The 56,395-nt window shown below is 66.8% G+C and carries 54 protein-coding genes and 1 riboswitch (1 of these 55 only partly in view); of the genes, 25 read left to right on the top strand and 29 right to left on the bottom strand.

The annotated features are described in order from the left end of the window. Positions 1 to 1,034, bottom strand: partial view of an NAD(P)H-quinone dehydrogenase gene (locus VLI63_RS14285; RefSeq protein WP_409157528.1) — the 5' portion only. 403 nt of this gene lie to the left of the window's left edge; the window shows 1,034 of its 1,437 coding nt (coding positions 1-1,034); the start codon lies at positions 1,032 to 1,034; the stop codon falls past the left edge of the window. A 95-nt stretch (positions 1,035 to 1,129) separates the two neighbouring features. On the opposite strand from VLI63_RS14285, the gene VLI63_RS14280 reads away from it, so the two are divergent. After that, on the top strand, positions 1,130 to 1,951 hold the full coding sequence (locus VLI63_RS14280; protein ID WP_409157527.1) for a purine-nucleoside phosphorylase: 822 nt from the start codon (positions 1,130 to 1,132) through the stop codon (positions 1,949 to 1,951). Then, entirely contained in the window at positions 1,951 to 3,618 is a 1,668-nt protein-coding gene (locus VLI63_RS14275; protein ID WP_409157526.1) for a phospho-sugar mutase, read from the top strand. Before VLI63_RS14280 ends, VLI63_RS14275 begins: the two co-directional genes overlap by 1 nt. Here VLI63_RS14275 and VLI63_RS14270 read toward each other — a convergent pair. From VLI63_RS14270 to VLI63_RS14250, 5 genes are all read right to left on the bottom strand, one after another. Then, a complete protein-coding gene (locus tag VLI63_RS14270) occupies positions 3,598 to 4,386 on the bottom strand; it encodes an IclR family transcriptional regulator (RefSeq protein ID WP_409157525.1) in 789 nt (262 codons plus the stop codon). The genes VLI63_RS14275 and VLI63_RS14270 overlap by 21 nt on opposite strands. After that, positions 4,383 to 5,561: an adenosylhomocysteinase gene (locus VLI63_RS14265; RefSeq protein ID WP_409157524.1), complete on the bottom strand. Its 1,179-nt coding sequence runs from the start codon at positions 5,559 to 5,561 to the stop codon at positions 4,383 to 4,385. The genes VLI63_RS14270 and VLI63_RS14265 overlap by 4 nt, the downstream gene beginning before the upstream one ends. A gap of 73 nt (positions 5,562 to 5,634) precedes the next feature. Continuing rightward, complete coding sequence (locus VLI63_RS14260) at positions 5,635 to 5,907, bottom strand: PTS sugar transporter subunit IIB (RefSeq protein ID WP_409157523.1); 273 nt, start codon at positions 5,905 to 5,907, stop codon at positions 5,635 to 5,637. Further along, positions 5,904 to 6,350, bottom strand: a complete 447-nt coding sequence (locus tag VLI63_RS14255; protein WP_409157522.1) for a PTS sugar transporter subunit IIA — start codon at positions 6,348 to 6,350, stop codon at positions 5,904 to 5,906. The genes VLI63_RS14260 and VLI63_RS14255 overlap by 4 nt, the downstream gene beginning before the upstream one ends. Next, on the bottom strand, positions 6,350 to 7,465 hold the full coding sequence (locus VLI63_RS14250; RefSeq protein WP_409157521.1) for an adenosine deaminase: 1,116 nt from the start codon (positions 7,463 to 7,465) through the stop codon (positions 6,350 to 6,352). Before VLI63_RS14250 ends, VLI63_RS14255 begins: the two co-directional genes overlap by 1 nt. Positions 7,466 to 7,507: 42 nt before the next feature. On the opposite strand from VLI63_RS14250, the gene VLI63_RS14245 reads away from it, so the two are divergent. Beyond that, a complete protein-coding gene (locus VLI63_RS14245) occupies positions 7,508 to 8,455 on the top strand; it encodes a nucleoside hydrolase (RefSeq protein WP_409157520.1) in 948 nt (315 codons plus the stop codon). A gap of 307 nt (positions 8,456 to 8,762) precedes the next feature. Here the strand turns inward: VLI63_RS14245 and VLI63_RS14240 are convergent, their stop codons facing one another. The 8 genes from VLI63_RS14240 to VLI63_RS14205 form a co-directional block, all read right to left on the bottom strand. Next, a complete protein-coding gene (locus VLI63_RS14240; RefSeq protein WP_409157519.1) occupies positions 8,763 to 9,056 on the bottom strand; it encodes a hypothetical protein in 294 nt (97 codons plus the stop codon). Next, on the bottom strand, positions 9,056 to 10,354 hold the full coding sequence (locus VLI63_RS14235; protein WP_409157518.1) for a thymidine phosphorylase: 1,299 nt from the start codon (positions 10,352 to 10,354) through the stop codon (positions 9,056 to 9,058). Before VLI63_RS14235 ends, VLI63_RS14240 begins: the two co-directional genes overlap by 1 nt. 36 nt (positions 10,355 to 10,390) lie before the next feature. Next, positions 10,391 to 10,798: a cytidine deaminase gene (locus VLI63_RS14230; protein WP_354574245.1), complete on the bottom strand. Its 408-nt coding sequence runs from the start codon at positions 10,796 to 10,798 to the stop codon at positions 10,391 to 10,393. 2 nt (positions 10,799 to 10,800) lie between these two features. Then, positions 10,801 to 12,096, bottom strand: coding sequence for an ABC transporter permease (locus VLI63_RS14225; protein ID WP_409157517.1), 1,296 nt, complete (start codon positions 12,094 to 12,096; stop codon positions 10,801 to 10,803). Continuing rightward, positions 12,093 to 13,379: an ABC transporter permease gene (locus tag VLI63_RS14220; RefSeq protein ID WP_409157516.1), complete on the bottom strand. Its 1,287-nt coding sequence runs from the start codon at positions 13,377 to 13,379 to the stop codon at positions 12,093 to 12,095. Before VLI63_RS14220 ends, VLI63_RS14225 begins: the two co-directional genes overlap by 4 nt. Beyond that, entirely contained in the window at positions 13,376 to 14,896 is a 1,521-nt protein-coding gene (locus tag VLI63_RS14215; RefSeq protein ID WP_409157515.1) for an ABC transporter ATP-binding protein, read from the bottom strand. Before VLI63_RS14215 ends, VLI63_RS14220 begins: the two co-directional genes overlap by 4 nt. A gap of 135 nt (positions 14,897 to 15,031) precedes the next feature. Then, the gene (locus VLI63_RS14210) at positions 15,032 to 16,138 is read right to left on the bottom strand and encodes a BMP family protein (protein WP_409157514.1); all 1,107 of its coding nucleotides are present in this window, start codon (positions 16,136 to 16,138) and stop codon (positions 15,032 to 15,034) included. A 175-nt stretch (positions 16,139 to 16,313) separates the two neighbouring features. After that, on the bottom strand, positions 16,314 to 17,435 hold the full coding sequence (locus VLI63_RS14205; RefSeq protein ID WP_409157513.1) for a mannose-1-phosphate guanylyltransferase: 1,122 nt from the start codon (positions 17,433 to 17,435) through the stop codon (positions 16,314 to 16,316). Positions 17,436 to 17,680: 245 nt separating this feature from the next. Between VLI63_RS14205 and sdhC the strand changes: the two genes are divergently transcribed. Genes sdhC through VLI63_RS14185 form a run of 4 tightly spaced genes read left to right on the top strand, consistent with a single transcriptional unit; the run spans position 17,681 to position 21,156 of the window. After that, complete coding sequence (gene sdhC / locus VLI63_RS14200; protein ID WP_409157512.1) at positions 17,681 to 18,097, top strand: succinate dehydrogenase, cytochrome b556 subunit; 417 nt, start codon at positions 17,681 to 17,683, stop codon at positions 18,095 to 18,097. Positions 18,098 to 18,099: 2 nt separating this feature from the next. Beyond that, entirely contained in the window at positions 18,100 to 18,546 is a 447-nt protein-coding gene (locus VLI63_RS14195) for a succinate dehydrogenase hydrophobic membrane anchor subunit (protein WP_409157511.1), read from the top strand. Positions 18,547 to 18,559: 13 nt separating this feature from the next. Next, entirely contained in the window at positions 18,560 to 20,380 is a 1,821-nt protein-coding gene (gene sdhA, locus VLI63_RS14190; protein ID WP_185202503.1) for a succinate dehydrogenase flavoprotein subunit, read from the top strand. Positions 20,381 to 20,400: 20 nt separating this feature from the next. Then, complete coding sequence (locus VLI63_RS14185) at positions 20,401 to 21,156, top strand: succinate dehydrogenase iron-sulfur subunit (protein ID WP_185202502.1); 756 nt, start codon at positions 20,401 to 20,403, stop codon at positions 21,154 to 21,156. Positions 21,157 to 21,350: 194 nt separating this feature from the next. Here VLI63_RS14185 and VLI63_RS14180 read toward each other — a convergent pair whose 3' ends face one another. Both VLI63_RS14180 and ptsP read right to left on the bottom strand, forming a co-directional pair. Further along, positions 21,351 to 22,940 carry a sigma-70 family RNA polymerase sigma factor gene (locus tag VLI63_RS14180; RefSeq protein WP_409157510.1) on the bottom strand — a complete coding sequence of 530 codons (1,590 nt, stop codon included), beginning with the start codon at positions 22,938 to 22,940 and terminating at the stop codon, positions 21,351 to 21,353. A gap of 137 nt (positions 22,941 to 23,077) precedes the next feature. Next, the gene (ptsP, locus tag VLI63_RS14175) at positions 23,078 to 24,718 is read right to left on the bottom strand and encodes a phosphoenolpyruvate--protein phosphotransferase (RefSeq protein ID WP_409157509.1); all 1,641 of its coding nucleotides are present in this window, start codon (positions 24,716 to 24,718) and stop codon (positions 23,078 to 23,080) included. A 119-nt stretch (positions 24,719 to 24,837) separates the two neighbouring features. Between ptsP and VLI63_RS14170 the strand changes: the two genes are divergently transcribed. Genes VLI63_RS14170 through VLI63_RS14150 form a run of 5 tightly spaced genes read left to right on the top strand, consistent with a single transcriptional unit; the run spans position 24,838 to position 30,071 of the window. Continuing rightward, positions 24,838 to 25,767: a YihY/virulence factor BrkB family protein gene (locus VLI63_RS14170; protein WP_409157508.1), complete on the top strand. Its 930-nt coding sequence runs from the start codon at positions 24,838 to 24,840 to the stop codon at positions 25,765 to 25,767. Positions 25,768 to 25,795: 28 nt separating this feature from the next. Further along, positions 25,796 to 26,644, top strand: coding sequence for an exodeoxyribonuclease III (locus tag VLI63_RS14165; protein ID WP_409157507.1), 849 nt, complete (start codon positions 25,796 to 25,798; stop codon positions 26,642 to 26,644). A 28-nt stretch (positions 26,645 to 26,672) separates the two neighbouring features. Continuing rightward, positions 26,673 to 27,680, top strand: a complete 1,008-nt coding sequence (gene trpS, locus VLI63_RS14160; protein WP_409157506.1) for a tryptophan--tRNA ligase — start codon at positions 26,673 to 26,675, stop codon at positions 27,678 to 27,680. Positions 27,681 to 27,694: 14 nt separating this feature from the next. Continuing rightward, a complete protein-coding gene (locus VLI63_RS14155; protein WP_409157505.1) occupies positions 27,695 to 28,237 on the top strand; it encodes a GNAT family N-acetyltransferase in 543 nt (180 codons plus the stop codon). Between the two features lie 16 nt (positions 28,238 to 28,253). Continuing rightward, a complete protein-coding gene (locus tag VLI63_RS14150) occupies positions 28,254 to 30,071 on the top strand; it encodes a hypothetical protein (protein ID WP_409157504.1) in 1,818 nt (605 codons plus the stop codon). 246 nt (positions 30,072 to 30,317) lie between these two features. Here VLI63_RS14150 and VLI63_RS14145 read toward each other — a convergent pair whose 3' ends face one another. Beyond that, a complete protein-coding gene (locus tag VLI63_RS14145; RefSeq protein WP_409157503.1) occupies positions 30,318 to 32,024 on the bottom strand; it encodes an FAD-dependent oxidoreductase in 1,707 nt (568 codons plus the stop codon). A 56-nt stretch (positions 32,025 to 32,080) separates the two neighbouring features. Between VLI63_RS14145 and VLI63_RS14140 the strand changes: the two genes are divergently transcribed. From VLI63_RS14140 to VLI63_RS14100, 9 genes are all read left to right on the top strand, one after another. Further along, a complete protein-coding gene (locus VLI63_RS14140) occupies positions 32,081 to 33,052 on the top strand; it encodes a sugar-binding transcriptional regulator (protein ID WP_409157502.1) in 972 nt (323 codons plus the stop codon). A gap of 52 nt (positions 33,053 to 33,104) precedes the next feature. Beyond that, a riboswitch (FMN riboswitch) is annotated at positions 33,105 to 33,260 on the top strand. An 89-nt stretch (positions 33,261 to 33,349) separates the two neighbouring features. Further along, positions 33,350 to 34,393: a bifunctional diaminohydroxyphosphoribosylaminopyrimidine deaminase/5-amino-6-(5-phosphoribosylamino)uracil reductase RibD gene (gene ribD / locus VLI63_RS14135; protein WP_409157501.1), complete on the top strand. Its 1,044-nt coding sequence runs from the start codon at positions 33,350 to 33,352 to the stop codon at positions 34,391 to 34,393. Continuing rightward, positions 34,393 to 35,007: a riboflavin synthase gene (locus VLI63_RS14130; protein ID WP_409157500.1), complete on the top strand. Its 615-nt coding sequence runs from the start codon at positions 34,393 to 34,395 to the stop codon at positions 35,005 to 35,007. Before ribD ends, VLI63_RS14130 begins: the two co-directional genes overlap by 1 nt. Further along, on the top strand, positions 35,004 to 36,326 hold the full coding sequence (ribB, locus tag VLI63_RS14125) for a 3,4-dihydroxy-2-butanone-4-phosphate synthase (protein WP_409157499.1): 1,323 nt from the start codon (positions 35,004 to 35,006) through the stop codon (positions 36,324 to 36,326). Before VLI63_RS14130 ends, ribB begins: the two co-directional genes overlap by 4 nt. Continuing rightward, complete coding sequence (gene ribH, locus VLI63_RS14120) at positions 36,323 to 36,793, top strand: 6,7-dimethyl-8-ribityllumazine synthase (RefSeq protein WP_409157498.1); 471 nt, start codon at positions 36,323 to 36,325, stop codon at positions 36,791 to 36,793. Before ribB ends, ribH begins: the two co-directional genes overlap by 4 nt. A 34-nt stretch (positions 36,794 to 36,827) precedes the next feature. Further along, positions 36,828 to 36,974, top strand: coding sequence for a hypothetical protein (locus VLI63_RS14115; protein ID WP_409157497.1), 147 nt, complete (start codon positions 36,828 to 36,830; stop codon positions 36,972 to 36,974). Between the two features lies 1 nt (position 36,975). Further along, positions 36,976 to 37,410: a hypothetical protein gene (locus tag VLI63_RS14110; protein ID WP_409157496.1), complete on the top strand. Its 435-nt coding sequence runs from the start codon at positions 36,976 to 36,978 to the stop codon at positions 37,408 to 37,410. A 76-nt stretch (positions 37,411 to 37,486) separates the two neighbouring features. After that, positions 37,487 to 38,758 carry an MFS transporter gene (locus VLI63_RS14105; RefSeq protein ID WP_409157495.1) on the top strand — a complete coding sequence of 424 codons (1,272 nt, stop codon included), beginning with the start codon at positions 37,487 to 37,489 and terminating at the stop codon, positions 38,756 to 38,758. Positions 38,759 to 38,892: 134 nt separating this feature from the next. Then, positions 38,893 to 40,284, top strand: a complete 1,392-nt coding sequence (locus tag VLI63_RS14100; protein ID WP_409157494.1) for an MFS transporter — start codon at positions 38,893 to 38,895, stop codon at positions 40,282 to 40,284. Positions 40,285 to 40,400: 116 nt separating this feature from the next. Here the strand turns inward: VLI63_RS14100 and VLI63_RS14095 are convergent, their stop codons facing one another. The 3 genes from VLI63_RS14095 to VLI63_RS14085 are packed head-to-tail and all read right to left on the bottom strand — an operon-like array spanning position 40,401 to position 43,023. Further along, positions 40,401 to 41,240: an ABC transporter permease gene (locus tag VLI63_RS14095; protein WP_409157493.1), complete on the bottom strand. Its 840-nt coding sequence runs from the start codon at positions 41,238 to 41,240 to the stop codon at positions 40,401 to 40,403. Then, positions 41,237 to 42,100, bottom strand: coding sequence for an ABC transporter permease (locus tag VLI63_RS14090; RefSeq protein WP_409157492.1), 864 nt, complete (start codon positions 42,098 to 42,100; stop codon positions 41,237 to 41,239). Before VLI63_RS14090 ends, VLI63_RS14095 begins: the two co-directional genes overlap by 4 nt. Continuing rightward, complete coding sequence (locus VLI63_RS14085) at positions 42,097 to 43,023, bottom strand: ABC transporter ATP-binding protein (RefSeq protein ID WP_409157491.1); 927 nt, start codon at positions 43,021 to 43,023, stop codon at positions 42,097 to 42,099. The genes VLI63_RS14090 and VLI63_RS14085 overlap by 4 nt, the downstream gene beginning before the upstream one ends. Before the next feature lie 126 nt (positions 43,024 to 43,149). Between VLI63_RS14085 and VLI63_RS14080 the strand changes: the two genes are divergently transcribed. Both VLI63_RS14080 and VLI63_RS14075 read left to right on the top strand, forming a co-directional pair. Next, entirely contained in the window at positions 43,150 to 45,018 is a 1,869-nt protein-coding gene (locus VLI63_RS14080) for an ABC transporter ATP-binding protein (protein WP_409157490.1), read from the top strand. A 177-nt stretch (positions 45,019 to 45,195) separates the two neighbouring features. Beyond that, positions 45,196 to 45,585, top strand: coding sequence for a DUF6855 family protein (locus tag VLI63_RS14075; protein WP_409157489.1), 390 nt, complete (start codon positions 45,196 to 45,198; stop codon positions 45,583 to 45,585). 4 nt (positions 45,586 to 45,589) lie between these two features. Here the strand turns inward: VLI63_RS14075 and VLI63_RS14070 are convergent, their stop codons facing one another. The 7 genes from VLI63_RS14070 to VLI63_RS14040 all read right to left on the bottom strand — a co-directional run bounded on the left by VLI63_RS14070 (position 45,590) and on the right by VLI63_RS14040 (position 52,866). Next, positions 45,590 to 46,378 carry a TrmH family RNA methyltransferase gene (locus tag VLI63_RS14070; protein ID WP_409157488.1) on the bottom strand — a complete coding sequence of 263 codons (789 nt, stop codon included), beginning with the start codon at positions 46,376 to 46,378 and terminating at the stop codon, positions 45,590 to 45,592. Beyond that, positions 46,375 to 47,847 carry an NAD-dependent succinate-semialdehyde dehydrogenase gene (locus tag VLI63_RS14065; RefSeq protein ID WP_409157487.1) on the bottom strand — a complete coding sequence of 491 codons (1,473 nt, stop codon included), beginning with the start codon at positions 47,845 to 47,847 and terminating at the stop codon, positions 46,375 to 46,377. Before VLI63_RS14065 ends, VLI63_RS14070 begins: the two co-directional genes overlap by 4 nt. 9 nt (positions 47,848 to 47,856) lie before the next feature. After that, positions 47,857 to 48,459, bottom strand: a complete 603-nt coding sequence (locus tag VLI63_RS14060; protein ID WP_409157486.1) for an isochorismatase family protein — start codon at positions 48,457 to 48,459, stop codon at positions 47,857 to 47,859. A 4-nt stretch (positions 48,460 to 48,463) separates the two neighbouring features. Next, positions 48,464 to 50,251, bottom strand: coding sequence for a D-alanyl-D-alanine carboxypeptidase/D-alanyl-D-alanine-endopeptidase (dacB, locus tag VLI63_RS14055; protein ID WP_409157485.1), 1,788 nt, complete (start codon positions 50,249 to 50,251; stop codon positions 48,464 to 48,466). 19 nt (positions 50,252 to 50,270) lie between these two features. Continuing rightward, the gene (locus VLI63_RS14050) at positions 50,271 to 51,278 is read right to left on the bottom strand and encodes a Gfo/Idh/MocA family protein (RefSeq protein WP_409157484.1); all 1,008 of its coding nucleotides are present in this window, start codon (positions 51,276 to 51,278) and stop codon (positions 50,271 to 50,273) included. A 22-nt stretch (positions 51,279 to 51,300) separates the two neighbouring features. Further along, positions 51,301 to 52,236, bottom strand: coding sequence for a hypothetical protein (locus VLI63_RS14045; RefSeq protein ID WP_409157483.1), 936 nt, complete (start codon positions 52,234 to 52,236; stop codon positions 51,301 to 51,303). Between the two features lie 231 nt (positions 52,237 to 52,467). Then, the gene (locus tag VLI63_RS14040; protein ID WP_409157482.1) at positions 52,468 to 52,866 is read right to left on the bottom strand and encodes a PPOX class F420-dependent oxidoreductase; all 399 of its coding nucleotides are present in this window, start codon (positions 52,864 to 52,866) and stop codon (positions 52,468 to 52,470) included. A 116-nt stretch (positions 52,867 to 52,982) separates the two neighbouring features. On the opposite strand from VLI63_RS14040, the gene VLI63_RS14035 reads away from it, so the two are divergent. Together VLI63_RS14035 and VLI63_RS14030 are read left to right on the top strand one after the other, a co-directional pair. Continuing rightward, entirely contained in the window at positions 52,983 to 54,740 is a 1,758-nt protein-coding gene (locus VLI63_RS14035; RefSeq protein ID WP_409157481.1) for an MFS transporter, read from the top strand. Between the two features lie 81 nt (positions 54,741 to 54,821). Next, a complete protein-coding gene (locus VLI63_RS14030) occupies positions 54,822 to 55,202 on the top strand; it encodes a MarR family winged helix-turn-helix transcriptional regulator (protein WP_409157480.1) in 381 nt (126 codons plus the stop codon). 142 nt (positions 55,203 to 55,344) lie between these two features. Here VLI63_RS14030 and rbsD read toward each other — a convergent pair whose 3' ends face one another. Both rbsD and VLI63_RS14020 read right to left on the bottom strand, forming a co-directional pair. Further along, positions 55,345 to 55,749 (bottom strand): D-ribose pyranase, encoded by a 405-nt coding sequence (rbsD, locus tag VLI63_RS14025; protein ID WP_409157479.1) that lies wholly within the window; start codon positions 55,747 to 55,749, stop codon positions 55,345 to 55,347. Next, the coding region (locus tag VLI63_RS14020) for an NAD-dependent epimerase/dehydratase family protein (RefSeq protein ID WP_409157478.1) at positions 55,746 to 56,395 on the bottom strand (650 nt) is incomplete at its 5' end. The genes VLI63_RS14020 and rbsD, both read right to left, overlap by 4 nt.

Genomic DNA, 56,395 nt, shown 5'->3' with positions numbered 1-56,395 from the left:
GCCGTGCGGCCTTGCATGGACGCGACGGATGCCAGGGGCAGGAAGTCCGAGCAGTCGCCGGCCGCGTAGATCGAGGGCATCGACGTGCGCGCCACCCGGTTCACCCGGATGTGCCCGGAGTCGGTGAGCTGAACGCCCGCCTCTTCCAGTCCGATCCCGGAAGTATTCGGTACCGAGCCGACCGCCATGAGGCAGTGACTGCCCTCCACGGTGCGGCCGTCCGAGAGGGTCGCGATGACGCCATCCGCGGTTCGCAGGATGGAATCGGCCCGAGACTTGGAGAGAACGGTCATGCCGTTGCGTTTGAAGACGTCCTCGATCACACGGGCGGCATCGGCATCCTCGCCCGGAAGTACCTGATCCCGGGAAGAGATGAGCGTGACTTTGGAGCCGAGCGCGGTGAAAGCCGAGGCGAATTCCGCGCCGGTGACACCGGATCCGACCACGATCAGGTGCTCCGGCGTCTCCTTGAGCGTGTAGAGCTGCGTCCACGTGAAGATGCGTTCCCCGTCGGGAATAGCGGAAGGGAGGATGCGGGGACTCGCGCCGACCGAGACGACGATCGTGTCGGCGTTGATCTCGTCGAAGTCGGTGCTGGTCTTGCCCTTGCCGGTCGACACGATGACGCGATTCGGTCCGTCCAGTCGGCCGTCCCCCTGGATCACGGTGACGCCGGCCTTGATGAGCTGGGACTTCATGTCTTCCGACTGCTGGCGAGCCAGGCGCAAGAGGCGCTGGTTGACGGCGGCGAGATTGACGGTGACTTCGGGCCGCACGGGCCTGCCGGACTCTCCGCGCACGAAGAACTGCACCCCGAGGTCGGCCGCTTCGCCGATGGCGTTCGCCGCCTCGGCTGTCGCGATGAGCGTCTTCGAGGGGACGACATCGGTGAGGACGGCCGATCCGCCGACACCCACGCGCTCGACGACCGTGACCTCGGCGCCCATCTGGGCTCCGGTGATCGCAGCTTCGTATCCCCCGGGACCGCCCCCGACGACGGCGATACGTTGCTTTCGCTCGAATTCATAGGACATGCGCCCATTCTCCCGTAGAGAGCGGCGACGCGGCGAATCAGGGCAGCGTCGGCGGCATCCGCGCAACCGAGGCGGCTCTCCCATAGGCTGGGAGGATGCCGAATCCTCTCGACGACAACGCTGCCGACCCCTTCGAGATCGCTGCTCTCGCAGCTGCCGAGATCGCCGAGCGAACCGGTGTCGACCACCATGACATCGCCCTGACACTCGGCAGCGGCTGGGGCAAGGCGGCCGACCTCATCGGCGTGACGACCGCCACGATTCCCGCGGCGGAGATCACCGGGTTCAGCGCTCCCGCGCTCGAAGGCCACGTGGGAACGCTGCGATCCATCCGCCTCGCCGACGGCAGGAATGCACTCGTGATCGGGGCTCGCACCCACTACTACGAGAACCACGGCGTGCGTCGCGTCGTTCACAGCGTGCGCACCGCGGCGGCCACCGGGGCCAAGATCATGATCCTCACCAACGGTGCCGGCGGCATCCGCGAGACCTGGAAGCCGGGCACGCCGGTGCTCATCAGCGACCACATCAACCTCACCGCGGACTCACCGCTCGAGGGCGCGACCTTCATCGACCTCACGGACCTCTACAGCGCCCGCCTGCTCGCGATCGCGAAGACCGTCGATCCCACCCTCGACGAGGGCGTGTATACCCAGTTCCGCGGACCGCACTATGAGACTCCCGCAGAGGTTCAGATGGCGAAGACCATCGGCGGCCACATCGTGGGCATGTCCACCGCCCTGGAGGCGATCGCGGCCCGCCAGGCCGGCATGGAGATCCTCGGACTGTCATTGATCACCAACCTCGCAGCGGGCATCCAGAAGTCCCCATTGAGCCACACTGAGGTACTCGAAGCCGGTCGGGATGCCGAACCGGTGATCTCGGCGCTGCTGGCGCGGATTGTGCAGGAGTTGTAGTGAGCATCATCGACGTCGCACGGGCCTGGCACGACCAGGACCCGGATGACGAGACCCGCACCGAACTCGCTCTGCTTCTGGCGGATGCCGAGGCCGGTTCAGACATCGCACTCGCTCAACTGCACGACCGCTTCGATACCCGGCTCGAGTTCGGCACCGCAGGGCTTCGCGGCCGGATCGAATCCGGCTCCAACCGGATGAACCGCGTGCTGGTGAGCCAGGCTGCCGCCGGATTCGCGAGCTTCCTGGTCTCCCGTGGGGGCACACCGAGCGTGGTGATCGGGTACGACGGCCGCAAGAACTCGAGGGTCTTCGCCACCGATACGGCGGAGTTGATGGCCGGCGCCGGAGTTCGCGCGGTGCTGCTGCCCCGATTGCTGCCGACTCCGGTGCTGGCCTTCGCCGTGCGCGAGCTCGGCGTCAGCGCTGGAGTGATGGTCACGGCGAGCCACAATCCACCCCAGGACAACGGCTACAAGGTCTACCTGGGTGACGCCGACCAGGGCTCCCAGATCGTGCCGCCGCTGGATGGCGAGATCGCGGCGCACATCCTGGCCATCGCCGCCGACAAGAGCGTATTGAACCTGCCCCGCTCCACGGAGTACGAGACCGCCGACGAACGGGTGATCGACGAATACATCCGTCGCACGGCGGCCATCGCCGGGCGTCCCCCCGCTGCGGTGCGCTACGTCTACACCGCGATGCACGGGGTCGGCTGGGAGACGGCGCATCGCGTCTTCCTCGACGCCGGCTTCGGCGAACCCACAGTCGTCACGGCGCAGATCGAGCCGGATGCGGCTTTCCCCACCGTCGCCTTTCCCAACCCGGAGGAGCCAGGAGCGATGGATCTCGCGTTCGATGCGGCCATCACCGCCGACGCCGAACTGGTGATCGCTAACGACCCGGATGCCGACCGCCTCGCCATCGGGATCCCCGACGTTGACGGCGAGTGGCAGCGGCTGAGCGGCAATCAGGTCGGAGCGCTACTGGGCTGGCGCGCGGCCGAGCGGCTCGCCGCGGCGGGCACCTCCGGCACCCTCGCGGCGTCGATCGTTTCCTCCCCCGCCCTCGCCGAGGTGGCGCGCCAATACGGACTCGACTACGTCGACACGCTCACGGGATTCAAGTGGGTGTCGCGAGTGCCCGGCCTCTCCTACGGCTACGAAGAGGCCCTCGGCTACCTCGTCGACCCCGAGAAGGTGCGCGACAAGGACGGCATCTCGGCGGCCGTCGAGTTCCTCGGGCTCGTCTCTGACCTCAAGGCCGTTGGCCGCACCGTCACCGATCACCTCACCGACTTCGCCGAGCGGTTCGGTGCCTTCGCCTCGTCGCAGGTATCGATCCGGATGACGGATCTCGCCGACATCCCACGCCTGATGTCCTCGCTGAGGCAGTCCCCGCCAGAGCGGATCGGCGCGGTGGCCGTTCGACAGGTCGACGATTTCGCGGACGGCTTCGCCGGTCTGCCCGCAAGCGACATCCTGCGCTACCAGCTCGATGACGGATCGCGGGTGATCGTGCGCCCGAGCGGCACCGAGCCGAAGGTGAAGGTCTACATCGACGCGTCGAGCGACGAGGGCACCGCGGCGCACCGGCAGGCGGTCGCCCAGGGCGCTGTCGACCGGCTCGAATCTGCCATGCGCCAGCTAATGGCCGAGCGCGCCTGAGATCCTCTCGGACGCCGCCCGCGCCCGGTCCTCCACCTCCTGGGTGCGTGCCGCGCTGAAGCTCGTGGCGACGTAGGGAACGGTGAGGGCGGCCACGGCCGAGTCTCCACGCCCGAAGACCGGAAAGACGATGTCGGTGATGCCCGGCTGGAGGCTGTCGTCCGCGCGTTCGAAGCCCCGGAGTCGCACGCGTTCGACTCGCTCGCGCGCGCTGCCGGAAAGACCGGACAGCCAGGGTTCCGTCACCGACCCAGCACCGAACGCCGCGAGGACGGCACCGGTCGCGGTGCCCTCGATCGGGAACTCCGAGCCGACCCGCACGCGGAACCCGAAGTTCGCGGGACTCTCCACCTGCGCGAGCACGAGAACCCGGCCGGCCGATAGAACCCCGAGGTTGCAGGACTGCTGCACCTCGTCCACGAAGGAGCGCATCGCCGGAAGCGCGGCGGTCTCGAGACCGCGAAGCGGCTCCTGCCGATGGGCGAGCCTGAACATCTGGACCGACAGCCCGTAGAGCCCCGACCGCTCCTCGCGCACGAGGTATCCACGCCCCTCGAGGGTCTGAAGCACCCGGAAGACCTGGCTGACCGATCGACCGACGGCCTCGGCGATGACAGCCTGGCTGAGCCCGCCGGATCGTGCGGCCAGGAGTTCGAGGATATCGAGGGCCTTGTCCAGGGCCGGAACCGAGTACTCGGGGGCCTGCGACTCGGACCTCCGAGAGTCGAGCGACTGCGCCCCGGAACCCGGTAGTGCGGGCCCGCTCATCGGGATGCCGACATCGCCGCGACCATCCGTCGTGCGATGAGGCGATTGAGGTCGTCGGGCACGGGCTGGGCGCCGGACGGGAGCCCGGCGGCGGATCCGGCGATCCGTTCGAGGGAGAGCGCCTGGAGGAGGAAGCCGAGATCCATCGATTCGAGCGAATTCCCGCGGGGTTCGCGACCGGCCAGATTGACCATGCGCCCGCCGGCGAGAAGCACGACGTGACGCCCGTCGGCGAATTCCACCCGCTCGATCGCGTCATCCACCGGCACGACCCGACTGGCGGAGGCGGTGAGGGCCGGCACGTCGATCTCCCAGTCGAAGTGCCCGCTGTTGGCGAGCACGGTTCCGGATTCGAGCAGGGGGAACTTGGAAGCCCCGATCACCCCCGGACGCCCGGTGGCCGTGATGATCGTCTGCGCCCATCCCGCTAGCTCGGCGATCGGTGCCACCCGATAGCCGTCCAACGCCGCCTCGAATGCCTTGAGGTCGTCCACCTCGGCGATCGCGACCCGGCCGCCGAGCGCGCGAAGGTACTGGGCGATACCGCGGCCGCACCAGCCGTAGCCCACGACGACGTAGCGGCGGCCGGGCACCATCAGCCCGGTGATACGCATGAGACTCTCGACGACGGACTGTCCGACGGCGTGCCGATTCTCGCCGATCGCCTTGAGAGGGCTGTCGTTGATGACGATGACAGGAAAGGGGATGTGCTCGACGAGTTCGCCGCGCAGCCGGTCGGCACCCGACGTCGTCTCTTCAGTCGCGCCGATGATGCTTGCGGCGACACCGCGTTCCACCACTCCGGCGATGAGGTCCGCCCCATTGTCGAGGATCATGTCGGGGTTCGCGTCGAGCACACTCGCCACATTGGCCCTGTGCTGTTCGATGGTGTCGTCCCGTCTTCCGAACACGACGAGACCCTGCTCGCGCAGCACGGCCACCATGTCGTCCTGGGTCGACCCATGATTGCCGGTCGCCACGACCTCCGCCCCGCCAGCAGCGAGCACTTCGAGCAACACTGCGGTCTTCGGATCGAGGTGGATCGCGACGCCGATCCGGCGCCCGGCGAAGGGCTGGGATGCTGCGAATTCCTTCCGTGCGGCCGCGAGGAGCGACATCCGCGACCGGATCCATTCCAGCCGCTGATGGCCGCGTTCGACGAGTTCACTGCACATGGGCGTTCCTCACTCGGACGGGATGACTTCCGCCGAGCATACGCCTATGAAAGCAGTTTTTATATATGAAACTTCAGCCGAGTGCCTCTTCGAGCTTCCGAGCCAGCTCCGCGGTGTCGAAGTAGTTCTCGATCACGATCACATCGGCGTTCGTCGGTCCGATCGCGTCCACGAATTCGGCAGAGGTGAGGATGACCTGGGCGTCCGCCGCATCGCCGCTGAGGCTCGAGAGATGGGCGGCCGTGACATCCGCCTCCAGGCCGAGCCGCGCGAGCACCCGCTCCGCGTTCACCTTGAGGATGCCGGAGCTGCCGATCCCCGCCCCGCAGATCGCAACGATCTTCACGAGCGGTTCCCCATGATCTGCAGCACCTGGGAGACTGAAGTCGCGGCCGCGAGCTGGGCGATCGCACTCGAGTCGTTGAAGACGTTCGCGAGCTCGGCGACCGCCTCGATGTGCGTGTCAGCCGACTTGATCGCGAGGCCGAGCACCACACTCACCGGGTCGTTGTGCGGATGCCCGAAGGACACCGGAGTGGCGAGCGTCACCACGGCGAGGCCGTCGGTCAGCACATCCGGTCCGGGGCGTGCGTGCGCGAGCGCGAGCCCCGGCGCGATCACGACATAGGGTCCGTGTTCGTCGATCATGCGGATCATCTCATCGGCATAGCCCGGTCGGGTGGCACCGGAGGCCGTGAGGGCGCGGCCGGCTAGCCGCACGGCTTCCCGCCAGTCACCGGCCTCGGCTCCCACGATGATCGCCGATTCGGCGAGAAGGGGAAGGGGCATCAGGCCCGCTCGAAACCGGCGCTGATGCGATCGGCCAGCTCTTCACGCTCTTCGAACGGGAGGAAGGTGGATCCAGCGGCATTGAGTTGGAACACCTCGAGGTCGGTCAGGTCGTAGTCGAAGGTCTCCGCGAGCAGAGCGAGCTCGCGACTCAGCGAGGTGCGGCTCATCAGCCGGTTATCGGTGTTGACCGTCACACGGAAGCCGAGCTGGTAGAGCAGGTCGAAGGGGTGATCGATGAGTTCGTCGCCCCATTGCGCGATCGCGCCCGTCTGGAGGTTCGACGAGGGACTCAACTCGAGCGCGATCTCCCGATCCTTGACCCATTGCGACAGCCGCCCGAGCTCGACGTAGGTGTTCTCGTCGTCGGAACGGTCCACTGTGATGTCCTCGGCGAGGCGCACGCCGTGCCCGAGGCGCAGCGCGCGGCCGTCGAACAGCGCTCCACGAATACTCTCGAGGCCGTCGGCCTCACCCGCATGCACCGTCGTGGGAAAGAAATGTGACGCGAGGTAGTCGAAGGCCTCGCGGTGGTTGCCAGCGGGGAATCCGGCCTCTGCCCCCGCGATGTCGAAGCCGACGACCCCGTTGTTGCGGTGTCGCACGGCGAGTTCGGCGATCTCGAGCCCGCGATCGGCGTGACGCATAGCGGTGATCAACTGCCCGATCCGGATGCTGCGGCCGGCCTCGGAGACGGCGTCGATGCCCTCTTCGATGCCTTCCTGCACCGCTTCGACGGCCTCGTCGAGGGTGAGACCGCGGGAAAGGTGCTGTTCGGGAGCCCAACGGATCTCGCCGTAGATCACGCCGTCGGCATCGAGGTCCTCGACGAACTCGCGGGCGACGCGCGTGAGCCCCGCCGCCGTCTGCATCACAGCGGTGGTGATGTCGAAGGTCTTGAGGTACTCGACAAGCGAGCCGGAATCCGCCTTCTCGGCGAACCAGTCGGCGAGCGCCACGGCATCCGTCGCGGGAAGCTCGAAGCCGATCTCGCCGGCGAGTTCGATGATGGTCTGTGGACGGAGGCCCCCGTCGAGGTGGTCGTGAAGTGAGACCTTGGGCAACGCGGTGATGTTCGCGCCGCCGCCGGGCATGAAGAAGTCTGAGGAGGTCATGCCCCAAATCTATCGGGTGCCACCGGCCGCTAACCTGACGGAATGGCCAAGAAGATCATTCTGGATTGTGACCCGGGGCACGATGACGCGATCGCCTTGATCCTTGCTCACGGTAGCCCCGAGATCGAGCTGGTCGCGGTGACGACGGTGCACGGAAACCAGACCATCGACAAGGTCACCCGCAACGCGCTGGCAATCGCCCGGATCGCCGGAATCACCGGCATCCCGTTCGCCGCCGGCGCCCACCGGCCGCTGGTGCGCACCGCGGAAGTGGCAGAGTCGATCCACGGCTCATCCGGCCTCGACGGACCGGAGCTCCCCCAGCCCCTGTTCGCGCCCGATCCGCGGCACGCCGTCGATCTCATCATCGACACGATCATGGCTGCGCCTGCCCAGACCATCACCCTCGTGCCGACCGGCGCGCTCACCAACATCGCCCTCGCCGTGCGGAAGGAGCCGCGCATCGCCTCTCTCGTGAAGGAGGTCGTGCTGATGGGCGGCGGTTACCACGTCGGCAACTGGAGCGCCGCTGCGGAGTTCAACATCGTGATCGATCCGGAGGCGGCTCACATCGTCTTCAACGAGAGCTGGAAGCTCACGATGGTGGGGCTGGATGTCACGCACCAGGCCCTCGCGACCCCGGAGGTCGTCGCGGCCATCGCCGCCGTCGATACCGCGCCGGCACGGTTCGTCGTCGAGCTGCTCGACTTCTTCGGCTCCACCTATCGGCAGGCACAGGGCTTCGAGCATCCGCCCGTGCACGATCCGTGTGCTGTCGCCCTCGTCATCGACCCGAGCGTGATGACCGTGGTGCGCGTGCCGCTGGACATCGAGCTGGCCGGCACGCTGACCCTGGGCATGACGGTCGCCGACTTCCGCACCGAGGCGCCGGAGGAGTGCACCACCCATGCGGCGACCGCACTGGATGTCCCGCGCTTCTGGGGCATGATCGTGGATGCCCTGGTGCGCATCGGCGACCCGGCCCGGTAGCAGCACGTTGCCCGCACTGCTCGCATTATTCAGGAACGTGTGGGACTGGAGTGAACCTCGAGACCGGTGAGGCCTCGATCTGACACTCCATCCACTCAAGCCCCACTTGTTCCTGAATGATGAAAGCACAACCGTGCAGTCCCATCGGGAGAGCGCTTGCTCATCATTCAGGAGCTTCTGTGACGGGAGTGGTCAGTGGGAGTAGAGAGTTTCACTCCACCGCCTCCGGTCACTCCCGCCCCGCATGTTCCTGAATGATGAACCTGGCGTGCGGGGCGGACGGGGCGGACGGTGCGGGGCGGATGCCTCAGTCGCGGGGCCGACGAACGGCGAGCCAGGCCAGGCCGCCGAGGGCCGCCCCGCCAAGGATGCGGCGGAACGGGTTGACTCCTCGAGCGATTTCGTCGACCGCCCAGACGACCAGCGCGAGCACCGCGACGACGCCGACTCCGGTGCGCAACTTGGACGCGGGCAGCATCACGCCCACGAGCGTCGCCCCGGAGAAGATCTTCTGCTCGAGGTTGGCGGCCTGGCCGATGGTGATCTTGCCGTTCTCGCGGCTGCGGAACATCCAGTCCAGGCGGTCCTTACGGCGTGACATCAGGCTCCAATTCGTTCGGCGATCAGCGGGCCTCCGTCAAGGATCTCCTCGCCCGCCTCTCCCACACGGTACGCCCCTTCCAGTGCCTGGAGCGCCCGGGCGAATCGCTCCGGCTCGTCGGCACTGAGGGTGAAGAGCGGCTGCCCAGCCGTGACCCGGTCTCCCGGCTTTGCGTGAAGGTCGATGCCTGCGGCGTGCTGCACAGCATCCTGCTTTCGCGCGCGCCCCGCTCCCAGCCGCCAGGCCGCGATTCCGAACGGCAGGGCCTGCTGCTCGACGAGCACCCCGTCGCGCTCTGCGCTGACCACATGGGTCTCTCGCGCCACCGGCAGCGCCGCTGCGGGGTCCCCGCCCTGCGCGCGGATCATCCGGTTCCAACTGTCCATGGCGCGTCCGTCGGCGAGTGCCGCTTCCACGTCGGCGTCCGGCTGCCCGGCGTGCCTGAGCATCTCGCGGGCGAGTGCCACGGTGAGCGCGACGATGTCCGAGGGGCCACCACCGGCGAGCACCTCCATCGATTCACGCACCTCGTTGGCATTGCCGATGGCCAGACCGAGCGGAACGTTCATGTTCGTGAGAAGAGCGGATGTCGCGACTCCGGCATCCTCACCGAGCGCCACCATCGTCTGGGCGAGCTCACGCGACTGGGCGATGTCCTTGAGGAAGGCCCCGGAGCCGAACTTCACGTCGAGCACCAGTGCGGATGTGCCTTCGGCGATCTTCTTGGACATGATCGATGATGCGATCAGCGGGATCGACTCGACGGTTCCGGTGATGTCGCGCAGGGCGTACAGCTTGCCGTCGGCGGGAGCGAGGCCGGATCCGGCCGCGCAGACCACCGCACCGACGTCATCCAGGATCTCGCGCATCCGTTCCCCGGAGATGTTCGCCTGCCAGCCGGGGATCGACTCGAGCTTGTCGAGCGTGCCCCCGGTGTGCCCGAGACCGCGGCCGGAGAGCTGGGGAACGGCGACTCCGAAGCTCGCCACGAGCGGTGCGAGGGGAAGCGTGATCTTGTCGCCGACGCCTCCGGTGGAGTGCTTGTCTGTCGTCTTCTTGGACAGGCCGGAGAAGTCCATCGTCTCGCCGGAGGCGATCATGGCGAGCGTGAGATCTCGGATCTCCCGCCGCTCCATGCCATTGAGGAAGATCGCCATCGCCATGGCGGCCATCTGCTCATCGGCGACGTAGCCCCGGGTGTACGCGTCCACCAGCCAGCGGATCTGCTCCGTCGAGAGCACCCCGCGATCGCGCTTGGCGTGGATGAGGTCGACGACGTCGAAGGCTTCGATGGCCATGGTGGAGAATCCGATCGTAGGGAGAGGAGAGAAAGTTCAGTCCGCGTCGCGGTACTCGGCGAGCTGCCGCGGGCCGAAGGCATCCGGGATCACTTCGTCGATCGTCTTCACGCCGGAGACGGTCTCGAGAAGCATGCCGGGTGCGGAATGTTCATAGAGCAGCTGCCGGCACCGCCCGCAGGGCATGAGGATGTTGCCGTGGCCGTCGACGCAGGTGAACGCCACGAGGCGCCCGCCGCCGGTCATGTGCAGCGAGGACACCAGGGCGCACTCGGCGCAGAGCGTGAGGCCGTAGGACGCGTTCTCCACATTGGCACCGGAGATGATGCGGCCGTCATCGACGATCGCGGCGACGCCCACCGGGAACTTCGAGTAGGGCACATAGGCGTGCGTGTTCGCCTCGTTCGCGACGAGCCGCAGGGCCTCCCAGTCGACATCCGACATCATCAGCCCTTCACGTACGCTTTGCCCGATGCGGCGGGTGGTCGCACGGAGCCGACGAGCCCGGCTACGGCGAAGATGGTGATCACGTACGGCAGCATCAGCATGAATTCGCTGGGCACCGGGGAACCGATCGCCGACAGCACGCTCTGGAGGTTGGTGGCGAAACCGAACAGCAGCGCGGCAAGGGTCGCGCGGATCGGATCCCAGCGTCCGAAGATCACCGCCGCAAGGGCGATGAACCCGGCGCCGGCCGTCATCTCCTTGCTGAAACTGCCCACCGACCCGAGGGTGAAGTACGCTCCACCGAACCCGGCGATGGCGCCGGCGAGGGAGACGTTCCAGAAGCGGGTGCGGTTGACGTTGATACCGACGGTGTCCGCGGCCTGCGGGTTCTCTCCGGAGGAGCGGAGCCGGAGTCCCCACTTGGTATGGAACAGGGCGTACCAGACGACGAAGACCGCGACGTACATGATGTAGATGATGATCGTCTGCCGAAACAGCGTCGGTCCGATGATCGGGATCTCGCTGAGCAGCGGGATGTTGATGCGCTGGAACCGCTCCGGGGAGTTGAGGGTGGTCTGGTTCGGGCTCAACAGTGTGGTGTACAAGAAACTCGTGAGCCCGGTCACGAGCACGTTGAGAACCACGCCGACGATCACCTGGTCGACGAAGTACTTGATCGAGAATGCGGCGAGCACGAACGACACCAACATGCCGGCGACCATGGCCGCGAGCAAGCCGAGAAGGGGAAGACGGGTCGCGGAGGCGACGAGCGCCGAAACGAAGGCTCCGGCGAGCAACTGGCCCTCGATGGCCACATTGACCACACCGACCCGCTCCGAGATCACGCCGCCGAGCGCTCCGAAGATCAGGGGAACGCTGAGTCCCACCGCGCCGACGAGCAAGCCCGCCACGGGGATCGACCGGAGGCCCGCAGATGCCCAGACCAGGAAGGTGAACAGGAACAGCACCGCGAAGACGGCGGTGATCCAGAGCGGGACCCGCCGCGCGTGCTGCGCGAGCCAGGACGCCCATCCGGCGATGAGCAGCAACAGCACCGACGTGACGATCGAGGCGGGCCGGGCGTCGACGGGGATGGGGGGAATCTGGAAGAAGTCGGTGTCGGTGGACAGCCGGAAGGTGCTGGTGCCCGAGCGGCCAAAGAAGCCGAAGAGCACGAGCGAGAGCACCGCGAAGAAGCCCAGCGCGATGGGAGCCTTCCAGCTTTTCACCACGGCCGATTCGAGTGCGATGGGGGCGCTGCTCGGAACGCCCTGATTGCCTGTCACGGTGGTCATTTGGTCACCACAGCCTTCTTGCCGGAGATCTTCGACGTGCGGGTTCTCGGGATGCCGGAGGGCTTCGGCAGGCGGAAGACCGCTCGCACCAGCGGAGGAGCCGCAATGAAGAGCACGATGAGCGACTGCACGACCGACACGATCTCGATCGGGATCCCCTGGGAGGCCTGCATGGTGAATCCTCCCGCCTTGAATGCGCCGAACAGGATTCCTGCCACGAACACTCCCCACGGCCGCGACCGACCAAGGAGTGCGACCGTGATGGCATCGAACCCGATGCCCGCGTCGATGCCCGATCCGAATCCCGAGGTGATGGAGCCCTGCACCTGGTTCGCTCCGGCGAGCCCGATGAGCCCACCGGAGATGAGCATCGCGTAGACGTACATGTTCTTCACGTCGATGCCCGCGACGCGCGCGGCGTGGGGATTCTCGCCGATCGCCCGGAACTTGAAGCCGAGGCTCGACCGGTTGAGCAGGTACCAGACGAAGACGGTCACGATGATCACGAGAATGAACCCGATGGTGAGGTTGTAGTTCGGCCCCAACAGGTCGGGGAAGATCGCGGAGGGCTTCATCGCCGGCGATTTCGGATTACTCGAGCCCTTGGCCTGCAGAAGGCCGGGCGTGCGAAGCATGTAGGCGAGGAGGTAATAGGCCACGTAGTTGAGCATGATCGTGACGATCACCTCGTTCGCCCCGGTTCGCGCCTTGAGCAGTCCCACGATGCCACCCCAGATCGCACCGCCCGCGATCCCCGCGAGCAGCGCGACGATGAGATGGAGAGGGAATGGCAAATCGAAGGAGAAGCCGACCCAGCCGGCAGCGGCAGCGGCGATAAGCATCTGCCCACGCCCACCGATGTTGAACAGCCCGACCCGGAATGCCAGCGCTACTCCGAGACCGGCCGCGATGAGCGGCGTCGCGAAGGCGAGGGTCTCGGTGAAGGGCTTGATGCCGCCGGCGAAGTCGGGTCGGCCGAAGTTGTAGATCGACCCCTGGAACAGGGCGATGTACGCGCCGGACACTGAGGTCCAGATGGCTTGGAGCGTATCGGTGGGGCGAGAGAAGAAGTAGCCGGATGCCGTCTTGACAGTCGGGTCCGTCAGGGCGATGAGAATACCGCCAGCCACGAGCGCGAGCACGACTGCCAGCACGGAGATCAGGGCGTTGCCCGTGGTGATCTCCCGCAGCACCCCGCTGAACCGGGAGGGCTGGTTCTCGACCGGTCCGACCGGCGTCGGGGACTGCGGCGCTGCCGGAGCGGACGATTGCGAGTCGGTCACGCCGCCACCTCCGCGGTCTCGGGCAGTTCGCCCGCCATCATGAGCCCGAGCACTTCACGCGGGGTATTGCCAGGCACGATCCCCACGATTCCGCCCCGGTACATCACGGCGATGCGGTCTGCGAGCGCGACGACCTCATCGAGTTCGGTGGACACGACGATCACGGCGGTGCCGGCATCGCGAGTGGCGACGATCCGCGTGTGCACGAACTCGATCGAGCCGACATCCAGTCCCCGCGTCGGCTGCGCCGCCACGAAGAGCCGGAGGTCGCGGCTCAGCTCACGGGCGAGCACGACCTTCTGTTGGTTGCCCCCGGAGAGCTTGCCGGCATGGGTGCCGATGCCCTGGGCGCGGATGTCGAACTCCACGATCTTCTGCTCGGCGAACTCCGCGAGGCCGCCGAGCTGGAGCGTTCCCGCCTTCACGAACGGAGCCCCGTCGGAGCGGTCGAGCATGAGGTTCTCCGCGATGGTGAACTCCGCGATGAGTCCGTCTTCTCCGCGATCCTCCGGCACGAAGCCGACCCCGGAGTCGAGCACCTTCCTGGTCGATTCGCGACGCAAATCAGTGCCGTCGAGCACGATGGATCCGGTGACCCGAGGCTGAAGCCCCATGATCGCTTCGGTGAGTTCGGTCTGTCCGTTGCCCTGCACGCCGGCGATCGCCAGGATCTCGCCCGACTTCACTTCGAAGCTCACGTCGTTCACGACGAGCTGCCCGCGGTGATCGATCACCGAGAGGTGGCTGATCACGAGAGCAGCGTCGCCGGGCTTCTCCGGACCCTTGTTCACGGTGAGTTCGACCGGTCGGCCCACCATCAGCGAGGCGAGTTCGGTGTTCGTCGCGGTGGGGGATGCCTCGCCCACGACCTTGCCGAGCCGGATGACGGTGATCCGGTCTGCGACCTCGCGCACCTCGCGCAGCTTGTGGGTGATGAAGACGATGGAGGTGCCAGCGGCCTTGAGCTGTCTCATGATCACCATCAGCTCATCCGTCTCCTGCGGGGTGAGCACCGCGGTCGGTTCGTCGAAGACGAGCACCTTCGCGTCGCGAGAGAGCGCCTTGATGATCTCCACCCGCTGCTGCACCCCGACGGGAAGGTCGTCCACCAGGGCGTCAGGATCGACGTCGAATCCGAATCGGCTCGAGATCTGGCGCACCTGATCGCGTGCCGCAGCGAGGTCGAGTCGGCCGCCGAAGGAGGTCTGCTCGTGACCGAGCATCACGTTCTCGGCGACCGTGAAGACGGGGATGAGCATGAAGTGCTGGTGGACCATTCCGATTCCGGCTGCCATCGCGTCACCGGGGCCGGCGAAGTGCTGCACGGCATCGTCGAGCAGGATCTCGCCCTCTTCGGCCTGGTAGAGGCCGTAGAGCACGTTCATGAGCGTGGACTTGCCGGCGCCGTTCTCCCCGAGGAGGCAGTGGATCTCGCCGGGTTCGACGACGAGATCGATGTGATCGTTGGCCACAAGGGCACCAAACCTCTTGGTGATCCCACGGAGTTCGAGCTTCATGCGTCCCAATCTATCCGGCAACGTTGCAGGAGTTGTAGCCGCCAGTCAATCAGGTCTGCGGGCGGCTGAGTGGATGGTTAAGCAGAGCGGGGAGACCAGCATCGCTGGCCTCCCCGCCCCTTGTTTCGTGTGTTATCAGCTACCGGAGAGGTAGGACTTCACCGTCAGCGTTCCGCTGATGATGTCGGCCTTGAGCTTGTCGAGCTCGCCCTGCAGTCCGGCGTCGACCTTCGACTTGAAGTCGTGGAACGGGGCGATGCCCACTCCGTCGTTCTTCAGGTTGCCGACGTAGGCAACGTTGTCGAAAGTGCCCTTCGCCTGCTTGGCGCTCGCCTTGACGACGGCCTGCGTGGCCGGATCGATGCCTTTGAGAACCGAGGTCAGGTAGAGCTTGTCGTACTGCGGGAACGTGTTGTACACGTCGGCGTCGGCTCCGAGAAGCGCGATGTCCTTCTTCGAGTCGGTGATTGCTGCTCCCGCGCTCTGGAAGATCGGGCCACCGACGGGGAAGATGACGTCAGCACCCTGGTCGATCAGGTTCTGGGCCGTGCTTTTCGCGGTGTCGTTCGCGTCGAAACCACCGGTGAACGAACCCTTCTGGCTCGTGACGTCCCAACCGACGACCTTGACATCCTTGCTCTTGTCCTTGTTGAACTGCGCAACGCCGTCGGCGAAGCCGTCCATGAAGATCGTCACGGTCGGGAACTGCATGCCACCGAAGGTGCCGACGGTGCCCGACTTGCTGTAGCTCGCCGAGGCGTAACCCGCGAGGAACGCGGCCTGGGCGGTGTCGAAGAGGATCGGCTTGATGTTCGGCTCGTCGACCTTGCCGTCGAAGTTGGCGTCGGCAGCGTCATCGATGATGGCGAACTGGATGTCGGGGTTGGCCTTGGCTGCGGCGAGAGTCGCGGCGGAGAGGTTGAAGCCGACCGTGATGATCAGGTTGCAGTTCGCCGCGACCATGCTGTCGATGTTCGGCGCGTAGTCGGTGTCCGCGTTGGACTCCGCCTTCTTGTACGAGGCGCCGAGCGACTTGGCCGCGGACTGCAGTCCCTCGAGGCCGAGCTGGTTGAAGGACTTGTCGTCGAACCCACCGGCATCCGAGACCATGCACGGAAGGAATTTCGTCTTTGCTGCGGTGGTGGTGTCGGCTTTGGGCGCTGCTGCGCAGCCCGCGAGCAGGGAAACGGCGCCGACCAAAGCAAGACCGCTGAGCGCGGCCTTACGCGTGGTGATTCTCAAGATGTCCTCCAAGAAGGTGCGGCCATAGCAGCGGTTGCCGTGGCCATAGTGGTGTCAGGTTACCGAATGTTACGGCAGCGGATCAGCCATCCGTGGCCACTGGGACCCAATGGTTACCAAGATGCGATGGTCAGGAAATGTTGCAGAAATAATCACCCGGATTCTGCCGATGAAGTCAGAGAACGTCGCTGCGACCAGACAGTTTGAGGGCATCCACCACGGACTTGACCCGCTGCGCATTCGCGCTTGTTGTCACGAGGAGTGCGTCCGGGGTGTCGACCACGACGATGTCGGTCACGCCGATGAGGGAGATCAGGCGACCGGTCTGGCTGATCACCACACCGCTCGAGGCATCGGCGAGCACCCGCGCGTTCTCGCCGAGGATCGCCAGGTCGGACTTGCGCCCCCCGGAGTGCAGCTTGGCGATCGCCGCGAAGTCGCCCACATCGTCCCAGTCGAAGTCACCGGGAATGACCACGAGACGACCCGCGGCTGCGGCCGGCTCTGCGACGGTGTAGTCGATGGCGATCTTCTTCAGCTCCGGCCAGACCTTGTCGACCACGGCTCCGCGGCGGGGGGTGTCCCACGCCTCGGCGAGTTCCTCGAGACCCGCGAGCAGCTGCGGCTCTGTCTCCCCGAGCTGTTTCAGAAGTACGTCGGCCCGGGAGATGAACATGCCCCCGTTCCAGAGATAGTTGCCGTCGGCGAGGTAGGACTGGGCGGTGGCGAGGTCGGGCTTCTCGACGAAACTGTCGACGCTCACGGCGCGGGGGGCACCCGGAATATCGAGCGGATCCCCGCAGTGGATGTAGCCGAAGCCGATGGCGGCATCCGTCGGGGTGATGCCGATCGTCGCGATATAGCCGGCCTCCGCCGCGGCGACCGCTTCGACGACCGCCCGGCGGAAACCGCGCTGGTCGGAGATGACGTGGTCTGCGGCGAACGAGCCGATGATGACATCCGGCTCCCGTCGCACCAGGATCGCGGCGGCCAGTCCGATCGCCGCGGAGGAATCCTTCGGCTCGCTCTCGAGCACGACATTCGGGTCGATGAGATCGGGGAGTTGCGCCTCCACGGCCGCGCGATGGGCACGGCCGGTGACGACCATGATGCGGTCGGGCCCCGAAATGGGCGCGAGACGATCCCAGGTGGCGCGCAACAGGGTGCTGCCGGATCCGGTGAGGTCGTGAAGGAACTTCGGGGCGTCGGCCCGGGAGAGCGGCCAGAGCCGGGAGCCGATGCCGCCGGCGGGAATCACGCTATAGAAACGGGTGAGCGGTTCCGGAGGTGTGACCATGTCGCCCAGACTATCCGTCGGGGCCCCACCCCTCATCGGGGCAGGACGCGCCATCGCGCCCCGCAAGCTGGGAAATGTCTCGATACCGAGACATTAGGGAGGCCTCTTGGCAGAGTGCTCCCGATCGCCGGGAATAGAATCGACTCAGTTCATCTGTGAACTTTCACAGCTTCTGTTATGGAGCTCACCGACGCCAAGGAGGGTTGCTCGTGCCAGAGAAGTCGGCGGGGGCCCTGGCTGCACCTATGCCAGATAAGAAATTACCGACACCCCGGATCTCAGCTCCGCGGGTGCCACGAGGCACGCTGTATCGGGGCCGGGAAGGGATGTGGTCGTGGGTACTCCATCGCATCACCGGAGTGGCGATCTTCTTCTTTCTGCTCGTACACATCCTCGACACCTCGCTGGTGCGGCTCAGTCCTGAGGCCTACAACGCGGTGATCGACCAGTACAAGACGCCCATCATGGGCCTCGGCGAAGCTGGCCTGGTCGCCGCCATCGGTTTCCACGCCCTCAACGGCCTGCGGATCATCCTCATCGACTTCTGGAGCGTCGGCACCAAGCACCAGCGCCTCATGTTCTGGATCGTCGTCGGGATCTGGGTCGTGCTGATGGCGGGCTTCCTGCCCCGTCAACTCATGCACATCTTCGGAGGGGCGTGATCATGACCACCACCATTGAAACCCCGCGTTCGCCGCGAGCACAGCACAATTCCCGAATCAACCTCGAGAAGTGGGGCTGGATCTACATGCGTGCGAGCGGCGTCGTTCTCGTCGTGCTGATCTTCGGACACCTCTTCGTCAACCTCGTCGCCGGAGAGGGAGTCAAAGCCATCGACTTCGGCTTCGTCGGCGGCAAGCTGTCACAGCCGTTCTGGCAGATCTGGGACACGCTCCTTCTCTGGCTCGCCCTCATTCACGGCGCCAACGGCATGCGCACGATCGTGAACGACTACGCCTCCAACCCTCTCGTCCGCCGCATATTCAAGGGCGCGCTCCTCGCGTCTGCCGTATTACTGATCCTGCTGGGAACCCTCGTGATCTACACCTTCAACCCCTGTCCTGCGGGCTCGCCAGCCGAGCTGCTCCCGTCCTTCTGCCCGGCCAAGTAGGGCCGGACACATAATGGGCACAGACGCACAGGGAACTTCGTCGGTCATCGACGGAGTTCACTATCACCAGTTCGACATCGTGATCGTGGGCGCCGGCGGCGCCGGGATGCGCGCGGCCATCGAGGCCGGACCGCACGCGAGCACCGCCGTGATCTCCAAGCTCTACCCGACGCGTTCCCACACGGGTGCCGCCCAGGGCGGCATGGCGGCGGCTCTCGCCAACGTCGAGGAAGACAACTGGGAGTGGCACACCTACGACACCGTCAAGGGTGGCGACTACCTGGTCGACCAGGATGCGGCGGAGATCCTCGCGAAGGAAGCCATCGATGCCGTTCTCGACCTCGAGAACATGGGCCTGCCGTTCAACCGCACCCCCGACGGCAAGATCGACCAGCGCCGATTCGGAGGCCACACCCGTGAGCACGGCAAGGCTCCCGTGCGTCGCGCCTGCTACGCCGCGGACCGCACCGGCCACATGATCCTTCAGACGCTGTTCCAGAACTGCGTCAAGCTCGGCATCAACTTCTTCAACGAGTACTACGTGCTCGATCTGGTCATGACCGAGGTGACGGACGCCTTCGGCGTCACCAAGGAGCAGCCATCCGGTGTCGTCGCCTACGAGCTCGCCACCGGAGAACTCCACGTGTTCCAGGCCAAGGCGATCATCTTCGCCACGGGTGGATTCGGCAAGATCTACAAGACCACCTCGAACGCCCACACCCTCACCGGTGACGGCGTCGGCATCATCTGGCGCAAGGGACTGCCGCTCGAGGACATGGAGTTCTACCAGTTCCACCCGACCGGTCTCGCCGGACTAGGCATCCTGCTTTCCGAAGCGGCCCGCGGTGAGGGGGCCATCCTGCGCAACTCCACCGGCGAGCGGTTCATGGAGCGGTACACCCCGACACTGAAGGACCTCGCGCCCCGTGACATCGTGGCGCGCTCGATGGCGACGGAGATCCGTGAGGGACGGGGAGCCGGTCCCAACAAGGACTACCTCTACCTCGACATCACCCACCTCGAGCCGGCGGTCATCGACGAGAAACTCCCGGACATCACGGAGTTCGCCCGCACCTACCTCGGCGTCGAGCCCTATACCGAGCCCGTTCCCGTGCTTCCGACCGCGCACTATGCGATGGGCGGCATCCCCACGAATGTGAAGGCCGAGGTGCTGCGCAGCAACACCGAGGTCGTTCCGGGCCTCTACGCGGCCGGTGAGTGCGCCTGCGTGAGCGTGCACGGGTCCAACCGTCTCGGCACCAACTCCCTCCTCGACATCAACGTGTTCGGCAAGCGGAGTGGCCAGAACGCGGTCGAGTACGTGAAGACCGCAGAGTTCGTTCCGCTTCCGGATGATCCGGCAGCCGGCGTGCGCAAGATCCTCGACATGGTGCGCAGCGGAAACGGTTCGGAGAACATCGCAGCGATCCGCAAGGAACTGCAGGACTCCATGGACCGCAACGCGCAGATCTTCCGCACCGATGAGTCGCTGGCCGAGGTCACGGAGCTCATCGAGCGTCTGCGTGCCCGCTACAAGAACATCGCGCTCCGCGACAAGGGCAAGCGGTTCAACACCGACCTGCTCGAGGCCGTCGAGCTCGGCTTCCTGCTCGACCTCGCCGAGGTTGTCGTCTACTCGGCCCGCTCACGCAAGGAGAGCCGTGGCGGCCACATGCGCGAGGACTACCCCGACCGCGATGACGAGAACTTCCTCGTGCACACGATGGCGTACCTCGTCGGCGATCCGGAGTCCGCGGATGCCGGCGAGCACATCAAGCTCGGCTGGAAGCCCGTCGTGATCACCAACTACCCGCCGATGGAGAGAAAATACTAATGAAAGAGGCGAACTGATCCATGAGTAACGCAGTCCTGGAGAATCGTCCCTCCGTTCCGGAAGAGATTCCGACCTTCACGGCGACCCTGATCATCCGCCGCTTCGACCCGGAGGTGGACCTCGAGCCACGCTGGGAGGACTTCGACGTGGTGATGGGCGGCACCGACCGGGTGCTCGATGCCCTGCACAAGATCAAGTGGGAGCAGGACGCGTCGCTCACGTTCCGCCGCTCGTGCGCCCACGGTGTCTGCGGCTCCGACGCGATGCGCATCAACGGTCGCAACCGGCTGGCCTGCAAGACCCTGCTGAAAGATCTCGACCTCTCGAAGCCGATCTACATCGAAGCCATCAAGGGACTCCCGCTCGAGAAGGACCTGATCGTGAACATGGATCCGTTCTTCGAGAGCTTCAAGGAGGTGCAGCCCTTCCTCATCGCCTCCTCGAAGCCCGAGAAGGAACGCCTCCAGAGCCCCGCCGAGCGGGCCCGTTTCGACGACACCACCAAGTGCATCCTCTGCGCGGCCTGCACCTCGAGCTGCCCGGTCTTCTGGACGGATGGCCAGTACTTCGGGCCGGCGGCGATCGTGAACGCACACCGCTTCATCTTCGACTCGCGCGACGAGGGATCACAGGTGCGTCTCGACATCCTCAACGACAAGGAAGGCGTGTGGCGCTGCCGCACGACCTTCAACTGCACGGAGGCCTGCCCTCGCGGCATCCAGGTGACCCAGGCTATCGCCGAGGTGAAGGCCGCCGTCCTGCGCGGAAAGCCGTAGCGCGAAGAGACAACGGAAATCGCCGACTGCCCACCCGAAGGGCAGCCGGCGATTTTCATTTTCGGGTGGTGGTGCTTTCCTACCCCCGTAGGCCCTCCCTGTTCCTCTGTATTCGGGAGGGGGGGGGTTTGGTTTCCCCTCCTACCCGGGGAGACCGCGCGGAACACCGTTTATGACGCGGAAAGCCGAACTGATCAGAGACCGAGGACGTCGATGCTCACGCCGAGTCTGTTCGACAGCACGGTCAACGGCACGTCGAGGGGGAGCCCCAACAGCCCGAGCATGGTCTGCTTCAGCTGCAGCCCGACCGCCGACGCGGGAAGGGCGGTCACGTGGATCGCCCAGGTTCCCGCGGGCGTGACCTTCGTCGTCGCGTAGACGACTTCCGCCGCCTGAAGAGAGACGGTCGCGCCGGGGACTCCGGCGCCTGTCAGGTCGAGCGCACCCCGGACCCCGACGACGCCGGCGGGAGCCGACTGTGCCGGCCCCTCCCCCGGTGCGATCGCGACGCCGGGGATCAGCGAGTTCACCGGGTTCGTCAGATCACTGACGAGCCCGTGCGCAGCCGTCCCCGCCTGAGAGACAGTGCCGTCAAGGGTGGCTCCGATCGGACTCAAGAGTGGTGCGAGACCGTCGCTCGCCCCGTCGGCCGCGCCCAGGGCATCGGCCGCGCCCAGGACATCCGCCGCCGCAGTGGAGGTCGCGCGCCAGTGTGCCGCCGTCGAAGACGATGCCGTCGACGGGTCGTAGGGCTGGGAGATCGACGTCGAGGCCGGCGCGGGGGGCTCAGGAGACACGTTGCTCGCCGCGAGACCTCCCGACACCACCATCGCCACCGCGAGAGTGCCGATCAGAGGAGCGGCGATCCCGCTGGCCGTGAGCCCCGCGGCGACCGTCGGCGCGGCGAGGGCTCCCGAGCCGGCGAGGAATGCCGGGGGCAATGCCGGAGTCAGCGTCGCGGCGACGGCGGAGGCGGGGGCGCCGAGCGATGCGAGCAGTCCGCCGCCCGCGATACCGCCGAGCAGGAGCGGGAGCAGGACGAGCGCCAGGTGTGAGCCCACCTCTTCCACCTCCTCGCTGATGATCGAACAGCGGGCGCAGGTGGCCAGATGGTCACTGACCCTGGTGCGTTCGCGTGCCGTCAGCCCATCGCGCGCGAAGTCGCCGAGGCGCGCGATCGCCCACTGGCACTCGCCAGACGCCGTGGCATCCGAGACGTGCGCCTGCAACCAGGCTTTGCGCAGTCCTTCGCGAGCCCGATACGAGAGGGCAGCGACACCGTTCGCGGTGAGCCCGAGGATCGGGGCGACCTCGTGCGGGTCCATCCCTTCCACCTCGGTGTACCAGAGCACCGATTGCCAGCGCTCGGGCAGGGCGCGGAAGGCCCGCACCGTGAGAGTGCGGTCGAGGGCGATGGCAGCCGGGTCGTCGACAGCCCTTGGATCTTCGAAATCACCGATGTCATCGACGTTGACATCATTACGGTCGCCACCCCACCGGCTCGCGAGGTTGCGGATGGTCGTATACAGGTAGGGGCGGAACGCGCCATCGGGACCACCCCCTGCCAGCACCCGCTGATAGATGCGCACGTAGGCCTCGGACACCAGATCGTCGGCATCGATGGAGGAGGTGAACTGGCGGGCGACCCGCAGGCCGGAGCGGGCGTGGCGCTGCCACAGCTGGGCGAACGCGCTGCGGTCTCCCGCCCGCGCCAGCGAGACGAGCGATTCATCCGAGGGCGGTGTGCCCGGGATTCCTCGATCTTCCGCTTCCTCGTGCTCCATGGTGCGATCCCCCGCTCGCGGTGGTGCTTGTCGACCCCGACCGGGCATCCGATTCCGTCATCGAAAACCGTGCGGGGTCGTTCCAGTATGACCTCCGCGAACTCCCCTGGCGAATGATCTCGGGACTCGAACGACGATCAGGCGGATGCAGCAGCGCGTGCGCCGGCCGCGGTCCGAGCTCCCAACGCGGCCGCCGCCTTCCGGCGAGCCTGCTCGAGCGTGACCGTCGCCAGCTCCGCGCGTACGTCGGCGAGGGCCGCCGGGGTCATGCTCAGGGTCGTCGCGCCGAGCCCGACGAGGACCACCGCCAACTGCGGATCGGCCGCAGCCTCTCCACAGATCCCGACCGACTTGCCGCTCGCGGCGCCGGCATCGCCGATCAGTTTCACGAGGCGCAGCACCGCGGGGTGCCACGGGTCCTGGAAGTGTGCCACGGAACCGAGCATCCGGTCCGCCGCCAGCGTGTACTGGGTGAGGTCGTTGGTGCCGATGCTCACGAAGTCCGCGCTCTCGAGAACCTGATCGGCGAGTACCGCGAGCGACGGGACCTCTGCCATGACGCCGACGATCTTCAGACCGAGCTCCTTGCCGATCGTGACGAAGTACTCGGTCTCCTCGGAGTCCGACACCATCGGTGCCATCACCCACAGCTCCGCCTCCGTCTCCGCCGCGGCGAGCGCGAGAGCCGTGAGCTGGTCGCGCAGGATCGGCTCGCTCGCGCGGAGCGCGCGCAGGCCGCGGAGCCCGAGGGCCGGGTTCTCCTCGTGGGCATCGTTCAGGAAGCTGAGCGGTTTGTCTGCGCCGGCATCGAGCGCACGCACCACGACCTTCTTGCCGGGGAAGTGCGAGAGGAGTTCGGTGTATTGCACCCGCTGCTCCTCCACGGTCGGGGCGGACTTCGAGTCGAGGAACAGGAATTCGGTGCGGAACAGGCCGACACCCTCGGCGCCGAGGGCGACAGCGGCAGCGGCGTCCTTGGGTGATCCGAGGTTGGCGAGAAGCGGCACCTTCGTGCCGTCGGCGAGCGCTCCGTCGGTGATCGGGGCGGATGCGGCCGCGGCTCGATCCGCGATGCGCTGTCGCGCCGTGGCGACCTCGTCGTCGCTGGGAGATACCCGCACTCTGCCGGAGGCGGCATCCGCGATGACCACGATGCCGTCCGTGAGGTCGAGCGCACCGGTCACCCCGACGATCGCGGGAATCGACTTCGACCGGGCGAGGATCGCCGTGTGGCTGGTGGGGCCACCGTCGCGGGTGATCAGACCGAGCACCTTGTCGAGGTCGAGGAGTGCGGTGTCGGCCGGGGCGAGGTCGGGCGCGACGAGGATGAACGGGCTGTCGGAGCTGGGCACCCCGGGTGCGGGGACTCCGCGGAGGTGGGCGATGATGCGCTGGGAGACGTCTCCGAGGTCGGTGGCGCGCTCGGCCATGAGACCTCCCATGCCGGTGAGCATGTTCTGGAACGCCCCGAATGCCTCGAAGACCGCCCGCTCTCCGGACTTGCCGGCGTCGATTCGTGCGGTCACGTCGTCGACGAGGGTCGGGTCCTGCGCCATGAGTGAGGCCGCCTCCAGCACGTCTCTCGCAGCACCGCCCGCTTTCTCACCGCGCGCCAGGAGCTCGGCGGCGACCGTGGACAAAGCCGAGGTCACGATCGCGAGCTCCTCCGCCGCATCCGTCGAGCGCGGCCCGTCGGTCGGTTCGGGGAGGGGATCCGGCATCCTCAGGATCGGGCCAACCGCGACACCGCGCCCCACGCCGATACCCTGCAGATCCATGCGTTCCTCTTCCTCGAGCCCGTGCCGTTTCCACAAAACTCTACCGGCGTGCTGGTTAGGCTTGACCGGTCGAAAGGGAATGGATGCTCAGCTCACTGCAAGCGGTCATCGCTCGAGTCATGAAGCTCAGGCCGGTGCGGGTGTTCCAGCGCTACTCCGAAAAGAACGGACCGATCCTCGCCGGCGGTCTCAGCCTCACCGCGCTCTACAGCGTGTTCGCCGGGCTGTATGTGGGATTCGCCATCCTCGGGCTGTCGATCGAGTCCAACCCCGATCTGAAAGACGCGGTTGTCAACACCCTGTCGACATCCGTTCCCGGCCTCATCGACCTGGGCAAGGGAGGCGGGGCGATCGATCTCGAGGCCCTCTTCAAGTCCCGCGTGCTCGGCTGGAGCAGCATCATCGCCGCGGCAGCCCTGCTGGTGACCGCCCTCAGTTGGTTCGCCTCCGCGCGTTCCGCGGTGCGAGCGGTGTTCGACCTGGCCCCGGACACGACCTTCTTCCTGCTCCTCAAGCTGCGGGATCTCGCCCTCGTCGTCGCCTTCGCCGCCGTCACCATCCTGTCCGCCGCGCTCTCCGTCTTCTCCACGAGTGCGCTGAACTGGCTCTTCGGCCTGCTCGGCATCGACAACCAGTCCGCCTTCGCAACGACGGTCGCCAGGATCATCGGCCTGCTCGTCGTTCTCGCGCTCGATACGCTCACCCTCGCCGTGCTCTTCCGCGTGCTGCTCGCGGTGCGGATACCGTGGCAACGGCTTCTCACCGGCGCGCTCCTCGGCGGACTCGCCCTCGGAATCCTCAAGGTGCTCGGCGCGACGATCGTGGGCGGCGCGGGCAAGAATCCGCTCCTGGCCTCCTTCGCGGTGATCCTCGGCCTGCTCGTCTGGTTCGGGCTGATCTGCCAGGTGATCCTCCTCTCGGCCACCTGGATCTCCGTCGACATGGCCGACCACGGTCAGACCGCGTCGACCACCCCGCGGCAGAAAGGCATCGTGCCACCCGGGCGCCACCCGCGCCCACGGGTGCGTCCGATCGCCCGCCTCAAGTGACGTCACCGGTCTTCGTTAGGCTCGCATCATGAGCACTCCCCTGCGTATCGCCAGCGTCAACGTCAACGGGGTGCGGGCCGCATTCCGCAAGGGCATGGGTGACTGGTTGCAGGCGAGGGATGTCGACATCCTCGCCCTGCAGGAGGTACGGGCCGCGACCTCCGACCTCGAAGAGTTGCTCGGTCCGGAGTGGAACATCCTGCACGACGCGGCGACCGCGAAAGGTCGCGCCGGCGTCGCCCTGGCCAGTCGCGGAAGCGCTGAGATCCACCGGGTCGACCTCGGTGATGAGAAGTTCGACAGTGCCGGTCGGTGGCTCGAGGCCGACTACCGTGTCGGTGATGCGATTGTCACCGTGGTGAGCACCTATGTGCATTCCGGCAACGTCGAGGATCCCCAGAAGATGATCGAGAAATACAAGTTCCTCGACGCAATGACGAAGCGACTGCCCGAGCTCTCGGCTCACACTCCGCTCGCCGTCATCGTCGGCGACCTCAACGTGGCGCACCGCGAACTCGATCTCAAGAACTGGCGCGGAAATCGCAAGAACGCCGGGTTCCTGCTGAAGGAGCGCGCCTACTTCGACAAGTTCTTCGGTCCGGCAGGCAAGAACGTCGCCTGCGTAGACGGAAAGACCCGACGCGGACTCGGTTGGGTGGATGTCGGGCGCAACTGGGCCGGCGAGGTGGACGGGCCGTACACCTGGTGGTCCCAGCGAGGGCAGGCCTTCGACACCGACACCGGCTGGCGCCTCGACTACCAGGTCGCGTCGCCCGAGCTCGCGGCATCCGTCACCGACTATGTGGTGGATCGCGCCTCCGCCTGGGACACCCGCTGGTCGGACCACTCGCCGGTTGTCGTCGACTACGCCCTCTAGCCCCACGCCCGTCTGAAAGACTGTCTCCATGAGTTCCAAACCCCGCCTGTTCTCAGGCATGCAGCCCTCGGCAGAGTCCCTCCACATCGGCAACTACATCGGAGCACTGCTGCAGTGGAAGGAGCTGCAGAACACGCACGACGCGATCTTCTGCATCGTCGACCTGCACGCGATCACGGTGGCGCAGGATCCGCTGCTCCTGCGCGAGAACACGCGGCGCACCGCCGCTCAATACATCGCCGCGGGGATAGACCCCGAAGTCTCGACCCTCTTCGTGCAGTCGCATGTGGCCGCCCATCCGCAACTGGCCTGGGTTCTCAACACCATCACCGGGTTCGGTGAGGCAAGCCGAATGACCCAGTTCAAGGACAAGGCGGCGAAGCAGGGAGCGGATGCCGCCTCGGTCGGCCTGTTCGCCTACCCCACTCTCATGGCCGCCGACATCCTGCTCTACAACGCGGTGGCGGTGCCGGTGGGTGACGACCAGAAACAGCACGTGGAGCTCACCCGCGACCTCGCGAACCGGTTCAACACGCGGTTCGGCGCGACCTTCGCCATGCCGGAGCCGATGATCCTGAAAGAAACCGCTCGCATCTACGACCTGCAGAACCCGGGCTCCAAGATGAGTAAGTCCGCGGAGAGCGCGGCGGGAGTGGTGTGGCTGCTCGATGAGCCCACCGTCACGGCGAAGAAGATCAAGTCCGCGGTGACGGATGCCGGCCGCGAGGTGCGCTACGACGTCGCGGAGAAGCCCGGCGTCTCCAACCTGCTCACCATCTTCTCGGTGCTGTCCGGCCGGTCGATCGCCTCCCTGGAGGTCGACTACGAGGGCCGGGGCTACGGTGACTTCAAGAAGGACCTCGCCGACGTCGTCGTCGAGACCTTCGCGCCGATTCGAGCGCGCACCCTCGAACTCCTCGACGATCCCGCCGAGCTGGATCGGGTGCTCGCCGGAAATGCCGATCGAGCGGCCGCCATCGCCGACGTCACGCTCGCAACGGTCTACGACCGCATCGGCCTGTTGCCGAAGAGATGACGGGGACGGCGCCGGTGCTTCGCACAGAGCGACTGTGGCTCGATTCTCCGGTGCTCTCGGACCGGTATGCCGTGGCGGAATACTGCCGCGACCCGCTGTTCGAGACCCTGATGACCCTGCCCTGGCCCTACGAGCAGCGGCATGCCGACTATTTCCTGTACCGCGTGGTTCCCGGCGGATGGCTCTCGGGTGACGAACTCACCTGGGCGGTGCGGGACTCCGAGCACGGACCGCTGCTCGGGGTGATCGGCTGGCGCCGGGAGCTGGGGGACATCGGGTTCTGGCTCGGTGCACCGCATCGCGGGCGCGGGCTGATGACCGAGGCCGTTGTCGCGGTGACCGACTGGCTCGCCGAGGAGCTCCGCCTCGCGGAGATCGCGTGGGAGTGCGTCGTCGGCAATGCGGCATCCGTCTCCGTCGCCCGCAAAGCGGGATTCGAGTACACCGGTGAGCGACCCACCCAGCTGACGTTCCGGGATGGCACGCACCCCCTCGCCTGGCATGGCCTGTTGAACACGGCCGAGCCCCGGGTGGAGCGGCCGGGGTGGCCGGCGTGATCGGGGGCGCCCGTCGGTGCGAGGTCTCGAGCCGACGATGATCATCCTCTTCGTTGCGCTCGCGCTCGCCGGTGTGCCCTGGCTCCTTGCGCTGAGCAAACGCTTCGGGCTCGTGATCGCGGTGCCCGGCACTGCCGCCGCCGCCATCCTCATGGCTCTCACCATGCTGCTGGTGAGCCATGCCACCCAGCTGGATATCGTCGCGACCCAGGTGGTGGGAGCGCTCGTCTTCGCTGCCGCCGGAGCGCTGCTGTTGCGGCGCACCCCCGGGGCGCTCCGCAGGCCGGGACGGCATGCGGTCGCCCTCTGGGTATCGCCCGTGCTCGGTGCACTGGGCTGGATCGGAACCCTGGTTGCGTCGCAGTTCGTCCCCGGTGCCGCGCGGCTCAGCTGGGCGATGAACGGTGACGGCTTCAACAACATCTTCTACGGCAATGTGATCCTGTCAGCGCGCGGTCTGGCGCTCGGCCAGTCCGAGAATCCGGTGCCGCTCCCGGCTTCCCTGCTCTCCCTCGCGATGGCACCGGGCCGATCGTCCATCGTTGATCGTGACCTTCTCGCCCACGATCTCTCCTCATTCACCGTTATCTGGACGCTGATCTTCGCGGCCACCTGCATCCTCAGCGGTGCGGCGGTCGCCTCGATCATCCCGAAGAGGTATCCCGTGGTGGTCGGCGTCGCCAGCGCACTCGGATCGCTCCTGCCGCTCACCTGGTACGTCGCTGGCCTTCCCATGCAATGGGGGTATTTCAACGCGAACGTTGTCCTTCCCCTCCTGCTCTCGACCTGGCTGGCGTTTCTGGCATCCCGCCGCTTCCCGATTGCCGCACTCGTCACCATTTCCGGCCTCACCACGCTCGTGCTCGCCACCTGGGCTCCGCTCGTGCTCGTTCCCGGCGCCCTGGCAATCGTCATCCTCGTGCGGGACTGGAAGCTCATCCGCTCGCTTCAGGGGCGCTCCGCAGTGATTCTCGTGCTCGCGGCTGTGCAGGTGATGGCCTGGGTGGGAATCGTTACGGTGCCGACATTTCTGGCCCAGGGGGATGCCCTCGAGATCGCCGGCCACGGATTCCCCTCCGCCTGGCCGATCGTGCCGGTGCTGGTGGTCGCGCTGGTCGGGCTCGCACTGCTCACGCGCCGGAAGACCTCGCTCCCCGTGCTTCCCGGCACGATTGCCGTCGTCGGTGCCAGCGCCGCAGCAACCGGAATGCTGATCTACCTCGACCACGGCCAGGGTGACCCGTGGACCGCCTACTACCCGACGAAGATCGCGTGGATACTCTCCGTCTTTCTCGTCATCATCGTGCTTTCGCTCGCCCTGGCGGCTGTCCGTGCGCTCCTGTCGGGTCGTCGATTGGTGATGGTGGGTGTCGCAGCGGTCAGCGCCGCTGTTCTCCTGGCCTGCGCAGCGCTCCCCGTGGACGGCTCGGCAGAGACGGTGGTGCGACAGCCGTTGACACGGATCCTCACCGGATCGATCTGGCACACGGGCGACCGCGCGGCAGAGAAGATACTGACCCTCTCCGACCCCGGCGCGCCCGGCATCCTCTGGAAATCGGGGAATCCCGACGAGGCGATGATCGACTTCTGGGTGCTGGTGACGAGGGGCGGGGACCTTGTCGGCGACCAGGAACTGAGAGCCATCGCCTTCGTGGCGTACCGCGAATACCGCGCGACGGGAACATTCGACGATTCCGACATCGCGCCGCTCTGCCGGGTCGTGACCCTGATGAAGCCGACGCCGACCGTGCACACCTCAAGCTCCGGACTCGAAGCCGAACTGCGCGACGCCTGCCCGGCGGTCCTGCCGCGGGTCGTCGTGGAGGCGCGGTGAGCTCGAGGGAACGGAGCCACGCGTCCGCGGCGCTCTTCGACCTCGATGACACTCTGCATCGCGAACGCCCTGTTCGCGAAGAGCAGGGGTCATGCCGCCTGAATGCTCACGGCCCCGACGCATAACTCCTGCAATCTGCGCGCCAACGTGAACCTTCGTGCAAGAACACCGTCGATGCGGAGGCAGCACAGCAGGATCGCACAAACTGCAGGAGTCATGCCGAGGTAGGCGGAAAACACACTGGAACTACTGGGTGACCACCGAAGGCTCGTCGGCGAAGACCTGACCGTGAAGCGTCGTGAGGGTCTCGCGGGTCGTGGTGACCTCCGCGGCGCGCTGCTCGCTGCTCCAGCCGAGACTCGCGCCAACGACATCCGCCAGCTCTTCGATCATCGGGCCGGTCACCGCACCGGTGAAGGCGAGATCGGTGCGACGAAGAAGAACGTCGTCGAGATGAACGACGCTCTCCGTGCGCACGAGGTGGTCGATCTCGGCAGTCGTGTAGAGCGGGGTCGTCTGAAGTGCTGCGTCCTCCGCGCCGGCGATCGCCGAGATGAACTTCGTCGCCCGCGTGCCGTAGCGCGTCAACAATTCGGCGACACGGGAACGGGTCACGCCGACGGCGTTCGCGTGGATCCAGGCGTTGCGGGTGGGTTCGGTGGTGGGGAAGCCCGCTCCTCCGCCGATGGAGAGCGTGGTGGTGGATGCCGTGCGCTCGCGCTTCAGGATGGCGAGCACCTCGTTCGTCATGTGCTCTCCCAGCGCGCGGAAGGTGGTCCACTTGCCGCCGACGAGGCTGAGCAGCGGCGAGCCGCCGAAGCTGCCCTTCTCGATGCGGTAGTCGCGGGAGACGAAGCCGGGAGCCTCGTCGTCGTGACGGGGAAGAGGGCGGATGCCCGCATAGGTGAAGACGATCTGCGAGCGATCGACGGCGACATCCGGGAACACGTGGGAGACGAGCTTGAAGAAGTACTCGGTGTCGTCATCGGTCTCGATCATCGGGTCGCGCGGGTCGGCATCCATGTCGGTGGTGCCGACGAGCACGCGTCCCTTGATCGGGTAGATCAGCACGATGCGGCCGTCGTCGTTCTCGAAGAAGAGCTCGCGACCCTTGGTGGCCGCGAACAGCTCGGGGTTGTCGAGCACGATGTGCGAGCCCTTGGTGCCCCCCATGAACGTGGTCGGCGCACCGAGGGCGTCGTTGGTGAGGTCGGTCCAGGGACCGGAGGTGTTGACGATGACGTCTGCAGTGAGAACGAACTCGTCACCGGTGACTCGATCACGCACGAGAACTCCGCCATCGACAGAGCCGACGGCCTCTACATAGTTCGCGCTGCGCCCGCCCGCTGCGACACCGTCGAGCAGCACATCGAGGCCGAGACGCTCGGGATTGACCATGGCAGCGTCGTAGTAGGTCGCGGTGTACTTGAGGTCGGGGTTGAGGGCCGGCTGGTCGGCGAGCGACTTGCGGCGCCCGTGGAACTGGTGGCGCGGAACGCTGCCACCGTCGCGCGAGAAGGAGTCGTAGAGAATGAGTCCCACCTTGATGAGCAGGGCGCCCCGCTCGGTGGTGCTGCTCTGCTTGTGGGTGAGGAAGCGCAGCGGAGCGGCTGCGACCCCGGAGAAGGTCGAGAAGATCGGAATGGTCGTCTGCAGGGGCTTCACGTAGTGCGGGGCGGTCTTGAGCAGCCGGTTGCGCTCCTGCACGGCCTCGCGCACGAGTCGGAACTCACCGTTCTCGAGATAGCGGATGCCTCCGTGGATCATGTGCGAGGAGGCGGCGGAGGCTCCGGAGATGTAGTCGGAGCGCTCGATGAGCGTCACGTCGACGCCCTGGAGAGCGAGTTCACGGAAGGTGGCGGCACCGTTGATGCCACCCCCGATCACGAGCACCTGGGAGTGCGGGTGCTCGGTGAGGGAAACGACATCGGTTCGAGGAGTTGAAGTGGTCATACACTCATAGTGCGCCGCATAGAGAGACTTTTCATGGCCCGTGAACGGATGTGCAGATGAACTTCACCGACCGCGATGGCGACAGCCGCACCGCCGATGCGCTGCGTGCGGCCCATCTCTACTACATCCAGAACCTCACGATGGATGCCATCGCCTCCGAGTTGGAGATCTCCCGGTCATCCGTGAGCCGTCTCATCGCTTTCGCCCGGGATTCCGGGCTTGTGGAGATCCGCCTGCACTCGCCGATCGACCAACTCACCCAGTTGCAACAACAGCTGCACGAGCGCTACGGCCTCGCCGCTCACATCGTGCCGGCAGGGGATGCCGCCACAGAGGTGGACCGCCTCGACCGTGTCGCCCTCTCCGCTGCACGGATTCTCACCGATTTCGTCGATTCGAACATGATCCTCGGCGTCGCCTGGGGGTCGACCATCGCGTCGGTGAGCCGGCATCTCGTGCGCAAACCGGTGCGCAACACCCAGGTCGTGCAGCTCAACGGCGCCGGAAATGCGCACACCACCGGACTGGTCTACGCGAGCGAGATCATCGGCAGGTTCGGCTCCGCCTTCGGGGCGACGGTCCAGCAGTTCCCGGTGCCCGCCTTCTTCGACGACCCCGCCACCAAAGACGCCCTGTGGCGGGAGCGGAGCACCGCACGGGTGCTCGCCGTGCAGCGACGGATGGATGTCGCGGTCTTCGGCATCGGATCACCCAATGCCGACGTGCCGAGCCATGTCTACGCGGGCGGCTATCTCGACCGGGCCGACTATGACGAGCTCTCCCGCTCGCAGGTTGTCGGCGACATCGCCACGATGTTCTTCCGCGCCGACGGCACGCACGACGACATCCCCCTCAACGACCGCTCGAGCGGCCCCTCTTTCGAAGTGCTGATGAGGGCGCCCCGCCGAATCGCGGTGGTCTCCGGCCAGGCGAAGCTCCCCGCCCTCCGCGGCGCGGTCGCGACCGGAGTGATCACCGACCTCGTGGTCGACGAGGTCACGGCGGCCCAGCTCGCCGCGATGGACTGAATACCGGGAATATCCCCGCGTCCTTCGCGTTGGGTAGAGTGAACCAAAGAAGTACGTGCTCCGGGGTCGGTGAAATTCCGAACCGGCGGTGACAGTCCGCGACCCGCATCTCCAGAACATCGGAGGGGCGGTTGACTCGGTGGAATTCCGAGACCGACGGTAATGAGGCTCGCAAGAACCTCTCAGTCCGGATGAGAGGAAGCACGCGTGTTCGCCTTTGGGTGCGCACGAACGATGTCGGCGACCGTCGACACCGTACCCGGAGTCCGTCTTCGATACGAAGATTCGAGATTCCGGATGACCGCCCCAACGGCAGGCAGCGCGCACGAGACGCTGATGCGTCGCGCGCTCTCTCTCGCTGCGAACGGGCCGTCCTTCGGGGTGAATCCGCAGGTCGGCTGCGTGCTGGTGGATGCCGCTGGCGCCATCGTCGCCGAGGGCTGGCACCGCGGAGCCGGCACACCCCACGCCGAGGTTGACGCGCTCTCCCAGGTGACGAGCGCCGAGGGTCTCACCGCCATCGTCACGCTCGAGCCCTGCAACCACCTGGGGCTCACGGGTCCGTGCTCGGAAGCACTGATCGCCGCGGGGGTCGAGCGTGTCGTCTACGCCGTGTCCGACCCGGGAGAGCATTCCGGCGGAGGAGCCGAGCGACTGCGCGAGGCCGGGGTGCTCGTCGAGGGCGGTGTTCTCGTCGAGGAGGCATCGGAAGCCCTGCGCGGATGGCTCACTGCCGAGCGCCTGCATCGTCCGTTCGTCACCGTGAAGTGGGCATCGAGCCTCGATGGTCGCGCAGCCGCGGCGGATGGCTCCAGCCAATGGGTCACCGGCACCGCCGCACGCCAGAGAGTGCATGAGCAGCGGGAGCAGTCCGACGCGATCCTGGTCGGCACCGGCACGGTGCTGGCCGACGATCCGAGCCTGACCGCCCGGGGAGACGGCGGTGAGCTCATGCCGCACCAGCCCATCCCGGTGGTGATCGGAGAGCGTGCGATCCCCGCAGGCTCTCGGGTGCTGGCGCACCCTCGCACCCCGATCGTCACGGGCAGCCGGGATCTTCCGGCGATTCTCGACAAGCTGTTCGCCCGGGGTATCCGTCATGCCTTCGTCGAGGGCGGCCCGACGCTGGCGAGCGCCTTCGTCGCTGCGGGGCTCGTCGACGAATACCTCGTCTATCTCGCTCCGGTGCTGCTCGGCGGCGAGCGCCTCGCCCTCACCGACATCGGAGTCGGCACGATCGGCGACGCTCGACGTCTCTCGATCGACCGGGTCGAATCACTGGGCGACGACCTGCTCATCGTCGCGCGGCCCGCCAGCGTTCTCACCAAGAAAGGCAACTGATGTTCACCGGAATAATCGAAGAACTCGGCGAGGTCGTCGACTGGCAGCCGACTCCGGATGCCGCGCGCCTCACGATCCGCGGCCCACTCGCGGTCTCGGATGCGGGCCACGGCGATTCGATCTCGGTGAGCGGGGTATGCCTCACCGTCGTGGACAGGGGCGAGGACTGGTTCACCGCCGACGTCATGGCCGAGACCATCGCGATGTCGACCCTCTCCGGAATCACGGCCGGATCCCGTGTCAACCTCGAGCGCGCCGCCCAGGTGGGCGACCGGCTCGGCGGCCACATCGTGCAGGGCCACATCGACGGCACCAGCACCCTGCTCAGCATCACCGAGGGAAGCGCCTGGCGCGTACTGCGGTTCTCCCTCGCGCCGGATCTCGCTCCCCTCGTCGCCCGCAAGGGCTCGATCGCGGTCGACGGCGTCTCCCTCACCGTGAGCGCCGTCGGGGCGGACTGGTTCGAGGTCTCCCTCATCCCGGAAACCCTCGCAGTGACGACCCTCGGCCTCAAGAGCGTCGGCGACACGGTCAACATCGAGACCGACATCCTGGCTCGGCACGTGGCACGGCTCGCCGAGACATCAGCCACAACCGGAAGGAGCGAGTCATGAGTCTCGCTGACATCCCCACCGCCCTCGAAGAACTTCGGGCGGGCAAACCGATCATCGTCGTGGACGACGAAGGCCGGGAGAACGAAGGTGACGTCGTGCTCGCCGCAGAGTTCGCCAGCCAGGAATGGCTCGCGTGGCTGGTGCGCAACAGCTCGGGGTTCATCTGCGCCCCGATGACGAATGAGATCGCCGACCGCCTCGAGCTGCCGATGATGGTCGTGAACAACGAGGACCCGCGCGGCACCAACTACACGGTGTCGGTGGATGCCGCGGATCGCATCAGCACCGGAATCAGCGCCGCAGACCGCGCCCACACCCTTCGGGTGCTCGCGAACCTCGACTCGACGCCGTCGAGCGTGCACCGCCCGGGTCACATCATGCCGCTCCGGGCCAGGGACGGCGGAGTGCGGGAACGCGACGGCCACACCGAGGCGACCGTCGATCTGCTCAAGCTGGCCGGGCTGACTCCGGTCGGAGCCATCTCGGAGATCGTCGCAGAAGACGGCGAGATGATGCGCCTTCCCGAGCTCATCCAACTCGGGCTTCGCGAGGGAATCGCGGTCATCACGATCGAATCGCTCATCGAATTCCTCCAGGCAAAGCACTGCGACACCGCGGTGCCGCTGGCGGTGCCGATTCCCGAGACCTCGAGGGTGACCTTCGAAGTCGAGACCAGCATCCCCACCCGACACGGGTCCTTCCGCTTCCGCGCCTATCGGGACCGGATGACCGGGGCCGACCACCTGGCCATCATCAGCGGAACCCCGCAGAACGGCGCACTGATCCGCGTGCACTCCGAGTGCCTCACCGGTGAGGTCTTCGGATCGCTGAAATGCGAGTGCGGACCGCAGCTGGATGCCGCGCTCGACCAGATCCAGGCCGAAGGCGGAGTCGTCATCTACATGCGCGGCCACGAGGGTCGCGGCATCGGGCTCATCAACAAGCTGAAGGCCTACCGCCTGCAGGAAGATGGGCTCGACACCCTCGACGCGAACATCGCACTCGGCTTCCCCGCCGACGGTCGCGACTACAGCGCGGCCGTGGCGATCCTCGAGGACCTGGGCCTCAGTGAGGTGCGGGCGATCACCAACAACCCGGAGAAACTGCGCCAGCTGCGCGACCGGGGAATCACCGTCACCGAGCAGGTTCCTCTCGTGGTCGGCGTCGGTGACTTCAACGAGCAGTACCTCGAGGCGAAGCGCGACCGCATGGGGCACATCCTTCCCAGCACCACCGAACTGCGTGGTGACACCGAACTCGAACGGTCTGCGCGGGCACACCAGCGCATCCTCGAAACCCCGAAAGGACACCTCGCATGAGCGGCGACGGAGCACCAGAGATCATCACCGACGGCACCGGCCTCAAAGTCACCATCGTGGCCGGGCGCTGGCACGAAGCAATCACCGACGGACTCCTGGCCGGCGCGCGGCGGGTGCTCGCGGCATCCGGGGCCGAGGTGACCGAGGTGCGCGTCCCCGGCAGCTTCGAGCTGCCCGTGGTCAGCAAAGCGGCGCTGGACGCGGGAGCGGATGCGGTGGTCGCCCTCGGTGTGATCATCCGGGGCGGCACGCCGCACTTCGAGTTCGTGTCGGATGCCGCGACGAGCGGCCTCACCCAGGTCGCGATCCTCACCGGCAAGCCCGTCGGTTTCGGCGTGCTCACCCTGGAGGACGAGCAACAGGGACTCGACCGCGCCGGACTGGCCGGGTCGAAAGAGGACAAGGGCGCGGAGGCTGCCGAGGCCGCCCTCGCCACAGCCGTCATCATCCGTGGCCTGTCCCGCTGATTTCGTCGGACTCGCTGAAAGGTAGGCTGGCTGCGTGAGCAACCCCTTCAAGATCCTGATCGTCCTCGCCATCGTGATCGCGGTGGTGCTCTCAGCCGGGTTCACCTACATCGTGTTCCTGAAGGACCCCGGCAAGGTCTCACGCAGCATCAGCAGCCATTCCGTCATCGAACCGGCCTGACATGCAGCCGCAATCGCGGCTTCAGCTACGACTCATCGCGGTCGTCGCCGCGGTGGTGACCGTGGCACTGGTCGTGCTCATCGTGACCCTCAATTCGGGATCCCGGCCGGAGCTGACGCCGATCACCAGCATCCAGTACAGCCAGTCCAAGGCGGTCGAGGGATTCTCGGCCTCCTCACACGAGACGACGGATGCCGCGCGCATCGCCACCTTCTCCGCCATCGTCACGAAGTATTCGATCGATGTCACGAACTTCGACCAGACCCTCAATGACGTGTGCACCGGAGGACTCGCTACCGTCATCACGCTGCGCTTCGCCGACTCGAAGTCGGCGAAGCTGCGCGTCTACGACTGCGGGCGCACGGTGCCGCGCGGCACCTTCGTGAGTGACGCCTCCGCGTTGTTCACCCGGTGGCGCGCAGAGGACGACGGCTAGCTCCCGAACTGGGGGCATCCGCGGGCCAGTGCACTGCCGGACGGGCGACTATTCTGGCGACGGAGGAGCCTGACGTATGACTGCACCCACACTGCCCGCCGCGTTCACTCCCTTCGCCGAGCCGCGACGGAAGGTGTCGGCGCGCTGGATCACCCTCTTCGCCACGGCCTGGCTCGGCATCTGGATGGCACAGCTCACGCCCATCCAGCTCCTGCTGCCTAAACAGATCGGCGGGCTTTTCACCACCACCGATTGGGTGTCGACAGTTGTCGCCTTCGGAATCATCTCCGGCATCGCGGGAGCCTGCGCGTTGATCGTCTACCCGGTCACCGGCGCGCTCTCCGACCGCACCACGTCGCGCTTCGGTCGGCGACGGCCGTGGATCTTGATCGGCACTCTCGTCTTCGCCATCTCCCTGTTCCTCCTCGGCATCCAGACCACGATCACGGGAGTCGGGGTCTTCTGGTCACTGGCCCTCAGCGGATTCTGCATCGTGTCCGCCGCCATCACGGCCACGATCTCCGACCAGGTGCCGGTCAACCAACGCGGGTTCGTCTCCGGGTGGGTGTCGGCGCCCCAGGCTGTCGGCACGGTCCTCGGTATCGTGCTCGTGCTCACTCTCGTGCTCAGCACCTTCGTCGGTTACGCCCTCATGTCGCTGCTGCTCGTAATCCTGGTGATGCCATTTCTGCTGCTCATCCCGGATGAGGTGCTGCCCCGAGTACTTCGCGCGCCCTTCACCTTCGGCAGCCTGGTTCGCGGGTTCTGGATCAACCCGATCCGCTTCCCCGACTTCGGCTGGACCCTGCTGGGCCGCATCCTCGTGAATCTGGGGAACGCCCTCGGCACCACTCTGCTGCTCTACTTCCTCATGTACGGCCTGGGGAGGGGCAAGTCGGCAGAAGACGACCTGCTCCTGCTCACGATGATCTACCTCGTCTTCTTCATCGCCGCGGCCCTCGGCTTCGGCAAGCTCAGCGACCGCATCGGCCAGCGCAAGGTGTTCGTCTACGCCGCCGCCTACCTGCAGGCTCTCGCCGCCCTGCTTCTCGCCTTCGTGCCCGCACTTCCCGTCGCGATGGCGGCTGCGGGCCTCCTCGGACTCGGTTACGGATGCTTCATGGCCGTCGACCAGGCCCTCGCGACCCAGGTGCTGCCCGACTCGCACAGTCGAGGCAAGGACCTGGGCATCATGAACATCGCCACGGCGGTGCCCCAGGCCTTCGCCCCACTCCTCGGAGCCTTCGTCGTGGCCGCCCTCGGCGGATTCACCGCTCTCTTCATCTGCTCGGCGATCGCGGCAGCGCTCGGCGGTCTCGCGATCCTGCCGATCAAGGGCGTGCGGTAGCGCCTCCCCGCCCTCCGCGAAGCCCGCTTCCCCGTCGATACGCTCCGACCGCGGGAGAGTAGACGTTACGGCCTACCCCCGAACGCGGGGTATGGTCGGAGATGGTCCGCCACGTCACTAGGGAGCAGTCGCTCATGTCATCATCCGCCGCTACTGTCGCCGCCCCCGCGAATCCACGCTCTCGAGTGATTCTCGCGAGCCTCATCGGAACCTCGATCGAGTTCTACGACTTCTACGTCTATGCCACGGCGGCAGTGCTCGTGTTCCCGGCCCTGTTCTTCCCCACGCAATCGCCCGCGACCGCCCTGCTCAGCTCCTTCGCCGTTTTCGGGGCGGCGTTCGTGGGTCGTCCGCTCGGTTCCATCCTGTTCGGTCATTTCGGCGACCGCATCGGACGCAAGGGCACGCTCATCGCCTCCCTTCTGACCATGGGCATCGCGACCTTCCTCATCGGCTGCCTGCCTTCGGCCTCCACCCCCGGCTGGACCGTGCTCGCCCCGCTGCTGCTCGTGATCTTCCGCTTCGCCCAGGGCATCGGCCTCGGTGGGGAGTGGAGCGGTGCGGCCCTGCTCGCCACCGAGAACGCCCCGGCCGGAAAGCGCGCGATCTACGGAACCTTCCCGCAGCTCGGGGCGCCGATCGGCTTCATCGTGGCCAACGCGCTCTTCCTCGTGCTCAATCTCACGATGAGCCCGGCATCCTTCGCCGCCTGGGGCTGGCGAATCCCCTTCCTCGCCAGCGCGCTGCTCGTGATCGTCGGCCTCTACGTGCGGTTCCGCCTGGTCGAGGCTCCCGCCTTCACCCGGGTGATCCAGAAGGGCGCTGTCGCACGAGTGCCGCTCGCGCTGGTCTTCCGCAGCAGCTGGCGCCAGCTGATCCTCGGCACCTTCATCATGCTCGCCACGTACGTGCTGTTCTACCTGATGACGACCTTCACTCTGGCCTTCGGTACGTCCGCGAAGACCGTGGATGTCGCCGCGGCCGCCGCGAAGGCCGCCGGCAAACCGTTCGATCCCTCTGCCTTCGTGCCGGGACTCGGCTACACCCGCAACGAGTTCCTCATCATGCTGATCATCGGGGTCGTGTTCTTCGGGATCTTCACCCTGGTCTCCGGGCCGCTTGCCGAGCGCTTCGGTCGTCGACGGATGCTCAGCGTCGTCACCATCGGCATCATCGTCTTCGGGCTGCTGTTCGTGCCGCTCTCGGGCGGCGGCATCGTGGGGGTCATGGCGTGGCTCATTCTCGGCTTCTCCCTCATGGGACTCACCTTCGGGCCGATGGGTGCGCAGCTGCCGGAGCTCTTCGCCACCAACGTGCGCTATACCGGCTCGGGAATGAGCTACAACCTGTCCAGCATCATCGGTGCCGCCGTAGCGCCCTACATCGCCTTGGCGCTGTGGGCGCTGGCGGGCGGCAGCACGATCCTCGTCGGCCTCTATCTCTCGCTGGCAGCCGTGATCACCCTCGTCGCTCTCCGGTTGACCCGGGAGACCCGCGACAGCGACTTCACGACGATCGTGGAATAGTCCTCTCGCGCGGGGCGCAGCGGCCGACCCCGGGCGGGCCCGGACATTCCGGGTGGGCGTGCCGGCCCGGAATGTCCGCGACCGCCCGGTTCGGCGCCAGGGGGATCCGACGGGCCTCAGTCGAGGAACAGCGCGCGCAGGCGCCGGGTCGTGAACACCAGGCCCACCGCGATCATGACCACGAAGTAGAGCACGTGCCCGAGCATCCCGTAGCTGAGCGCGCCGGTGGTGAGACCCCGGATGAGCTCGACGCCGTGCCAGAGCGGCAAGGCCTGGATCACCCACTGGATGACCTGCGGGTAGACGCTCAGCGGATAGAAGGTCGCCGAGAAGAGGAACATCGGCAGCAGGGCGAAGTTGATCCAGTCCATCTGCTGGAAGCTCTTCATGTAGCTGGTGATCGCCATCCCGAGGCTCGCGAAGCCGAAGGCCACGAGCACCACGGCCGGGAGTGCCAGGATCGCGGTCCACGCCAGGTTGAGTCCGAGCACCTGCATCACCAGCAGGAAGCCGGCCGCGTAGACGACACCGCGAAGCAGGGCGAGGAAGATCTCGCCCAGCGCGACATCCAAAGGCCCGAGGGAGGTCGCGAGCATGCCCTCGTAGAGCCGCGCGAACTGCATCTTGAAGAAGACGTTCCAGGTGGAGTCGAAGATCGCCCCGTTCATCGCCGAGACGGCGAGCAGCGCCGGAGCGATGAACGCGGCGTAGGGCACCTGCTGGCCCGTCGAGGTGGTGACCGCCCCGACGAGTGCACCGAGGCCGATGCCCAACGAGAGCAGGTAGAAGATGGGCTCGAAGAACCCGCTGACCACGATGAGCCAGTTGGTGCTGCGGGTGGCCAGCAGTCCCCGCTCGATCACCGAGCGGGAATTACCGGCATACAGCGCACGGATGCCGCTGCGGCGCGGTCGTGGCTCCGGACGCACCGGGGCGAAGGTCGGCGTCGCGGTCACTTGTCGAGCCTCCTCGTGACGACGCGCTGGGTGCGCAACCACCCGTAGACGCAGAGGACGAGGGGGAACAGGATGTGCACGGCCACGAGCCAGCCCGGCTCCACGTTGCCGTAACTCACGTCGCGCCCGAGCTGCGTGCCGTGCCAGAGCGGCGAGATCCAGCCGATCCACTGCAGGTAGATGGGCATCTGGGTGAGCGGGAAGAATGTGCCGGAGAACAGCAGGAGCGGCGCGATGATGAACCGGCGGATGAAAGCGGGCTGGCCGGCATCCGTCTCGACGGTCGCCATGTAGCTGGCGATCACGAGCCCGAACGCCATGCCCGTGAGCAATGCGATCGGCACGGTGAGGAACCCGAGCGCGTTCGGCACGGCCCCGAAGGCCAGCATGATCAGGTAATAGATGATGCCCGTTGGGAGCACGCGGGCGATCACGGAGATGAAGATGCCGTTCACGATCTGGTTGCCCGAGATCGGCGCCGCGTTCATGCCGAAGAAGATCGGGTTCCACTTGAAGCCCATCAGGATCGGGTAGGTACACTCCTCCGAGGCCGCCTCAACCGCCGCGGATGCGATCAGCGCGGGCGCCACGAAGGCGAGGTAGCCCACTCCCCCGAAGGCGTTGCCCTGGTTCTTGTCGACAAGGGTCGCGAGCCCCACGCCGAGCGCGAAGAGGTAGATGACCGGGCTGCCGATCGCCGTCGCGAGCAGCGTCTTGTAGTACGAGTTGATGCCCCGGATGCGATGCTCCGCGACGTACCAGGATCCCCATCGCCGGGGCTTGACCCCGCCGGCGAGGGCCGTGCCGCGCGCGTCGGCCGTCGAGGCCGCCTGCGCCGTGCCCATTCGATCGGGGCTCATTCGATCAGGCTCCGTCCGGTGAGTCGCAGGAAGACGTCTTCGAGGCTGGAGCGACGCACCAGGCTCGTGATCGGGTGCAGCCCCCGTCGCGCGATCTCGGCGAGCACCGCGTCACCGTCTTCGCTGTAGACGAGGATGCGGTCGGGCAGCACCTCGATGCGCTCCCCGACCCCGACGATCAGCTGCGCCACCTCCGCATTGCGCTCCGACCCGAAGCGCAACTCGGCGACCTCCCGGGTGGAGTACTGGCGGATGAGCTCGGCCGGTGCACCCTCTGCCATGATCGTGCCCTTGTCGACCACGATCAGTCGGTCGCAGAGCTGCTCGGCCTCATCCATGTAGTGGGTGGTGAGCACCAGCGTCGTGCCCTGCTCCTTGAGCCGGAACAGGCGATCCCAGAGGATGTGGCGCGCCTGGGGATCGAGGCCGGTGGTCGGCTCGTCGAGCAGCAGGATGCGCGGCTCGTTCATGAGCGAGCGCGCGATGGTGAGCCGGCGCTTCATGCCGCCCGAGAGGTCGTCGACCTTGGATTTCTTGCGGTCGGAGAGTTGGGCGAACTCGAGCAGCTCGTCGGCACGGCGTCCGCACTCCGCGATGCCGATGCCGAAGTAGCGCCCGTAGATGATGAGGTTGTCGCGCACCCGGAGTTCGGTGTCGAGGTTGTCCTGCTGCGGCACGACGCCGAGTTGGGAGCGGATCTCGGGCCCGTTCGCGTCCGGGTCGAGCCCGAGGATGCTGAGGTCGCCGCTCGTGCGGGTGGAGACGGCTCCGACCATCCGCATCGTGGTCGACTTTCCGGCGCCGTTCGGACCGAGCAGTCCGAAGGACTCCCCGGGCGCGACCTCGAAGGAGAGGCCGTCGACGGCGGCGAAGTCCTTGTATTTCTTGGTGAGGAGACTGGCGGCGATGACAGGGATAGGCACGATGATCCACCATAACCACTCCCCCGGACATAGTGCGAGCCTCGCTCATGCTCCCTGCGGAGTACGATCTCCCAGCACTGCCGTGCCTAAGCTTGATTGTTCGCCTCGCCCAACGGAAACGACATCATGAGCACAAGCACGCAATCCCGCCCCTCCCGCTCTCCCTTCTCCCGCCCGAAGAAGGACGACGGACCCCGCGCGAGCTTCAGCCAGCTTCTGCCCTACCTGCTCGAGCACAAGAAGGTGCTCGGCATCGTCATCGCGCTCAGCGTGCTCGGGGCGGCGACATCCCTCGGGCAGCCGCTGCTGGTGAGCCAGGTGATCGCACGGGTGCAGAAGAACGATCCCCTCGGCGCGCTCGTGTACCTGCTCGTCGCACTGGTCGTGATCTCCGCGATCCTCTCGGGGGTGCAGCATTACCTTCTGCAGCGCACCGGGACGAGCGTCGTGCTCTCTGCCCGCCGCCAGCTCGTGCGGCGGATGCTGCGGCTGCCGATCAGCGAGTTCGACACCCGCCGCACCGGCGACCTCGTCTCCCGGGTGGGATCCGACACCACCCTGCTCTACGCGGTCCTGACCCAGGGTCTCGTGGACGCGATCGGCGGTGCCCTCATCTTCCTCGGCGCCCTGATCGCGATGCTCGTCATCGATCCGGTGCTTCTCGGTCTGACCGTGCTGGTCATCGCCGTCTCCGTCGTCACGGTCGTACTGCTGTCCGGCCGGGTGCGGGTCGCGAGCCGCAAACAGCAGGAAAAGGTGGGGGATCTCGCCGCCTCCGTCGAACGCGCGCTCGGAGCCATCCGCACCGTTCGTGCCTCCAACGCCACCGATCGCGAGACCGCGGCGATCGAGAAGGACGCCAAGGGCGCGTGGGAGATGGGCATCCAGGTCGCGAAGATCTCGGCACTCGTGGTGCCGATCGCCGGAATCGCCCTGCAGGTCTCCCTGCTCGTGGTGCTCGGTGTCGGAGGATTCCGGGTCGCGAGCGGTGCCATCACGATCGCCAACCTGGTGGCGTTCATCTTCTTCCTCTTCATGCTGATCATGCCTCTCGGGCAGGCCTTCGGCGCGATCACCTCGGTGAACCAGGCGCTCGGTGCGCTCGGGCGCATCCAGGAGATCGTGACCCTTCCGAGCGAAGCAGAGCTCGACGGCGCGATCGAACCCGCTGCGCCGATGCCCTCGGATGCCGCGATCAGCTTCCACGACGTGGTGTTCACCTACCCGGCACCACCGGTCCCCCCATCCGCCCCTGCCACCGGCTCCGGGTCGGTGGAGCACTCCGAACTCGTGGAGGATGCCGCACCGAAGGACCTCACCGTGCTCCACGGGGTCTCCTTCGACGCCCCCCGCGGTCAACGCACCGCACTGGTCGGCCCTTCCGGCGCCGGAAAGAGCACGATCCTCGCGCTGATCGAGCGCTTCTACGACCCGACCGCAGGTCTGGTGCGACTCGGCGGCATCGACATCCGCGGGCTCGATCGCGAGACCCTTCGTGCCCAGATCGGCTATGTGGAGCAGGATGCCCCGGTGCTGGCCGGCTCGCTGCGCGACAACCTCACTCTCGGCGCTCCCAGCGCCACCGACGAGGAGTGCATCCGGGTGTTGCACGATGTGAACCTCACCGCGGTGCTCGAGCGCAGCGAGAAGGGCCTGGATGCGGCGGTCGGCGAGGAGGGCGTCATGCTCTCCGGTGGTGAGCGCCAGCGTCTCGCCATCGCACGCACCCTGCTCGCGGCTCCGCCCATCCTGCTGCTTGACGAGTCGACGTCGTCTCTCGACGGGCTCAACGAGCAGCTGCTGCGCGAGGCGATCGATGCCGTCGCCGAGAACCGCACCCTGATCGTGATCGCGCACCGCCTCTCCACCGTGGTCGACTCCGACCAGATCGTAGTGCTCGACCACGGGCGGGTCGTCGGCGTCGGCACCCACTCCGAACTCGTCAAGAGCACCCCGCTTTACCGCGAGCTCGCGAAACACCAGCTGCTGGTCTGACGCGTTCCGCTTCGTCAACCCCTTCCGCGCTCTTCATCATTCAGGAATATCTGCGACGGATGAGACGGACGAGACGGCCGAGGTCGACTCCTGCAGCATCCGTCTCACCAGCCCCACATATTCCTGAATGATGACGTGTCGGATGCGCTAGATTTCTGCTGAGCAGAGGAGCCGACGATGGCCGCTGGAACGAAGGACGACCCCTGGGAGCTGGTCACGGCTCCCGGATCGTCGAACTACACGATGTTCGTCGAGGGCGACGAACTCGTCTGCCAGGTGGGCTCGACCACCCTGAAGTACCAGTCCCGGGCGATCGACGACCTGCACGCCTGGCTCACGGAGCAGGGCGACTGGGTCGACCTGGGTGCCTCCGACGAGTCGAAGACTCCCGCCGAGGGAACCGTCGAGGCCTGGGGACGGGCCGAGACGAATCCGGTCGGCGGATGGTACGGCCTGCGCAAGGGCTATCGCGGCCGGTTCGGGATGTACCTGCCGCCGCTGCTCGAACTGCTCGGCCGCGCCGAGCTCACCCACGACCCGCGGAACAACCGCATGCGAGCGCTCTGAGGGGTCAGGCGAGCGCCCACATCGCCACGGCGGCGGTCGCGGCGACGTTGAGCGAGTCGATCCCGTGCGCCATGGGAATCTGGACCACGGCGTCGGCGCTGGCAAGCGCTTCCGCGGTGAGACCCTCCCCCTCGGCGCCGAGCACGAGCGCCAGTCGCGCGGGAGCCGCGAAGTCGCGCAGGCTCACGGCATCCGCGCTCAGGGCCAGCGCCGCCACCTGGAACCCGGCGGTCGCGAGCAGCTGCCGGGTCGACGGCCAGTCCCCGAGACGCGTCCACGGCACCTGGAGCACCGTGCCCATCGACACCCGGATGGCCCGACGGTAGAACGGATCGGAGCAGCGGGGAGTGACGAACACCGCATCGGCACCGATGGCGGCGACGGAGCGGAAGATGGCTCCCACATTGGTGGGGTCCGCCACGTTCTCGAGGATGATCACCCGCCGGGCACCCTCGAGGAGGGACGCCGCACTCGGCAACGCCGGCCGGTTCATCGCCGCGATCAGGCCGCGATGGAGCAGGTAACCGGTCAGCTCCTCGAGGAGCTCGCTCGGCCCAGAGAAGATCGGAACCTCCTCCCCCACCAGCGCTCGCGCCTCGTCGACGGTGTTGCCGAGGGCCAGCACCGAACGCGGTCGATGGCCTGCCGTGAGCGCCCGCTGCAGCACGAGTGCCGACTCGGCGATGTAGAGGCCGTGCTCGGTGCCGCGCGCTTTCTTGAGCGCGACGTCCGTCTGGTGGGAATAGTCGGCGAGTCGCGGATCGGAGAGATCCGTGATCTCGACGACGGTCACGCGACGGTGGCCGGTGCGAGCACGTACTTCGTCTCGAGGTACTCGTCGATGCCGACGTCGCCGCCCTCGCGTCCGAGGCCGGACTGCTTGACTCCGCCGAAGGGCGCCGCCGCGTTCGAGACGACTCCCACGTTGAGGCCCATCATGCCGGTCTGGATGCTGTCGATCAGGCGAAGCCCACGGGCCAGGTCGCGCGTGAAGGCGTAGCTCACCAGGCCGTACTGGGTGTCGTTGGCTTTGGCCACCGCATCCGCCTCGTCGGTGAAGGTCGTGATCGACAGCACCGGTCCGAAGATCTCTTCGCGCAGGATGTCGCTGCCGGGCGTCACCCCCGTGATCACTGTGGGTGCGTAGAAGGTACCATCGCGGTCGACCGGGGTCCCGCCGGTGAGAACTGTCGCGCCGCGGGAGACCGCATCCGTGACCAGCTCGTCGGCCTTGGCAACCGCGGCGGCGTTGATGAGCGGCCCGATCGAGACCCCGGCCTCGGTGCCCCTGCCGATCGTCAGCGCGTTGACACGCTCGGTGACGCGCGCGGCGAACTCCTCGGCCACCGACTCGTGAACGATGAACCGGTTCGCCGCCGTGCAGGCCTGGCCGATGTTGCGGAACTTCGCGATCATCGCGCCGTCGACGGCGGCGTCGAGATCGGCATCCTCGAACACCAGGAACGGGGCGTTGCCCCCCAGCTCCATGGACGTGCGGAGCACGTTGTCGGCGGCCTGCTTGAGCAGGCGGACCCCCACCGGCGTCGACCCGGTGAAGCTGAGCTTGCGCAAGCGGGAATCAGCGATGATCGGTGCGGAGACCTCGCCGGAGGTGGAGGTCGTGATGATGTTGAGCACTCCCTTCGGCAGGCCGGACTCCTCGAGGAGCTTCGCGAAGTAGAGGGTGGTGAGAGGGGTCAGCTCTGCGGGCTTCACCACCGCGGTGCACCCGGCCGCGAGCGCCGGCGCGATCTTGCGGGTCGCCATCGCCAGCGGAAAGTTCCACGGGGTGATGAGAAAAGAGGGTCCGACCGGGAAGCGGGTGACGAACATGCGACCCGTGCCCTCGGGGTTCACCCCGTAGTGGCCGCCGATGCGCACGGCTTCCTCGCTGAACCAGCGCAGGAACTCGCCACCATAGGTGACCTCACCGCGCGCTTCGGCGAGGGGCTTCCCCATTTCGAGCGTCATCAGCAGCGCGAATTCATCGGCGCGCTCCTGCAGCAGGTCGAAGGCCCGGCGCAGGATCTCGCCGCGCACCCGGGGGGCGGTTGCCGCCCAGGAAGCCTGCGCAGCCGCAGCGGCATCCATCGCCAGGGCTCCGTCGGCGACCGACGCGTCGGCGATGGTCTTGATCACCAGCCCGGTCGACGGATCGACCACCTCGATCGATCGTCCAGAGGTGGATTCCACCCACTCCCCACCGATGAAGAGCCGGTCGGGCACGCGGGACAGAAGTTCGGATTCGGAGATCACACTCATGCGACCAGTCTAGTTTTGCGGGGACCCTTCGACCCGCACCCCGGCCGCCACCAGGCGCTCGAGGGCGAGCGTGCTCGATGTCGCATCGACCCCGGCGACGAGGTCGTCGAACACCCGCACCGTCCGGCCCGCCGCCACGGCATCGAGCGCGCTGGCGAGCACGCAGTAGTCGGTCGCGATGCCCACCACGTCCACCTCGTCGATGCGCAGTTCGTCGAGTCTCTGCACCACGGATTGCCCGGAGTCGGTCACGCCCTCGAAGATCGAGTAGGCCGGGCGTCCCTGTCCCTTGCGCACTCCGACCGTGACGGCCGAGGTGTCCAATGCCGGGTGGTAGTCGGCACCGGTCGTGCCGGCCACGCAGTGCACCGGCCAAGTGGTCACGAAGTCCGGGGCATCCGCTTCGCCGGAGTGCCCCCTCGCGAAGTGGCCGCCGTTGTCGCCCTCGGCGTCGTGCCAGTCGCGGGAGGCGAAGACCTGGTCATAGCGATGCGGATGCTGCGCCAGATACCGCGTGATCGCCGCGGCGACGGCCGCGCCGCCCGCGACGCCGAGCGCGCCGCCCTCGGTGAAGTCGTTCTGCACGTCGATGATGAACAGGGCGCGGGTCATGAGATCAGTTGTTCGACAGGTTGTTGCCGCACTTGAATACGGCGGTGGTGATGGTGTCGAGTGCCGGAATGGTGCGATTGTTGATGGCGCCGAGGGCGTAGAACGCGAACGCGAGGGTCGTGCCGTCGGTGGCGTGTACGACGCCGGCGAGCGCGTACTCGGTCTTGATCCAGCCCGTCTTCGCGTTGACGGCTCCCCTGGCCACCGCATTCGCCCCGGTGAACCGGCTGGCGAGGGTGCCGGTCTTGCCCGCGATCGGCAGCGCGTCGTAGATGATGTTGAGATTCTGCTGGCCCGCAGACACCTTGGCCATCAGTTGCGCGACGAAGGCAGCGGGCACCGCGTTGTCATTGCTGAGCCCCGATCCGTCGCGGATGACCACTCCGGTGGTCGTGAGGCCGTATTTGGTGAGGGCGGCCGGGATCACCTGCGCGAGAGAGGCCGAGGATCCGTCGTTGCCCGCGACCTTCGAGGTCTGGCGCGCGAGGTATTCCCCGAGGGTGTTGTCGGAGACCGGCAGCATGTAGGCCACGAGTTCGCTCACCGGCCGTGACGTCACCTCACCGAGCAGGGTCGCGCCGGCTGGCACCGTGCCGGTCGTGATGTGTTCGGCCCCGGAGACGCCGAGGTCGGCGGCGAAGGCGGTACCCGCGTCGGCAATCGGTTCGCTGCTGCGCGGGCTGTCTTGCTTGCGGGGATCCGCCCGGCCCCCGTCGACGGTGAGCGCGGTCACCTCGGGCTGGTACCCCTCGGACTGCTCGCTGCGCTCCCAACTCGGATCCCAGTTGTCGTTCGGGTCCCAGAAGCTCGAATCGAGCACGATGTCGGTGATCGGCACCGCACTCTTCGCCTGGGCTTGGGCGGCCAGATCGCTCAGCTTGGCGGCGCCGCGGTAGACGCTCTCCTGACCCTGTGGCAACGCGCTCAGCGTGGGATCGCCGCCACCGACGAGCACCACCGTGCCGGGTGTGGCACCCGCGTACACCTTGGTCGAGATCCGGTAGTCGGGCCCGAGCACGTTGAGCGCCGCAGCCGCTGTGAGGGTCTTGAGCACGCTCGCGGTGCGCGAGGGTGTGGCGCCCCCGCGATCGAAGAGCACCTCGCCGGTCGTGGCGTTGATCACCGAGGCCTGGAAGGTGAGGAGATTCGGGTCGGTGGCGGGCGCGACGACGGAACAGGTGCGCAGCCGCGTGGCCGCGGCGATCGCGGCGGGGACGTCCCGGGTGGGGGTGGGCGTCGGCGTGGCGCTCGGGCCCGCGGCGGCACCGGGAGCCGAGGCATCCGCCGAGCCCGAGCCGACGGCCATGCCGGTGAGCACGGATCCGGTGGCCAGGAGCGCGAAGACGACGCCGAGAGCGGAGAACAGCCAGGCATTCGGATGCTTCGCGATGAGCGCGAAGATGCCGCCGCGACTGCCGGGGGGCGCGGCGGCCGCCGATGCTTCCGGTGCAGCGGCGGTGGCAAGCAATTGCGTCGGCTGCTCGGGAGGCGGGGATGGAAAGAAGAGCGCGGTGCCGGAGGCGGGGAGAAGCACAGTGGGCTCGGGGGCCGGAGTCACGATGGCACGAGCCTCGGCAGCAGGAGGTACTGCGGCCGGAGGTTCTGCGGCCGGAGGCACCGACGCGGTGACGGGCAGTTGGCCTGACTGCTCGAGCTCCCGCGCTTCGCGCCTGGTCAGCGGCACAGAGGGGGGTGAAACCGTGGCAGGCGGCACAGTCGGAGGCTGCGCCGGCGCCGCGCTCTGGGGATCGATCGGCGGCTGCGGGAGCTGCGGATCCTTCGGGTCACTCACCCACCCATGATAACCGGGCCTATTCGCCGGGGTAGGCGAGGCCGATCTGCGCACGGACCGCGTCGAGGGTCTCCATGATGCGCACGCTCTCGGTCGCCGGGAGGATGGCCGGAGCGAGGTCGCCCTCCCGGATGCGCCGCTCGAACTCCCAGGCCTGGTACTGCATGCCACGGTGCGAGACGGTGCTCTCGAATCGCTCGATCACCGTGCCCTCTGCATCGAAGACCGTGAAGCTCGTGGGCGAATACCACACGGCGTCGATGTCGATGCGGCCATCCGTTCCGAGGATCGAGGCGGTGTTCGGGCCCTTGGTGTCGAGAGCACAGTGCAGCACGGCCTGCCGGTCATCCTCGAATCCGAGCAGGATGGCGGTCTGTCGGTCGACACCGGTCGCGGTCATCGCGGCCAGTGCCTTCACCTGCGTCGGTGCGCCGAAGAGGTCGAACGCGAATGACACCGGGTAGATGCCCAGGTCGAGAAGTGCGCCGCCCCCGAGCTCCGGGTTGTTGAGGCGGTGCAGCGGATCCTTCGGAAGGTTCTGGTTGTGGTCGGCGATCAGGGTTCGCACGTCGCCGAGAGTTCCGGCGGCGATGATCTCGCGAATGCGCAACATATGAGGCAGAAAGCGGGTCCACATCGCCTCCATCACCACGAGCCCGGCGGCTTCGCCCACCTCGACCACCTCGCGCGCCTCCCCGGCAGTGACGGTGTAGGACTTCTCGACCAGGACATGTTTACCCGCCCGCAGCGCGAGCAGCGCGTTCGCGGCATGGAACGGATGCGGCGTCGAGATGTAGATCGCATCGACCCCGGGGTCGGCGACGAGGTCTTCATAGCTTCCGTGCGCGACCGGGATGCCGAACTCCGCCGCGAACGCCTCGGCCGACTCCTGAGAGCGGGAGCCGACTGCCGCGACGGTGAAGCCGCAGCCGATGAGATCGGCAGTCTGGGTGTGGGCGATGAACCCGGTGCCGAGGATGCCCCAGCGAATCGGCGCGGGTGAGTTCGTCGTCTCTTCCATAGTCATGGAACGAGAATCTAGCAGTGGCTCAGCAGCCACCCCAGCGCGCCGCAGCGCGGGTGAAGCCGCCACTCTCGCCGGGCACTCCCCCGTGGGTCATCGCGAAGTAGATGCAGACGCCGCTCGTGCTCGCCACTCCGGGTCGATAGAGGGACGCGCGGTGGGCAAGCGAGTCCCACCACTTCTGGGCGACTGTCGCTCCGCTGTTGCCCGATCCTCCCGCGAGGTTGCCGTCGCATCCCTTGGCCGGGACGGCGTCCGAATAGTAGACCCCGTTGGCGTCGGGGGCGAGGCTCCGCACACCGGAGTGGCCCCAGGTGTTGCCCGGGTTGGTGCTCGGGTCTTCGGCCATCCAGTACAGGCGCTGCTCCATGCACGAGTCGTAGCGGAAGTTGCCGGGAGCGATGGGCTGCAGACAGTTGGCTGCGCGGATGGCATTGAGCGTGGCCGAGAAGGACTGGATGTCGCCGCTGGTGGTTCCGCCGATGCCCGATTCACTTCCGCCCGGTGCGCTGCCGCCGCCGCCCGCGCTGCCCGGGCAGGAGGTGCCGGCCGCTGCTGCGGCGGCCCGACGGTCGGCGGTGCTTCCTCCGGAGCTCGACCCGGCGCTCGAACCGCCGCGGCTGGTGCGGTGACCGCTTGCAGAGGGCTGTGCAGCCGGCGGTGCGACGACCACCGGGATCGGCACGGGCTTCTGGCCCAGGTGCTCGGAATCGGACTTCAGGTAGGCCACCGTGGCTGCCTGGGCCTTCGCGATCAGCACCTCGTTGGTGACGACCGTTACGGGTGCGACCGCGGCGGTCGCCGCAGGGGCGAGGGACGAGGCATAGCGAGGGGCTGCGGAATCGGCCGCCGACGCGGAGGAGACCGCGCCGGTGAGCGACGGGCCGCTGCCGCCGATGAAGGGCAGGACGAGCGTGAGTACGGCGGTGAGAACCGTCGTGAGTAGTGCGAACCGCTTCATGCCAGATTCCCCCGAACCCCAGTGAGACCGACATATCATCGCCGCGCCTACGGCCAACGCTAGGCCCCGGGCAGAGGCATCACAAGCAAATACGGAAGAGGTAGCCGAAAGTCGCCCCCGAAGTGGGGGCGTTTCGCTGCTTACATTCCGCCCCGAGGAGGGGACAGAATGCGCGTTTCTCCCCCTGTCCGGGGCACAATTCCGCCTCCGACGAACCGAGCCGCGGATCGGTCAGGCGGGGGTGATCCGCAGCAGCACGCGATCCTTCTTGCCCTGCTTGCCGCGGCTTTCGATGAACATGAAGATCTTGTATTCGAGTCTGAACTTGGCAGCGAAGATCGTGTCGAGTCTCGCGGTGACATCGTCACCGGACTCGATGGCGGCGCTTCCGCGGATCGCCGGCACTCCGTCCTTCACGCGGCCCAGGCGATCGCAGACGCGCAGTTCCACGCGGGGACTGTTGCGCAGCCGTTTGACCTTGCCGCTCGTCGCGGGTGTCGTGACCACGAGGTCATCGCCATCACGGGCGATCCAGACCGGGGTCGAGACCGCATCCCCCGACTTGCGGAACGTCGTCAGCGACACGAAGTGCTCATCACCCAGGGCGGAGAAGTCGGCGGGGAGGGTCATGGCTCCATGTTAGGGAGTCGCGGGCGCTGGTCGGTTATACTTAGTTCACAACAAGTAACTAAATGCCAGTCACTGGCGCGGGCGCTCAACGACGAGACCGGGAAACGGAGGCAATCGTGGGACAGAAGACCGTGAAGACGCGAACCGGGATGTTCAACAAAGACCACCCGAACTACCGGTGGATCGCACTGAGCAACACGACCCTCGGCATCCTGATGGCCACCATCAACGGGTCGATCGTGTTGATCTCGCTCCCGGCCATCTTCACCGGGATCAAGCTGAACCCGCTCGAGCCGGGCAACGTCAGCTACCTGCTCTGGATGCTCACCGGGTACATCCTCGTCACCGCGGTGCTCGTCGTGAGCTTCGGAAGGCTCGGTGACCTCTACGGTCGCGTGAAGATCTACAACCTCGGCTTCGTCATCTTCACCATCTCCGCTGTCTTCCTCGTGTTCGACCCCTTCACCGGCGGGCAGGGCGCCCTCTGGCTGATCGGATGGCGCGTCGTACAGGCCGTCGGCGGCTCGATGCTGTTCGCCAACTCCACCGCGATCCTCACCGACGCGTTCCCGATCGAACGCCGAGGCTTCGCGCTCGGCATCAACCAGGTCGCCGGCATCGCTGGCACCTTCCTCGGGCTCATCGTCGGCGGCGTGCTCGCCGAGATCGACTGGCACGCGGTATTCGTCGTGAGCGTGCCCTTCGGCATCCTCGGCACGATCTGGTCGTACAAGTCACTTCACGAAGTAGGCACCCGGGCCACCGGAAAGGTGGACTGGCCGGGCAACATCGTCTTCGCCGTCGGACTCGTCGCGCTGCTCACCGGCATCACCTACGGCATCCAGCCCTACGGCGATTCCTCCACCGGGTGGCTGAACCCGTGGGTGCTCACCGGGATCATCGGGGGCATCGCGTTCCTGATCGGATTCGTGTTCCTCGAGCTGCACACCACGGACCCGATGTTCAACATGCGGCTGTTCCGTATCCGCGCTTTCGCCTGGGGCAACTTCGCTGGCCTGCTCGCCTCGATCAGCCGGGGTGGCCTGCAATTCATGCTGATCATCTGGCTGCAGGGCATCTGGCTGCCACTCCACGGCTATTCCTACGAGAGCACACCGCTGTGGGCGGGCATCTACCTGTTGCCCCTCACCATCGGATTCCTGGTCTCCGGACCGGTTTCCGGATCGCTGTCCGACAGGTTCGGCGCCCGAGGGTTCGCAACCGGCGGCCTGTTGCTCGTCGCCGCCACCTTCGTGGCGTTGCTGCTCATCCCGGTGGACTTCCCCTACTGGCTGTTCGCGCTCATCACCTTCCTCAACGGGGTGGGATCCGGCCTCTTCGCGGCCCCCAACCGCACCGCGATCATGAACAGCGTGCCGGCGAACCAGCGCGGTGCGGCATCCGGAATGACCGGGACCTTCCAGAACGCCGGCAACTCGCTGTCGATCGGCATCTTCTTCTCGCTGATGATCGCCGGCCTCGCCACGACCCTCCCCAACGCGCTGCGCTCCGGGCTCACCGCTCACGGGGTGGGGGCCACCGTGGCCAACCAGGTTGCGGCCACTCCCCCGGTCGGAAGCCTGTTCGCCGCCTTCCTCGGCTACAACCCGATCGAGTCCATTCTCGGACCGACCGGCGTGCTGAAGTCGCTGTCGTCGTCGAACGCGGCCGCGCTCACCGGCAAGACCTTCTTCCCTCAGCTGATCGCCGACCCGTTCCATGCGGGCCTCGTGATCGTCTTCATCGCTGCGGCGGCGATGTCGGTGATCGGTGCCATCGCATCCCTCACCGCGGGAGGCAAGTACATCCACGAGGAGGAGCCGATTCGTGATGAGCTTCCGCAGGGTGCCGCCGCTACGATGAGCAACGTCTAGACCGGCGCTCGCCGGCCGGATTCGAGAGGGCGTGGCACCATCGATCGACTACTGACCGACTCTGCCGGGCGCTTCGCCTTCGTGATCGGCCAGCTCACCCGCCGACTGCGGTCGGCGCGCGGCGGGCTCAGCCACAGCCTGCTCTCTGCGCTGGTGTCGGTGGCGAAACACGGGCCGATCCGGCTCGCCGAGCTCGCGCAGGTCGAGCTGGTCTCCGCTCCGAGCATCACCCGCTTGGTCGCCGAACTCGAAGCCAAGGGGCTGGTCTCCCGCACTACGGATCCGGCCGACGGTCGCGCCTCGCTGATCCAGGTGACGGATGCCGGCCTCGAGGCCGTGCAGGTGGCGCGGAGAGTGCGCCAGCAGATCGTCGCCGAACTGCTCGAGCCACTCTCTGCAGAGGAGGTCGCCACGATCGAGGCGGCGCTCCCGGCGCTCGAGCGGATGATCGAGCTGCGCTGACCGGTTTCCGGACTTCGTGGCGCAGCGCAGGTCCGGTTCACCCCCGCCCACACGAGAGGCGGGCTCATCGGAGTGCTCCGCTATGCGGAGTGCCACGCGCGACGGAATTCTCCGCCGTGCGTGGCACTTCGGGGCGCGTCCGCTAGAACGGGGCGCCGGAGAAGAGCATCACATTCGAGTACGGCGTGTACTCGCCTGTGCGAACGATCGCGCGCGCGTCCCGGGTGAGAGCCTTGAACTCGACGTGAGGAACGGCCTCGACCGAGACTCCGAACTGCTCGAGGCGTTCCTTCACCGCGGCGAGCATCCCCGGGCTCTCCGTCTCCATCTCGCCCGAGATCACCGCCCGCTCGACGATGAACTCCTCGAGCACCGAGTCGAGGATGTCGAGGAATGCCGGCGAGCCCTCCCGGTACGCGAGGTCGATGCGCTCCACTCCCAGAGGGATCGGCAAGCCGGCATCGGCGACGACGATCGCATCGGTATGGCCGCATTCGGCGATCACGCGCGACAGTTGCGGATTGATGATCCCGCTGGTGCGCTTCATTTGGCGATGGCCCGACCGTCGGCGTCGAGGTAGTCACGCCAGGAACGCTTGGGGGTCCAGCCGAGCATCCGCTGCGCCTTCGCGCTGGAGATTCCGGAGGCGTCGACCCGGTCGAGCTCACGCAGTTCGATCTTGTCGCCGTAGTACTGGTGAAGCACCTCGGCGAAGTCGTGGCCGCCCACGTTGTCGGGCGAGGCGATGTAGAACACCTCGTGTCCCGGAAGCTCCGACTCGGTGGCGAGCACGATGGCATCAGCGAGGTCGTAGGCGTCGATGTAGCTCCACAGGTTGGGGCTGAGAACCGAGGCATCGCGAACCTGCGGGCCGAGGTTCTGCTCGTAGTTGCCCTCGTTCTGAACCCAGCTCGGGCGGATCGAGATGGCGCGGATGTCGCTGCGTTCGACTGCCGCGTTCATCAGCTGCTCTCCGAAGTGCTTGGTGAGCGCATAGGGATCCTGCGGGTGGGCCGGGTGCAGCTCGTCCACCGGCGCGTAGTCCGGAAGGAAGGGGCGCTCGGGAAAGAAGAACCCGGGCACGGTCTCGCTCGAGATGTTCACGAAGCGCTTCACTCCGAAACGCACCGCAGCCTCGAGCACATTGAAGGTCGCCATCAGGTTGGTGCGGAAGACAACGTGTGCCGGGTTGC

This window comes from Lacisediminihabitans sp. H27-G8 (assembly GCF_046156175.1).
Taxonomy (GTDB): domain Bacteria; phylum Actinomycetota; class Actinomycetes; order Actinomycetales; family Microbacteriaceae; genus Lacisediminihabitans.
The sequence above is the reverse complement of the archived record's forward strand: the minus strand, read 5'-3'. Positions and strand labels throughout refer to the sequence as shown.

What these genes read in the sequence shown, in the direction of transcription:
- VLI63_RS14280 (WP_409157527.1), top strand. Translation starts at nt 1,130, where the DNA reads ATGCCGAATCCTCTCGACGACAACGCTGCCGACCCCTTCGAGATCGCT.
- VLI63_RS14270 (WP_409157525.1), bottom strand. Translation starts at nt 4,386, where the DNA reads ATGAGCGGGCCCGCACTACCGGGTTCCGGGGCGCAGTCGCTCGACTCT.
- VLI63_RS14265 (WP_409157524.1), bottom strand. Translation starts at nt 5,561, where the DNA reads ATGTGCAGTGAACTCGTCGAACGCGGCCATCAGCGGCTGGAATGGATC.
- VLI63_RS14255 (WP_409157522.1), bottom strand. Translation starts at nt 6,350, where the DNA reads ATGCCCCTTCCCCTTCTCGCCGAATCGGCGATCATCGTGGGAGCCGAG.
- VLI63_RS14250 (WP_409157521.1), bottom strand. Translation starts at nt 7,465, where the DNA reads ATGACCTCCTCAGACTTCTTCATGCCCGGCGGCGGCGCGAACATCACC.
- VLI63_RS14245 (WP_409157520.1), top strand. Translation starts at nt 7,508, where the DNA reads ATGGCCAAGAAGATCATTCTGGATTGTGACCCGGGGCACGATGACGCG.
- VLI63_RS14240 (WP_409157519.1), bottom strand. Translation starts at nt 9,056, where the DNA reads ATGTCACGCCGTAAGGACCGCCTGGACTGGATGTTCCGCAGCCGCGAG.
- VLI63_RS14235 (WP_409157518.1), bottom strand. Translation starts at nt 10,354, where the DNA reads ATGGCCATCGAAGCCTTCGACGTCGTCGACCTCATCCACGCCAAGCGC.
- VLI63_RS14230 (WP_354574245.1), bottom strand. Translation starts at nt 10,798, where the DNA reads ATGTCGGATGTCGACTGGGAGGCCCTGCGGCTCGTCGCGAACGAGGCG.
- VLI63_RS14225 (WP_409157517.1), bottom strand. Translation starts at nt 12,096, where the DNA reads ATGACCACCGTGACAGGCAATCAGGGCGTTCCGAGCAGCGCCCCCATC.
- VLI63_RS14215 (WP_409157515.1), bottom strand. Translation starts at nt 14,896, where the DNA reads ATGAAGCTCGAACTCCGTGGGATCACCAAGAGGTTTGGTGCCCTTGTG.
- VLI63_RS14205 (WP_409157513.1), bottom strand. Translation starts at nt 17,435, where the DNA reads ATGGTCACACCTCCGGAACCGCTCACCCGTTTCTATAGCGTGATTCCC.
- sdhC (WP_409157512.1), top strand. Translation starts at nt 17,681, where the DNA reads ATGCCAGATAAGAAATTACCGACACCCCGGATCTCAGCTCCGCGGGTG.
- VLI63_RS14195 (WP_409157511.1), top strand. Translation starts at nt 18,100, where the DNA reads ATGACCACCACCATTGAAACCCCGCGTTCGCCGCGAGCACAGCACAAT.
- sdhA (WP_185202503.1), top strand. Translation starts at nt 18,560, where the DNA reads ATGGGCACAGACGCACAGGGAACTTCGTCGGTCATCGACGGAGTTCAC.
- VLI63_RS14185 (WP_185202502.1), top strand. Translation starts at nt 20,401, where the DNA reads ATGAGTAACGCAGTCCTGGAGAATCGTCCCTCCGTTCCGGAAGAGATT.
- VLI63_RS14180 (WP_409157510.1), bottom strand. Translation starts at nt 22,940, where the DNA reads ATGGAGCACGAGGAAGCGGAAGATCGAGGAATCCCGGGCACACCGCCC.
- ptsP (WP_409157509.1), bottom strand. Translation starts at nt 24,718, where the DNA reads ATGGATCTGCAGGGTATCGGCGTGGGGCGCGGTGTCGCGGTTGGCCCG.
- VLI63_RS14170 (WP_409157508.1), top strand. Translation starts at nt 24,838, where the DNA reads ATGAAGCTCAGGCCGGTGCGGGTGTTCCAGCGCTACTCCGAAAAGAAC.
- VLI63_RS14165 (WP_409157507.1), top strand. Translation starts at nt 25,796, where the DNA reads ATGAGCACTCCCCTGCGTATCGCCAGCGTCAACGTCAACGGGGTGCGG.
- trpS (WP_409157506.1), top strand. Translation starts at nt 26,673, where the DNA reads ATGAGTTCCAAACCCCGCCTGTTCTCAGGCATGCAGCCCTCGGCAGAG.
- VLI63_RS14145 (WP_409157503.1), bottom strand. Translation starts at nt 32,024, where the DNA reads ATGACCACTTCAACTCCTCGAACCGATGTCGTTTCCCTCACCGAGCAC.
- VLI63_RS14140 (WP_409157502.1), top strand. Translation starts at nt 32,081, where the DNA reads ATGAACTTCACCGACCGCGATGGCGACAGCCGCACCGCCGATGCGCTG.
- ribD (WP_409157501.1), top strand. Translation starts at nt 33,350, where the DNA reads ATGACCGCCCCAACGGCAGGCAGCGCGCACGAGACGCTGATGCGTCGC.
- VLI63_RS14130 (WP_409157500.1), top strand. Translation starts at nt 34,393, where the DNA reads ATGTTCACCGGAATAATCGAAGAACTCGGCGAGGTCGTCGACTGGCAG.
- ribB (WP_409157499.1), top strand. Translation starts at nt 35,004, where the DNA reads ATGAGTCTCGCTGACATCCCCACCGCCCTCGAAGAACTTCGGGCGGGC.
- ribH (WP_409157498.1), top strand. Translation starts at nt 36,323, where the DNA reads ATGAGCGGCGACGGAGCACCAGAGATCATCACCGACGGCACCGGCCTC.
- VLI63_RS14110 (WP_409157496.1), top strand. Translation starts at nt 36,976, where the DNA reads ATGCAGCCGCAATCGCGGCTTCAGCTACGACTCATCGCGGTCGTCGCC.
- VLI63_RS14105 (WP_409157495.1), top strand. Translation starts at nt 37,487, where the DNA reads ATGACTGCACCCACACTGCCCGCCGCGTTCACTCCCTTCGCCGAGCCG.
- VLI63_RS14100 (WP_409157494.1), top strand. Translation starts at nt 38,893, where the DNA reads ATGTCATCATCCGCCGCTACTGTCGCCGCCCCCGCGAATCCACGCTCT.
- VLI63_RS14090 (WP_409157492.1), bottom strand. Translation starts at nt 42,100, where the DNA reads ATGAGCCCCGATCGAATGGGCACGGCGCAGGCGGCCTCGACGGCCGAC.
- VLI63_RS14080 (WP_409157490.1), top strand. Translation starts at nt 43,150, where the DNA reads ATGAGCACAAGCACGCAATCCCGCCCCTCCCGCTCTCCCTTCTCCCGC.
- VLI63_RS14075 (WP_409157489.1), top strand. Translation starts at nt 45,196, where the DNA reads ATGGCCGCTGGAACGAAGGACGACCCCTGGGAGCTGGTCACGGCTCCC.
- VLI63_RS14065 (WP_409157487.1), bottom strand. Translation starts at nt 47,847, where the DNA reads ATGAGTGTGATCTCCGAATCCGAACTTCTGTCCCGCGTGCCCGACCGG.
- VLI63_RS14060 (WP_409157486.1), bottom strand. Translation starts at nt 48,459, where the DNA reads ATGACCCGCGCCCTGTTCATCATCGACGTGCAGAACGACTTCACCGAG.
- VLI63_RS14050 (WP_409157484.1), bottom strand. Translation starts at nt 51,278, where the DNA reads ATGACTATGGAAGAGACGACGAACTCACCCGCGCCGATTCGCTGGGGC.
- VLI63_RS14045 (WP_409157483.1), bottom strand. Translation starts at nt 52,236, where the DNA reads ATGAAGCGGTTCGCACTACTCACGACGGTTCTCACCGCCGTACTCACG.
- VLI63_RS14040 (WP_409157482.1), bottom strand. Translation starts at nt 52,866, where the DNA reads ATGACCCTCCCCGCCGACTTCTCCGCCCTGGGTGATGAGCACTTCGTG.
- rbsD (WP_409157479.1), bottom strand. Translation starts at nt 55,749, where the DNA reads ATGAAGCGCACCAGCGGGATCATCAATCCGCAACTGTCGCGCGTGATC.